General features: G+C 70.0%; 49 protein-coding genes and 1 tRNA gene (2 of these 50 running past the window's edge). 23 read left to right on the top strand and 27 right to left on the bottom strand.

Annotated elements, in window-relative coordinates; genetic code table 11:
* Positions 1 to 825 carry the 5' portion of a 30S ribosomal protein S1 gene (rpsA, locus tag ACFYXH_RS17455; RefSeq protein ID WP_327322919.1) on the bottom strand. Its footprint begins 678 nt before the window's first position, so only the first 825 of its 1,503 coding nucleotides appear in the window; its start codon is at positions 823 to 825; the stop codon falls past the left edge of the window.
* A 344-nt stretch (positions 826 to 1,169) separates the two neighbouring features.
* Here rpsA and ACFYXH_RS17460 point away from each other — a divergent pair, with 344 nt between their 5' ends.
* Together ACFYXH_RS17460 and hrpB are read left to right on the top strand one after the other, a co-directional pair.
* Positions 1,170 to 1,982, top strand: coding sequence for a class I SAM-dependent methyltransferase (locus ACFYXH_RS17460; protein WP_389563383.1), 813 nt, complete (start codon positions 1,170 to 1,172; stop codon positions 1,980 to 1,982).
* A 145-nt stretch (positions 1,983 to 2,127) separates the two neighbouring features.
* Positions 2,128 to 4,689: an ATP-dependent helicase HrpB gene (hrpB, locus tag ACFYXH_RS17465; RefSeq protein ID WP_389563385.1), complete on the top strand. Its 2,562-nt coding sequence runs from the start codon at positions 2,128 to 2,130 to the stop codon at positions 4,687 to 4,689.
* Positions 4,690 to 4,813: 124 nt separating this feature from the next.
* On the opposite strand, the gene ACFYXH_RS17470 is transcribed toward hrpB, so the two are convergent.
* From ACFYXH_RS17470 to ACFYXH_RS17480, 3 genes are all read right to left on the bottom strand, one after another.
* Entirely contained in the window at positions 4,814 to 5,803 is a 990-nt protein-coding gene (locus tag ACFYXH_RS17470) for a DUF3068 domain-containing protein (RefSeq protein WP_389563387.1), read from the bottom strand.
* Positions 5,804 to 5,815: 12 nt separating this feature from the next.
* Positions 5,816 to 5,953, bottom strand: coding sequence for an SPW_0924 family protein (locus ACFYXH_RS17475; protein ID WP_385303303.1), 138 nt, complete (start codon positions 5,951 to 5,953; stop codon positions 5,816 to 5,818).
* Positions 5,954 to 6,146: 193 nt separating this feature from the next.
* The gene (locus ACFYXH_RS17480; protein ID WP_389563390.1) at positions 6,147 to 7,835 is read right to left on the bottom strand and encodes a lytic murein transglycosylase; all 1,689 of its coding nucleotides are present in this window, start codon (positions 7,833 to 7,835) and stop codon (positions 6,147 to 6,149) included.
* 198 nt (positions 7,836 to 8,033) lie between these two features.
* On the opposite strand from ACFYXH_RS17480, the gene ACFYXH_RS17485 reads away from it, so the two are divergent.
* Complete coding sequence (locus tag ACFYXH_RS17485) at positions 8,034 to 8,891, top strand: DUF4184 family protein (RefSeq protein WP_389563392.1); 858 nt, start codon at positions 8,034 to 8,036, stop codon at positions 8,889 to 8,891.
* A gap of 28 nt (positions 8,892 to 8,919) precedes the next feature.
* Here the strand turns inward: ACFYXH_RS17485 and polA are convergent, their stop codons facing one another.
* On the bottom strand, positions 8,920 to 11,574 hold the full coding sequence (gene polA / locus ACFYXH_RS17490; protein WP_389563895.1) for a DNA polymerase I: 2,655 nt from the start codon (positions 11,572 to 11,574) through the stop codon (positions 8,920 to 8,922).
* A 138-nt stretch (positions 11,575 to 11,712) separates the two neighbouring features.
* On the opposite strand from polA, the gene ACFYXH_RS17495 reads away from it, so the two are divergent.
* The 8 genes from ACFYXH_RS17495 to ACFYXH_RS17530 all read left to right on the top strand — a co-directional run bounded on the left by ACFYXH_RS17495 (position 11,713) and on the right by ACFYXH_RS17530 (position 21,519).
* Positions 11,713 to 13,986, top strand: coding sequence for an FdhF/YdeP family oxidoreductase (locus ACFYXH_RS17495; protein WP_389563394.1), 2,274 nt, complete (start codon positions 11,713 to 11,715; stop codon positions 13,984 to 13,986).
* A 111-nt stretch (positions 13,987 to 14,097) separates the two neighbouring features.
* On the top strand, positions 14,098 to 14,574 hold the full coding sequence (locus ACFYXH_RS17500; RefSeq protein WP_389563396.1) for a PaaI family thioesterase: 477 nt from the start codon (positions 14,098 to 14,100) through the stop codon (positions 14,572 to 14,574).
* A 50-nt stretch (positions 14,575 to 14,624) separates the two neighbouring features.
* A complete protein-coding gene (locus tag ACFYXH_RS17505) occupies positions 14,625 to 15,047 on the top strand; it encodes a hypothetical protein (protein WP_385303292.1) in 423 nt (140 codons plus the stop codon).
* Positions 15,048 to 15,926: 879 nt separating this feature from the next.
* Positions 15,927 to 17,156 (top strand): branched-chain amino acid ABC transporter substrate-binding protein, encoded by a 1,230-nt coding sequence (locus ACFYXH_RS17510; RefSeq protein ID WP_389563398.1) that lies wholly within the window; start codon positions 15,927 to 15,929, stop codon positions 17,154 to 17,156.
* 100 nt (positions 17,157 to 17,256) lie between these two features.
* On the top strand, positions 17,257 to 18,189 hold the full coding sequence (locus tag ACFYXH_RS17515) for a branched-chain amino acid ABC transporter permease (protein WP_389563400.1): 933 nt from the start codon (positions 17,257 to 17,259) through the stop codon (positions 18,187 to 18,189).
* A 5-nt stretch (positions 18,190 to 18,194) separates the two neighbouring features.
* Positions 18,195 to 19,928, top strand: a complete 1,734-nt coding sequence (locus ACFYXH_RS17520; protein ID WP_389563401.1) for a branched-chain amino acid ABC transporter permease — start codon at positions 18,195 to 18,197, stop codon at positions 19,926 to 19,928.
* Positions 19,929 to 19,933: 5 nt separating this feature from the next.
* Complete coding sequence (locus ACFYXH_RS17525) at positions 19,934 to 20,806, top strand: ABC transporter ATP-binding protein (RefSeq protein ID WP_389563898.1); 873 nt, start codon at positions 19,934 to 19,936, stop codon at positions 20,804 to 20,806.
* Entirely contained in the window at positions 20,803 to 21,519 is a 717-nt protein-coding gene (locus ACFYXH_RS17530) for an ABC transporter ATP-binding protein (protein WP_327322933.1), read from the top strand. Before ACFYXH_RS17525 ends, ACFYXH_RS17530 begins: the two co-directional genes overlap by 4 nt.
* A 60-nt stretch (positions 21,520 to 21,579) precedes the next feature.
* Here the strand turns inward: ACFYXH_RS17530 and ACFYXH_RS17535 are convergent, their stop codons facing one another.
* The gene (locus ACFYXH_RS17535; RefSeq protein ID WP_327322934.1) at positions 21,580 to 22,233 is read right to left on the bottom strand and encodes a response regulator; all 654 of its coding nucleotides are present in this window, start codon (positions 22,231 to 22,233) and stop codon (positions 21,580 to 21,582) included.
* Positions 22,234 to 22,326: 93 nt separating this feature from the next.
* Here ACFYXH_RS17535 and ACFYXH_RS17540 point away from each other — a divergent pair.
* Positions 22,327 to 22,409: transfer RNA gene (locus ACFYXH_RS17540), tRNA-Leu, on the top strand.
* A gap of 87 nt (positions 22,410 to 22,496) precedes the next feature.
* Entirely contained in the window at positions 22,497 to 23,285 is a 789-nt protein-coding gene (locus ACFYXH_RS17545; protein ID WP_389563404.1) for a helix-turn-helix domain-containing protein, read from the top strand.
* Between the two features lie 28 nt (positions 23,286 to 23,313).
* Here ACFYXH_RS17545 and pyk read toward each other — a convergent pair whose 3' ends face one another.
* Positions 23,314 to 24,747: a pyruvate kinase gene (pyk, locus tag ACFYXH_RS17550; RefSeq protein WP_389563406.1), complete on the bottom strand. Its 1,434-nt coding sequence runs from the start codon at positions 24,745 to 24,747 to the stop codon at positions 23,314 to 23,316.
* A 159-nt stretch (positions 24,748 to 24,906) separates the two neighbouring features.
* Entirely contained in the window at positions 24,907 to 25,620 is a 714-nt protein-coding gene (locus tag ACFYXH_RS17555) for an SIMPL domain-containing protein (RefSeq protein ID WP_389563407.1), read from the bottom strand.
* Positions 25,621 to 25,788: 168 nt separating this feature from the next.
* Here ACFYXH_RS17555 and ACFYXH_RS17560 point away from each other — a divergent pair, with 168 nt between their 5' ends.
* Positions 25,789 to 27,594 (top strand): bifunctional metallophosphatase/5'-nucleotidase, encoded by a 1,806-nt coding sequence (locus ACFYXH_RS17560; RefSeq protein WP_389563409.1) that lies wholly within the window; start codon positions 25,789 to 25,791, stop codon positions 27,592 to 27,594.
* 19 nt (positions 27,595 to 27,613) lie between these two features.
* Here ACFYXH_RS17560 and ACFYXH_RS17565 read toward each other — a convergent pair whose 3' ends face one another.
* The 5 genes from ACFYXH_RS17565 to ACFYXH_RS17585 form a co-directional block, all read right to left on the bottom strand.
* Entirely contained in the window at positions 27,614 to 29,026 is a 1,413-nt protein-coding gene (locus ACFYXH_RS17565; RefSeq protein WP_389563411.1) for a lysine N(6)-hydroxylase/L-ornithine N(5)-oxygenase family protein, read from the bottom strand.
* A complete protein-coding gene (locus tag ACFYXH_RS17570; RefSeq protein WP_389563412.1) occupies positions 29,023 to 30,423 on the bottom strand; it encodes a pyridoxal phosphate-dependent decarboxylase family protein in 1,401 nt (466 codons plus the stop codon). The genes ACFYXH_RS17565 and ACFYXH_RS17570 overlap by 4 nt, the downstream gene beginning before the upstream one ends.
* Positions 30,424 to 30,719: 296 nt before the next feature.
* Positions 30,720 to 33,209, bottom strand: coding sequence for an aminopeptidase N (pepN, locus tag ACFYXH_RS17575; protein ID WP_389563414.1), 2,490 nt, complete (start codon positions 33,207 to 33,209; stop codon positions 30,720 to 30,722).
* 182 nt (positions 33,210 to 33,391) lie between these two features.
* The gene (locus ACFYXH_RS17580; protein ID WP_362676336.1) at positions 33,392 to 33,697 is read right to left on the bottom strand and encodes a chorismate mutase; all 306 of its coding nucleotides are present in this window, start codon (positions 33,695 to 33,697) and stop codon (positions 33,392 to 33,394) included.
* 20 nt (positions 33,698 to 33,717) lie between these two features.
* On the bottom strand, positions 33,718 to 34,596 hold the full coding sequence (locus ACFYXH_RS17585) for an AraC family transcriptional regulator (protein WP_327322945.1): 879 nt from the start codon (positions 34,594 to 34,596) through the stop codon (positions 33,718 to 33,720).
* A 305-nt stretch (positions 34,597 to 34,901) separates the two neighbouring features.
* Here ACFYXH_RS17585 and ACFYXH_RS17590 point away from each other — a divergent pair, with 305 nt between their 5' ends.
* On the top strand, positions 34,902 to 36,650 hold the full coding sequence (locus ACFYXH_RS17590; RefSeq protein ID WP_389563416.1) for a beta-galactosidase: 1,749 nt from the start codon (positions 34,902 to 34,904) through the stop codon (positions 36,648 to 36,650).
* Between the two features lie 89 nt (positions 36,651 to 36,739).
* Here ACFYXH_RS17590 and ACFYXH_RS17595 read toward each other — a convergent pair whose 3' ends face one another.
* Entirely contained in the window at positions 36,740 to 37,498 is a 759-nt protein-coding gene (locus tag ACFYXH_RS17595) for a S1 family peptidase (RefSeq protein ID WP_385309307.1), read from the bottom strand.
* Between the two features lie 236 nt (positions 37,499 to 37,734).
* Here ACFYXH_RS17595 and ACFYXH_RS17600 point away from each other — a divergent pair, with 236 nt between their 5' ends.
* Together ACFYXH_RS17600 and ACFYXH_RS17605 are read left to right on the top strand one after the other, a co-directional pair.
* Positions 37,735 to 38,634 (top strand): hypothetical protein, encoded by a 900-nt coding sequence (locus ACFYXH_RS17600; RefSeq protein ID WP_389563417.1) that lies wholly within the window; start codon positions 37,735 to 37,737, stop codon positions 38,632 to 38,634.
* A 23-nt stretch (positions 38,635 to 38,657) separates the two neighbouring features.
* The gene (locus ACFYXH_RS17605; protein ID WP_389563419.1) at positions 38,658 to 40,244 is read left to right on the top strand and encodes an ankyrin repeat domain-containing protein; all 1,587 of its coding nucleotides are present in this window, start codon (positions 38,658 to 38,660) and stop codon (positions 40,242 to 40,244) included.
* A 6-nt stretch (positions 40,245 to 40,250) separates the two neighbouring features.
* On the opposite strand, the gene ACFYXH_RS17610 is transcribed toward ACFYXH_RS17605, so the two are convergent.
* The 4 genes from ACFYXH_RS17610 to ACFYXH_RS17625 all read right to left on the bottom strand — a co-directional run bounded on the left by ACFYXH_RS17610 (position 40,251) and on the right by ACFYXH_RS17625 (position 42,855).
* The gene (locus ACFYXH_RS17610; RefSeq protein WP_389563420.1) at positions 40,251 to 40,637 is read right to left on the bottom strand and encodes a barstar family protein; all 387 of its coding nucleotides are present in this window, start codon (positions 40,635 to 40,637) and stop codon (positions 40,251 to 40,253) included.
* A gap of 18 nt (positions 40,638 to 40,655) precedes the next feature.
* The gene (locus ACFYXH_RS17615) at positions 40,656 to 41,045 is read right to left on the bottom strand and encodes a ribonuclease (RefSeq protein WP_389563422.1); all 390 of its coding nucleotides are present in this window, start codon (positions 41,043 to 41,045) and stop codon (positions 40,656 to 40,658) included.
* 165 nt (positions 41,046 to 41,210) lie between these two features.
* The gene (locus ACFYXH_RS17620) at positions 41,211 to 42,101 is read right to left on the bottom strand and encodes an SDR family oxidoreductase (RefSeq protein WP_389563424.1); all 891 of its coding nucleotides are present in this window, start codon (positions 42,099 to 42,101) and stop codon (positions 41,211 to 41,213) included.
* A gap of 1 nt (position 42,102) precedes the next feature.
* Complete coding sequence (locus tag ACFYXH_RS17625) at positions 42,103 to 42,855, bottom strand: SDR family oxidoreductase (protein WP_389563426.1); 753 nt, start codon at positions 42,853 to 42,855, stop codon at positions 42,103 to 42,105.
* A gap of 56 nt (positions 42,856 to 42,911) precedes the next feature.
* On the opposite strand from ACFYXH_RS17625, the gene ACFYXH_RS17630 reads away from it, so the two are divergent.
* From ACFYXH_RS17630 to ACFYXH_RS17645, 4 genes are read left to right on the top strand one after another with little or no spacing between them, the layout of a single operon-like run.
* The gene (locus ACFYXH_RS17630; protein WP_389563428.1) at positions 42,912 to 43,676 is read left to right on the top strand and encodes an enoyl-CoA hydratase family protein; all 765 of its coding nucleotides are present in this window, start codon (positions 42,912 to 42,914) and stop codon (positions 43,674 to 43,676) included.
* Positions 43,673 to 44,524, top strand: coding sequence for a CoA transferase subunit A (locus ACFYXH_RS17635; RefSeq protein ID WP_389563430.1), 852 nt, complete (start codon positions 43,673 to 43,675; stop codon positions 44,522 to 44,524). The genes ACFYXH_RS17630 and ACFYXH_RS17635 overlap by 4 nt, the downstream gene beginning before the upstream one ends.
* Positions 44,521 to 45,252: a CoA-transferase subunit beta gene (locus ACFYXH_RS17640; protein WP_389563431.1), complete on the top strand. Its 732-nt coding sequence runs from the start codon at positions 44,521 to 44,523 to the stop codon at positions 45,250 to 45,252. Before ACFYXH_RS17635 ends, ACFYXH_RS17640 begins: the two co-directional genes overlap by 4 nt.
* A complete protein-coding gene (locus ACFYXH_RS17645; protein WP_389563432.1) occupies positions 45,252 to 46,322 on the top strand; it encodes an NAD(P)H-dependent flavin oxidoreductase in 1,071 nt (356 codons plus the stop codon). The genes ACFYXH_RS17640 and ACFYXH_RS17645 overlap by 1 nt, the downstream gene beginning before the upstream one ends.
* A 140-nt stretch (positions 46,323 to 46,462) precedes the next feature.
* Here ACFYXH_RS17645 and ACFYXH_RS17650 read toward each other — a convergent pair whose 3' ends face one another.
* The 5 genes from ACFYXH_RS17650 to ACFYXH_RS17670 all read right to left on the bottom strand — a co-directional run bounded on the left by ACFYXH_RS17650 (position 46,463) and on the right by ACFYXH_RS17670 (position 51,135).
* Positions 46,463 to 48,046, bottom strand: coding sequence for a DEAD/DEAH box helicase (locus tag ACFYXH_RS17650; RefSeq protein ID WP_389563434.1), 1,584 nt, complete (start codon positions 48,044 to 48,046; stop codon positions 46,463 to 46,465).
* Positions 48,047 to 48,139: 93 nt separating this feature from the next.
* A complete protein-coding gene (locus ACFYXH_RS17655; RefSeq protein ID WP_003969786.1) occupies positions 48,140 to 48,343 on the bottom strand; it encodes a cold-shock protein in 204 nt (67 codons plus the stop codon).
* A 195-nt stretch (positions 48,344 to 48,538) separates the two neighbouring features.
* Positions 48,539 to 49,696 (bottom strand): acetyl-CoA C-acetyltransferase, encoded by a 1,158-nt coding sequence (locus tag ACFYXH_RS17660; protein WP_389563436.1) that lies wholly within the window; start codon positions 49,694 to 49,696, stop codon positions 48,539 to 48,541.
* 17 nt (positions 49,697 to 49,713) lie between these two features.
* Positions 49,714 to 50,331 (bottom strand): TetR/AcrR family transcriptional regulator, encoded by a 618-nt coding sequence (locus ACFYXH_RS17665; RefSeq protein ID WP_389563438.1) that lies wholly within the window; start codon positions 50,329 to 50,331, stop codon positions 49,714 to 49,716.
* Between the two features lie 15 nt (positions 50,332 to 50,346).
* The gene (locus ACFYXH_RS17670) at positions 50,347 to 51,135 is read right to left on the bottom strand and encodes an SDR family oxidoreductase (RefSeq protein ID WP_389563440.1); all 789 of its coding nucleotides are present in this window, start codon (positions 51,133 to 51,135) and stop codon (positions 50,347 to 50,349) included.
* A 46-nt stretch (positions 51,136 to 51,181) separates the two neighbouring features.
* On the opposite strand from ACFYXH_RS17670, the gene ACFYXH_RS17675 reads away from it, so the two are divergent.
* Together ACFYXH_RS17675 and ACFYXH_RS17680 are read left to right on the top strand one after the other, a co-directional pair.
* Entirely contained in the window at positions 51,182 to 52,420 is a 1,239-nt protein-coding gene (locus ACFYXH_RS17675; RefSeq protein ID WP_389563442.1) for an acyl-CoA dehydrogenase family protein, read from the top strand.
* A complete protein-coding gene (locus tag ACFYXH_RS17680; RefSeq protein ID WP_389563444.1) occupies positions 52,420 to 53,688 on the top strand; it encodes an acyl-CoA dehydrogenase family protein in 1,269 nt (422 codons plus the stop codon). Before ACFYXH_RS17675 ends, ACFYXH_RS17680 begins: the two co-directional genes overlap by 1 nt.
* Before the next feature lie 9 nt (positions 53,689 to 53,697).
* Here the strand turns inward: ACFYXH_RS17680 and ACFYXH_RS17685 are convergent, their stop codons facing one another.
* From ACFYXH_RS17685 to ACFYXH_RS17700, 4 genes are all read right to left on the bottom strand, one after another.
* Positions 53,698 to 54,171, bottom strand: coding sequence for a pyridoxamine 5'-phosphate oxidase family protein (locus ACFYXH_RS17685; protein WP_389563446.1), 474 nt, complete (start codon positions 54,169 to 54,171; stop codon positions 53,698 to 53,700).
* A gap of 4 nt (positions 54,172 to 54,175) precedes the next feature.
* The gene (locus tag ACFYXH_RS17690) at positions 54,176 to 54,781 is read right to left on the bottom strand and encodes a HutD family protein (protein ID WP_389563448.1); all 606 of its coding nucleotides are present in this window, start codon (positions 54,779 to 54,781) and stop codon (positions 54,176 to 54,178) included.
* Positions 54,778 to 55,497 (bottom strand): vWA domain-containing protein, encoded by a 720-nt coding sequence (locus ACFYXH_RS17695; protein ID WP_389563450.1) that lies wholly within the window; start codon positions 55,495 to 55,497, stop codon positions 54,778 to 54,780. Before ACFYXH_RS17695 ends, ACFYXH_RS17690 begins: the two co-directional genes overlap by 4 nt.
* Before the next feature lie 229 nt (positions 55,498 to 55,726).
* A protein-coding gene (locus tag ACFYXH_RS17700; protein WP_389563452.1) for a glutamate synthase subunit beta crosses the window boundary here: on the bottom strand, positions 55,727 to 57,025 show its 3' portion. Its footprint extends 162 nt past the window's final position; the window shows 1,299 of its 1,461 coding nt (coding positions 163-1,461); its start codon lies beyond the right edge, outside the window; its stop codon occupies positions 55,727 to 55,729.

The raw sequence follows: 57,025 nt of genomic DNA on the forward strand, positions 1-57,025 counted from the left end.
GACGCGCTCGCGGTCCATGTCGACGTCGAGAACCTCGACGGTGACTTCCTGGCCGACCTCGACAACCTCGGAGGGGTGGTCGATGTGCTTCCAGGAGAGCTCGGAGACGTGGACGAGACCGTCGACGCCACCCAGGTCCACGAAGGCACCGAAGTTGACGATCGAGGAGACGACGCCGGAGCGGACCTGACCCTTCTGCAGGGTGGTGAGGAACGTCTGGCGAACCTCGGACTGGGTCTGCTCGAGCCAGGCGCGGCGGGACAGGACCACGTTGTTGCGGTTCTTGTCCAGCTCGATGATCTTCGCCTCGAGCTCCTTGCCCACGTAGGGCTGGAGGTCGCGGACGCGGCGCATCTCGACGAGGGAAGCCGGCAGGAAGCCACGGAGGCCGATGTCGAGGATGAGACCACCCTTGACGACCTCGATGACGGTACCGGTGACGATGCCGTCCTCTTCCTTGATCTTCTCGATGGTGCCCCAGGCACGCTCGTACTGAGCGCGCTTCTTCGAGAGGATCAGGCGGCCTTCCTTGTCCTCCTTCTGGAGAACCAGGGCCTCGATCTCGTCGCCGACCTTGACGACCTCGTTCGGGTCGACGTCGTGCTTGATCGAGAGCTCGCGGCTCGGGATGACACCTTCGGTCTTGTAACCGATGTCGAGCAGGACCTCGTCCCGGTCGACCTTCACGATGACGCCGTCGACGATGTCGCCGTCGTTGAAGTACTTGATCGTCTCGTCGATCGCGGCGAGGAAGGCTTCCTCGTTACCGATGTCGTTGACCGCTACCTGCGGAGTGGTGGCGGTGGTCTCGGTGCTGCTCGTCATGTGGGAAAGGGCTCCGGTACGGACAGTGAGTCGTAGGTACTGCTACGCCGAGAGCCCGTATCGCAGCTGTAGAAGCCGGACAGCCTGGGAAGCGCCGACCCAAGAAACTTGGGGGGCGCCTCGTGAACCGAGGGGACATACATACAGATGCGAGCGCGGCCTGCTCTGTCTGAAGCGCGCAGGCCCGCAGCGCAACTTGTAGCATACGGGGGCAGCCGGGCACGGTCAATGCGCGAAGGCGCACACCCGGGGCGGAACGCCCCATACCCGGCACAACTAATGTTTGCCGAGGCCACCGTGGCCGCCATTGGTCGCGCTGAACGCAAACTACAACGACGGTGACGATGTTCCAAGATTTTGAGCCGGAAGCCACCCGCCGTAACGCCGGGGACTCGGAGAGCAGCCGCGCCAGCCGCGGCTGGTGGGACCGGAACGCCGACGAGTACCAGACCGAACACGGCGCGTTCCTGGGGGACGACCGTTTCGTGTGGGGGCCGGAGGGCCTCGACGAGGCGGAGGCCGGTCTGCTGGGGCCCGCCGGATCGCTGAAGGGACTCTCCGTTCTCGAGATCGGCGCGGGCGCGGCGCAGTGCTCACGCTGGCTGACCGCACAGGGCGCGCGCCCGGTGGCCCTGGACCTCTCCCACCGACAGCTCCAGCACGCGCTTCGGATCGGCGACAGTGCCGGCCACATACCGCTGGTGGAAGCGGACGCGGGGGCGCTGCCGTTCCGGGACGGCTCCTTCGACCTGGCGTGCTCGGCCTACGGCGCGGTTCCGTTCGTGGCCGAGCCGGTGAAGGTCTTCCAGGAGGTACGGCGTGTACTGCGGCCGGGCGGGCGGTGGGTCTTCTCGGTGACGCACCCGATCCGCTGGGCCTTCCCCGACGAGCCGGGGCCCGAGGGGCTCTCGGTGGCCGCTTCGTACTTCGACCGCACTCCGTACGTCGAACAGGACGAGCGGGGGCGTGCGGTATACGTCGAGCACCACAGGACGCTCGGCGACCGGGTCCGGGACGTGGTGGCGGGAGGCTTCCGGCTGGTGGACCTGGTCGAGCCGGAGTGGCCGGCCTGGAACAGCCAGGAGTGGGGTGGCTGGTCCCCGCTGCGCGGACATCTGATCCCGGGGACTGCGATCTTCGTCTGCGAGCGCGACTGAGGTCATCGGCCGAGCCTGTGGAACGAGCTCGGGCAATGAGCTTGTGGAACGAGCTCGCGGAACGAGCTTGTGCACCGAGCTTGCGTCAGGGCCTGCGCCAGGACCATCTGAATCAGCTGCCCCGGCATCTTGCGAGACTGGGGCGGTGATCCGCGAAGACGTCCTCGCCGGCCTGCCCGTACAGAGCGCCGTGCCCGCGCTCAGGCATGCGCTCGACACGCACGGCTGCGCGGTGCTGTGCGCGCCGCCCGGGACCGGCAAGACCACGCTCGTACCGCTGGTGCTGTCCGGGCTGGTGGGTGGCGGCCCTGTGCGGCGTGTGGTGGTCGCCGAGCCGCGGCGGATCGCGGCGCGGGCCGCGGCGCGGCGGATGGCGTGGCTGCTCGGCGAGCAGGTCGGCGGGAAGGTCGGTTTCACCGTGCGCGGGGAGCGGGTGGTGGGGCGCGGGACGGTGGTGGAGGTCGTGACCACCGGTGTGCTGCTGCAGCGGCTGCAGCGCGACCAGGAGCTGGCCGGGGTCGATGCGGTGATCCTCGACGAGTGCCACGAGCGGCATCTGGACGCGGACACGGTGGCCGCGTTCCTGCTGGACGTACGGGCCGCGCTGCGGCCGGAGCTGCGGCTGGTCGCAGCCTCGGCGACCACGGACGCACAGGGCTGGGCGCGGCTGCTCGGCGATGCGCCGGTGGTGGAGGCGGCCGGGGTCGCGCATCCGGTGGAGGTGGTCTGGGCGCCGCCGGCGCGGCCCGTACGGCCGCCGCACGGGATGCGGGTCGATCCGGCGCTGCTGACCCATGTGGCCTCGGTGGTGCGGCGGGCGCTGGCCGAGCGCGCGGGCGATGTGCTGTGTTTTCTGCCCGGAGTGGGTGAAATCGGCCGGGTCGCGAGCCAGCTGGCGGAGGTGGGCGCGGAGGTGCTCCAGGTCCATGGGCGGGCGCCGGCCGCAGTGCAGGACGCGGTACTCGCGGGCTCTTCAGGGGTACGGAGGGTGGTGCTGGCCACCTCGGTCGCGGAATCGAGCCTGACGGTGCCGGGCGTGCGGGTCGTCGTGGACGCGGGTCTGGCCCGCGAGCCGCGTACCGATCACGCGCGGGGCCTGAGCGCGCTGACCACGGTGCGGACCTCGCAGGCGGCGGCGCGGCAGCGGGCGGGGCGGGCCGGCCGCGAGGCGCCGGGCACGGTGTACCGCTGCTGGACCGAGGCGGAGGACGCCCGGCTGACGCGGTTCCCGTCGCCCGAGATCAAGGTCGCCGACCTGGCTGCGTTCGCTCTGCAGGCGGCGTGCTGGGGCGATCCGACGGCCTCCGGCCTGGCGCTGCTCGATCCGCCTCCGGCCGGTGCGCTGGCTGCGGCGCGTTCGGTTCTTGCCGTGATCGGCGCGGTGGACACGGCAGGCCGGGCGACCGAACGGGGCGTACGGATGGCCCGGCTTGGCCTGCATCCGCGACTGGCGCGGGCGCTGCTGGACGGCGCACAAGAGGTGGGCACGCGCCGGGCCGCGGAGGTGGTCGCACTGCTCAGCGAGGAGCCGCCGCGGGAGTACGGCGACGACCTGGCCGCGGCCTGGCGCACGGCGCGCCGTGGCGGCGACGCGTATGCGGGGCGCTGGAGGGCGGAGGCGGGGCGGCTGGAGTCGTCGCTGTCCGTTCGCCACCCCGCGTCGTCCCGCAACAGGGGCTCCGCCCCGCACCCCGCGCCGCAATCGCCGGCGGGGCTTGGTTCCGACGACGCCGTCGCCGGGCTCGTCGCGGCGCTCGCGTTTCCCGAGCGGGTGGCCCGGGCCCGGGGCGAAGGGGCGTTTCTGATGGCCTCCGGGACGGGGGGCGAGCTCGTCGCCGGGTCGCGGCTGCGCAGCGCGCCCTGGCTCGCCGTCGCTGTCGCGGACCGGCCCGCGCATGCCGCCTCGGCACGGGTGCGGCTCGCCGCCGTCATCGACGAGGACACGGCGCGTACAGCCGCATCGCATCTGCTCCTCGCCGGCGAGGAGGTCCACTGGGAGAACGGCGATGTCGTCGCCCGCGAGGTGGAGCGGCTCGGGGCCGTCGAGCTCTCCGCGCGCGCACTGAAGGACCCGGCCCCCGCTCTCGTGCGCGAAGCCCTGCTCGAGGGGCTACGGCGCGAGGGACTCGGGCTGCTGCGCTGGACGCGGGAGGCGGAGGGGCTGCGCGAGCGGCTCGCCTTTCTGCACCGGGAGCTGGACGCGCCCTGGCCGGATGTGTCGGACGCCGCGCTGCTGGACCGCACCGATGAGTGGCTGGAGCCGGAGCTGTCCAGGGCCCGGCGGCGGGCCGATCTCGGACGTGTCCAGGCCGGCCAGGCGCTGCAGCGACTGCTGCCCTGGGCGAGCGGCGACGCGGCCCGGCTCGACGAGCTGGCGCCGGAGCGGATCGAGGTGCCGAGCGGCTCGCGGATCCGGGTGGAGTACGGCGGGGCCCAGCCGGTCCTGGCCGTGAAGCTTCAGGAGCTGTTCGGGCTGCGCGAGACGCCCACGGTCTCGGGCGTGCCGGTGCTGGTGCATCTGCTCTCCCCCGCCGGGCGGCCGGCGGCGGTCACCGCGGACCTGGCGTCCTTCTGGAAGGACGGATACCGGTCCGTACGGGCGGAGTTGCGCGGTCGCTATCCCAAGCATCCCTGGCCCGAGGACCCGTCGACGGCCGAGCCGACCCGGCACACCAAGGCGCGGCTCAGCAGGGAAGCCGGGAGCTGACCCGAAGCCGGCCCGGAGCCGACCCGGAGCTGAGTCGGAGCTGAGTCGGAGCTGAGTCGGAGCTGATCCGAAGATCATTCCTGAGCTGATTCGGATGCCGGCGGGTCGGAGGCGCAGTGGGCCGTCAGGCAGGGACCGGCTCCGGCTCGCGCTCCGCGGCCGGGGCCCGCGGCCGGCGCCCGCGGGCCTCGAGGACCAGCGCGAGTGCCAGCAGTCCACCGCCCAGGCCCAGGAAGCCCCATGGCAGGTACGAGGTCATCAGCAGCACCAACTGCCTCTGAGACTTGACCAGTTCGACGGTGGAGTCCACATAGTCCGGGCGCATCTTCACATGCCCGGCGAATGCGGTGACCTTGTCCCGGCCGCCCAGCAGCGTGCCGCCGCGCAGCTCCTCCCGGTGGATCTCCTCGCCGTTCACGGGACCGCCGGTGACCGGGTCGACCCAGAACATCCGCTTGGTGGTGTACCAGCGGGTGGTGCCGGTCTGCTTCTCCAGCGTGGTCGCGTCGATGCCGGGGATCGGCATCTTCTTCGGGTACGGCACCTTGGTCCACGGGATGGTCTGCTCGAAGTAGTAGACGTCGAGCCCGCGGAACTTCTGCGTCCCCTTGTAATGAATGGGCGCGGACGTACGCGCCTGGGCGTCGAAATACTGGTAGTCCCGCTTCTCGGCGAGGAACGGCCACTTGAACTCGATGCCCTCGCGCCGCACCGCGTCGCCGTCGACCATTTCGCCGGTGGCGTGCACGGGCGCCTGGCTGTGCGCGTCGAAGATGTAGCGCTCGGGGATCTGGGAGACCATCTTGCCGTCGGGGCCCTGGACGTAGGAGAGCGAGTCCCAGACGACGACGTCACGGCCGGCGCTGCGCTCGATCTTCTCGGACTCCTCCACATTGCCCTTGAGGGTCTGCACGATGGTGACCTTCTCGACCTGCTTGGCCTGCAGGGAGCCGTAGTCGAGCAGGGTCGCGGGCTTCGCCTCCAGCACCATCTCCTGGTACTGGCTGGGCGGGATCTTCACCAGCCTCGGGAAGGCGTACCAGCGCAGCAGCGGTGAGAGCGCGGCGAAGAAGACGGCGAAGGCGAGGAGTACGAGGCCGGCTCTGCGGCGCATGGTCCGGCCCTCCTACTTCTTGGGGCCGGGGACGGTGGTCAGCAGCGGCTCGGGTGAGGTCTCGCCGGGAGGTGCGCCGATCGCCGTGATGGTGAGGACGAGGGCGAAGGCGGCGGCCAGCCCGATGGCGGCGGCGACAAGGGCGCGCATGCTCGGCCTCCCGGGGAACTCGGATCCGTTCCGGATCTGATAGAGCGTCAGGGCGGGGGCACCGTAGCAATCCAGCCGTGAGATGAGAACACGTTGCACCACCGGCACATGGCACCGCCCCCCTGCCCTGTGGCGGCAGAGGGGCGGTGCGGAAGTACTGAATGGCTGGTCGGACGGCCGGACTGGCCCTGGGTCAGGCAGCCGGTGCGGCGACCTTGAGCTCGATGGTCACGGTCGCGCCGCCGGCGGTGGTGAGGCGGAGCAGGAAGGTGCCCGTCGCATCGTCCGCGTAGATCTTCGGGAGCTTCAGGACTCCGTTGGCGTCGGTCTTCAGCTCGGTGAGCGTGCGGACCGTCTTGCCGTCGGCGTCCTTGAAGTACGGACCCTTGTCGTTGACCACCGGCTTGTCCGCCGGGTTGTCCGCGGCGATGATCATAGTGGCGGTCACCGCCACACCCGAGGCGATGGCGCCCTTGTAGGTGGCCTTGACCTCGACGGCGTCTGCGAACTCGGTTCCGGGGGCTGCGGTCAGAACCTTGCCGTCGGTCCTGGCGATCGCGTCCGCGGCCCGCACAGTGACAGTCGCGGTGAAGTCGACGACGGGCACCCGCGGGCCCACCACCTTGGCCCGGACCGTGAACGTGCCGGTCTTCTCACCCGCCTGGAGGGTCGGCGCCGCGACCGTTCCGTCCGCGCCGGTGTGGAGGACGACGCTCTTCTTCCCGCCGGCGAAAAGGGCATCCGTGTCGCCGACGATCTCGAAGCCCACGGCCTGCAGCGGGACGGTCCGGCCTGCGGCGTTCTTCACCCGCACCGTGGGCCGCGCCGTGAACTCGTGGCCGGCCATGGCGGCCAGCTCGGCGGTGCCCGCGTCCTCGAGACGGGTGACGGGCGACGGGCTCGGCGGCGGCGTCGGCGTGGGGGGCGGGGTCGGGGTCGGGCTGGGCTTTCCGCCCGTGCCGCCACCCGGCTTCGACGGTGAGGGAGCCGGGGTCGGGCGGTGGCTGCCGGGAGTGGACGGGGTCGGCGTGGGAGTGGGGGTCGGCATGGGGCCCGAGCTGTCGGGAATGTCGCCGACCGGCAGCACGCCGGTGCCGTCCGGAACCCCGTGGGTGCCGCGCTTGTAGAAATCGAACCAGGACAGGACCGTACTCAGATACTCCTGCGAGTGGTTGTAGCCGAGGATCGCGCGGTCGAGGTCGGCCTTGAGCGCCAGGTCGCGGCCGTCGGCGCAGAGATAGCGTCCCGCGGCGAGCGCGGCGTCGTAGATGTTGTTGGGGTCCCTGCGTCCGTCGCTGTTGGCATCCTCGCCCCACTTTTCCCAGGTGGAGGGGATGAACTGCATCGGGCCGACCGCGCGGTCGTGCGTCGCGTCGCCGTCGTAGGCGCCTTTGTCGGTGTCCGAGATGTTCGCGAAGCCGACGCCGTTGAGGACCGGCCCGAGGATCGGGGAGAACGTAGTGCCGTTGGCGTCGACCTTGCCGCCGCGCGCCTGTCCCGACTCCACCTTGCCGATCGCGGCGAGCAGTTGCCACGGGACGTGGCAGCCGGGGTCCGAGCCCGCGATGGTCTGCTCGGCCTGCTTGTACGCCGCGAGTACGGTGGCCGGAATGCCCGCTTCGGCTGTACCTGTCGCGGGCAGATCGATCGAAGTGCCTGGTTTGTCAGGTGTGTTCAGCGGCGGAAGGTCGGTGTAGTACGGGGAGTTGCCGGTGACCGGAGTGCCGGGGGGCGGGGTCGCATCGGACGCTTCCCGACTGCCGCCCGCGGTGGCGTGCGTGGCGCCGGGCGCCCCGGAGGCGGAGAGCGCGGCCACGGCAACCGCGGCAACCGCGGTCGTCGTCGCTCCCTTGCGCAGTCGGCGGCCGAATTGCGCTGCCATACGTCTGTTTCCTCCCCGTCGGCGACTGTTCGCGCTCCCCAGCGCGCACCCACGTGACCCTACGACACCTACGGGCCCCGGAACACCGGACCTTGACCGTATTTCACCCTTCCGCTACCTGCCGGTCGCCCGGGATTCCCGATCAGCAACTTCACGCATACTGGGCGCCATTGATCGACGACGGTCCAGGGGGACACCATGCCGTTCACGCTGAGCCATGCCGCGGCGGTGTTGCCGGGCATCAGGAGAGACGGAACCGCGCGCGGACCGCTCGTCGCGTCCGCGCTCGTCACCAGCTCGTTCGCCCCCGACATGACCTACTTTGCGGACACCGCCATCCCGGGCGCCATGGAGTTCGGCGATATGACGCACTCGGCGACCGGCATCTTCACGGTGGACGCGCTGATCGCCGCGGCGCTGGCGGGGCTGTGGCTTCTGCTGCGCGAGCCGCTGCTTGCCCTGGTGCCGTACGCATGGCGCGGCAGGGCCTACGCCTTCGTCCGGGGAGAGGACTGGCGTGGGCGTGGACTCCCGGCGCTCGTGGCCCTGTTCTATGTCTCGGCGGTCCTCGGATCGACCACCCATGTGGTGTGGGACAGCTTCACGCATCTGGACCGCTGGGGCATGAAGGTCTTCCCGTTGCTCGGCGAGATCGTCGCGGGCTTCCCGATGTATCTCTACTTCCAGTACGGCGGCTCCGCGCTCGCCCTGCTGGCCCTCGGCTGGTTCACCGGGTCCGCCCTGCGTCGGCAGTCCCGCTCGGAGGCGCCCGCCTCCCTCCCCGTACTGCACGGGCGGGAGCGATGGTGGGCCTGGGTGCTGCTGGCGGGGTGCGTGGCGGCCGGGGTCGTGCACCGGTGCCTGCGCTATTACGCGTACTGGGGAGAGATCCGCACGCCGCTCGACATCATCCCGACGGCGTGCTTCGGGGCGGGCGCAGGGCTCGCCCTGGGGCTGGTGCTGTACGCCGTGGGGGTACGGCTGCGGCACCGCTCGCGCACGGACACCCCCGGTTCCCTGCTGCCGCCGGTGCGTTCCGGCAGGGGATCAGGCTGATCCCCTGCCGGAACGCACACGGTCCGGGTCAGTGCGCGGCGGACTCCCAGTCGGGGCCGACGCCGACCGAGACATCCAGCGGTGCGCGCAGGGACACGGCCGAGGACATCTCCCGGCGGACCAGCTCCTCCACCCGGTCGCGCTCGCCCGGCGAGACCTCCAGGACGATTTCGTCGTGGACCTGGAGCAGTAGCCGGGAGGAGAGCTTCGCCTCGCTCAGCGCCCGGTCCACGTTCAGCATCGCGATCTTGACGATGTCCGCGGCCGTGCCCTGGATCGGGGCATTGAGCGCCATCCGCTCGGCGGCCTCGCGGCGCTGGCGGTTGTCGCTGTTGAGGTCCGGGAGATAGCGGCGCCGGCCGAGCATCGTCTCCGTGTATCCCGTGGCGCGTGCCTCGTCGACGACGCGGCGCAGATAGTCGCGGACTCCGCCGAACCGCTCGAAGTAGGTGTCCATCAGGCCGCGCGCCTCGGCCGCCTCGATGTTCAGCTGCTGGGAGAGGCCGAACGCCGAGAGGCCGTACGCCAGTCCGTACGACATGGCCTTGATCTTGCGGCGCATCTCCGCGTCGACCGCGGACCGCTCCACGGCGAACACCTGGGAGGCGACGGTGGTGTGCAGGTCCTCACCGGAGGCGAACGCCTCCAGCAGGCCTTCGTCCTCCGACAGATGCGCCATCACACGCAGCTCGATCTGGCTGTAGTCGGCGGTCATCAGCGACTCGAAGCCCTCGCCGACGACAAAGCCGTGGCGGATGGCGCGGCCCTCGTCCGTACGCACCGGCACATTCTGCAGATTCGGGTCGGTGGAGGAGAGCCGGCCGGTCGCGGCCACGATCTGGCTGAAGCTGGTGTGGATACGGCCGTCGGCCGCGATCGTCTTGATCAGGCCCTCGACGGTGGAACGCAGCCGGGCCTGTTCACGGTGGCGCAGCATGATGACCGGCAGCTCGTGCTCGGTCTGGCCGGCCAGCCAGGCGAGCGCGTCCGCGTCGGTGGTGTAACCGGTCTTGGTCTTCTTGGTCTTGGGGAGGTTCAGCTCACCGAAGAAGACTTCCTGCAGCTGCTTGGGCGAGCCGAGGTTGAACTCGTGCCCGACGGCGGCGTGCGCCTCCTTCACGGCCTGCTGCACGGCGCCCGCGAACTGCTGCTCCATGGCCTCCAGATGGGAGCGGTCGGCGGCGATGCCGTGCCGCTCCATGCGGGCCAGCAGCTCGGAAGTGGGCAGCTCGACGTCGTGCAGCAGGTCGGCCGCACCGACCTCGATCAGCCGCGCGGTGAACGCTTCACCGAGGTCGAGGACCGCGCGGGCCTGCGCCATCAGCGCGTCGGCCTCGGCCTGTTCGTCCGAGCCGAAGGCGAGCTGGCCGTCGGCGGCGGCCGGGGCGAGCTCACGGCCCAGATACTCGACGGCGAGCGCGTCCAGCGCGAAGGAGCGGCGGCCGGGCTTGACCAGATAGGCGGCGAGCGCGGTGTCCATGGTGACGCCGTCGACGCTCCAGCCGTGCTCGGGGAAGACCCGCATCGCGCCCTTGGCGTTGTGCATGACCTTCGGCCGGCCGGCATCCGCGATCCAGTCGGCGAAGGCCCGCTCGTCGGCCTCGTTCAGCTGGGTGGTGTCGAACCAGGCGGCAGGTCCTGCGGCCGCGGCGAGCGCGATCTCGGCGACGCTGCCGGTGCCCAGTGCCCAGGTGTCGACGGTGGCCACGCCGAGCGGCTGCCCGCCGTGCTGCTCGAGCCAGGGGGCGAGCTCGCCGGTGGAGAGCACCGTACCGTCCAGCTCGACGGCGGCGGCGGGGGCCGGGGCCTCGTCCTCCTCGGCGCCCGGGTCGACCGCGAGGAGCCGCTCGCGCAGGCTCGGGTTGCGGATCTCCAGGACCTCCAGGAACCCCTTCAGCGCGGTCCTGTCGTACGGCGCGCGCTTGAGGTCGTCGACGGCCCTCGGCAGCTCCACGTCCCGCACCAGCTCGGTGAGGTGGCGGTTGAGCTTGACGGAATCCAGGTGGTCACGGAGGGCCTGTCCGACCTTGCCCTTGATCTCGTCGGCGCGCTCCACCAGCTCCGCGAACGAACCGAACTGACTGATCCACTTCGTGGCGGTCTTCTCACCGACACCGGGGATGCCCGGAAGGTTGTCCGACGGGTCGCCGCGCAGGGCCGCGAAATCCGGGTACTGCTGAGGCGTGAGTCCGTACTTCTCCTTCACCTTCTCCGGGGTGAAGCGGGTCAGCTCGGAGACGCCCTTGGTGGGGTAGAGCACGGTGGTGTGCTCGCTGACCAGCTGGAAGGAGTCACGGTCGCCGGTGACGATCAGCACTTCGAAGCCGGCGGCCTCGGCCTGGGTGGCGAGGGTGGCGATGATGTCGTCCGCCTCGAACCCGTCCACCGCGAACCGCACGGCGTTCATGGTGTCCAGGAGCTCGCCGATCAGCTCGACCTGGCCCTTGAACTCGTCCGGGGTCTTGGAGCGGTTCGCCTTGTACTCGGGGAAGTCCTGTGAGCGCCACGTCTTGCGCGAGACGTCGAACGCCACCGCGAAATGCGTGGGCGACTCGTCGCGCAGCGTGTTCGCCAGCATCGACGCGAAGCCGTAGATGGCGTTGGTCGGCTGACCGGTCGCGGTCGTGAAATTCTCCGCGGGCAGCGCGAAGAACGCCCGGTACGCCAGGGAATGCCCGTCCATGAGGAGCAGGCGCGGTCGGTTGTCTGGGGTCTTCGATGCTGTCTCAGCCACGTCCACGATCCTGCCACGTGCCACTGACAATCCCGACCGTGGCAGGATCGGGTGGAACAGCACGCCGCAGGCTCGAAGGAGAGCGCGATGGCCAGCAAGCCGCCCACTGGTGACCCGGTCCAGGACGCGCCGCAGGTCGCGGCCCCGCAGCAGGCGGCCGCCGGTCTTCCCGCCATCGGGCACACCTTGCGCATGGCCCAGCAGCAGATGGGAGTGCGCCGCACGGCGCAGACCCTGCTCAAGGTCAATCAGAAGGACGGCTTCGACTGTCCGGGCTGCGCCTGGCCCGAGAGCGACAAGCGGCACATGGCGGAGTTCTGCGAGAACGGCGCGAAGGCGGTCGCCGAGGAGGCGACGCTGCGCCGCGTCACACCGGACTTCTTCGCCGCGCATCCCGTCGCGGACCTCGCCTCGCGCAGTGGGTACTGGCTGGGGCAGCAGGGCCGTATCACGCAGCCGATGTACCTGCCGGAAGGCGCCGACCGATACGAGGCGGTGACCTGGGAGCGGGCCTTCGCGATCATCGCGGAGGAGCTGACCGCACTCGCATCGCCCGACGAGGCGCTCTTCTACACCTCGGGCCGCACCAGCAACGAAGCGGCGTTCCTGTTCCAGCTCTTCGCCCGCGAATTCGGCACCAACAATCTTCCCGACTGCTCCAACATGTGCCACGAGTCCTCCGGCTCGGCGCTCACCGAGACGATCGGCGTCGGCAAGGGCAGCGTCTCGCTGGAAGACATCCATGAGGCGGACCTGATCATCGTCGCCGGGCAGAACCCCGGGACCAACCATCCCCGGATGCTCTCCGCCCTGGAGAAGGCCAAAACAGCGGGCGCAAAGATCATTTCGGTGAATCCGCTGCCCGAGGCCGGCCTCGGGCGGTTCAAGAATCCGCAGACCCCGCGGGGCATGGTCAAGGGCGTCGCGGTCAACGACCTCTTCCTGCAGATCCGTATCGGCGGCGACCAGGCTCTCTTCCGGCTGCTGAACAAGCTCATCCTCGAGACGGACGGGGCCGTCGACGAGGCGTTCGTACGCGAACACACCCATGGCTACGAAGAGTTCGCGGCCGCGGCGCGTGCCGCCGACTGGGACGAGACCCTCGCCGCGACCGGCCTCGAACGCGCCGTGATCGAGCAGGCGCTCGCGATGATCCTCGCGTCGAAGCGCACCATCGTCTGCTGGGCGATGGGCCTGACCCAGCACAAGCACGCCGTGCCGACCATCCGTGAGGTGGTCAACTTCCTTCTGCTGCGCGGCAACATCGGCCGCCCGGGCGCCGGCGTCTGCCCCGTGCGCGGGCACTCCAACGTCCAGGGCGACCGCACCATGGGCATCTTCGAGCGGCCCGCCCCGGCCTTCCTGGATGCCCTGGAGAAGGAGTTCGGCTTCGCTCCGCCGCGTCACCACGGCTTCGACGTCGTACGGTCCATTCAGGCGCTGCGCGACGGGGAGGCGAAGGTCTTCTTCGCCATGGGCGGCAATTTCGTCGGCGCGACGCCGGACACCGAGGTGACCGAGGCCGCGATGCGCAAGGCCCGCCTCACGGTGCATGTGTCGACGAAGCTGAACCGCTCGCACGCCGTCACAGGCACCAGGGCGCTGATCCTGCCCACCCTCGGCCGCACCGACAAGGACATACAGGCGGGCGGCAGGCAGGTGGTGACCGTCGAGGACTCGATGGGCATGGTGCACGCCTCCCGCGGCAATCTGACTCCGGCGAGCCCCCACCTGCTGTCCGAGCCGGCCATCGTGGCCCGACTGGCGCGTGCCGTACTCGGCCCCGGTTCGGTCACGCCCTGGGAGGACTTCGAGAAGGACTACGGGGCAATCCGCGACCGCATCGCGCGCGTGGTGCCCGGCTTCGAGGACTTCAACGCCAGGATCGCCCGCCCCAGCGGCTTCACGCTCCCCCACGCACCGCGCGACGAGCGCCGCTTCCCCACAGCCACCGGCAAGGCCAATTTCACCGCCGCGCCCGTCGAGTTTCCCGAGCTGCCCGCGGGTCGGCTGCTGCTGCAGACGCTGCGCTCGCACGACCAGTACAACACCACGATCTACGGCCTCGACGACCGCTACCGCGGTATCAAGGGCGGCCGCCGGGTCGTCATGGTGAACCCCGAGGACGCGCGGGAACTGGGCCTGGCGGACGGCTCGTACACCGATCTCGTCAGCGAGTGGAAGGACGGCGTCGAACGACGTGCCCCGGGTTTCCGGGTGGTGCACTACCCCACCGCCCGTGGCTGCGCGGCCGCGTATTACCCGGAGACCAATGTGCTGGTGCCGCTGGACTCCACGGCGGACACCAGCAACACCCCGGCGAGCAAGTCCGTGGTGGTCCGGTTCGAGCGCGGGGCGTGAAGCTCGCCGGCTGGGGACGGGGAATGAGGCATCCCGTCTAAGCGTTCGCTCAGGCATCTGATAAGACGGTGCACACAGCACGCAACGTACTGACGATCGGAGCCGGGCCCCATGGGCGAGCAGACCAATGTGAAATTCCCGCAAGAGGTCATCGACGAATACGCCGCGCTCGGGGTCGATCTGCCCGCGCTCTTCTCCGCCGGCCATCTGGGCGAGCGCATGGGCGTGCAGATCGTCGAAGCCTCGGCCGACCGCGTCGTCGGCACGATGCCCGTCGAGGGCAACACCCAGCCCTACGGACTGCTGCACGGCGGCGCGTCCGCCGTGCTGGCCGAGACCCTCGGCTCGATCGGCTCGATGCTGCACGGCGGGACCTCCAAGATCGCCGTCGGTGTGGACCTCAACTGCACCCACCACCGCGGCGTCCGCTCCGGCCTGGTCACCGGAGTCGCCACACCGGTGCATCGCGGCCGCTCCACCGCCACGTACGAGATCGTCATCACCGACGAGCAGGACAAGCGGGTCTGCACGGCCCGGCTGACCTGTCTGCTGCGCGACGCCGGCGGGCCGGCCGGGGCCGGCAGCTGATCCTCCGCAGGCTTGTTGTGTCACCGATCGTGACGGCCTAGCGTGCCCCCATGGGGACCAAGCCGCACATCTCGGTCGGGTACGCCACCTACGCACTTCTGGTCACGCTTGCCGTCGCGGGCTGCACGGAATCCTCCTCGTCCGGGCAGCCCGCCACGTCAACACCCGTACCGCAGAAGTCCTCACCCGCCGATATATGCACAAGTCTCGTTTCCTACTGGGCGAAAGAGACACTCAAAGGCAGCAAGTGGTCGGGAATCGACTGGGAGCAGAAGGGGCTGTCCAACGAGCAGTACGCCATTCATGAGGAGATCGTCGCCGCGGCCCGTGCCGAGGAAAAGCGCCAAGGCCGTGTCGCGGCCCTCGCCTTGATCGATGTCCAGGCCCGGCAGAAGTGCGCTGCCCAGAACGGCGCGACCGGCAGCTCGGAGAACTGGCGTCCGCCGAAACCAGCGGCGTCATCGGACCGGTAGAACCGTCCACCGGGGGTCCGCGCACCGAGTCCCCCGAGATCATCTGCAACGCCAACACCGATTACCGGACGGCTCGTTGGCCTCGCCCCGCGCTCGCCGCCGCCGCGGCCACCGCTCTGGCCCCGCCACGGCGCAGCTCGTCCCGCACCGGCCCGAGCCGAACTCGGGCTCGCACCCGGACCCGCACCCGGGCTCGTCACGCGTATCGCATACGAGGGGCCGATCGGCCAATCGGACGTCAGCGCCCGCGTCTTCACACCGCGCCTTCGGCTCGCCATCGCCTGCGGATCACCGATCACCGATCATCGATCACCGATTACCGATTACGCATCCGCCGGCCATGTCGCCACGACGCAGACCAGCGTCCCGCCGGCCCCACCCTTCGCCATACGCCCTGGTACGACCCGCAACATCACTGTTCAAGCCACGGCGCGAAGCTGCACGGGGATCCCCCGCGACATGAAACTGCCCTTCCGCGATGTAACGCTACGTAACAAAGACGCAATCAAGAATCCGGGCTCCGTTCTCAACCGGGCCCACGCTGCCGATCTCGCCGGGGCTCTCCGCGCCCCCTCCGGGCCGCTGGCACCAAGATCAACTCAATCCCCTTAGCGGAACTGCACGTTCTCACCATGTGGTCAAAACTCCGGGACGCGGAAAGCCCGATCTGTCCACAGTCCCACCACGGAGCCTTGGCCTCGGCATAACAAGAACGTCACATCCTGTCGCCCTGCCTCCCTGACCCCGCCACCTCCGCTTAGAGTCACCGCCAGTCACCGCGCCGCCGGGCGCATCACAGCACGGCCGTGTACCCCCCAGTACGGCCCGGCGACCAAACGGCACCTCAGGAGAGGTGCCGCGCCAGGGAAAGGATTTATCGTGCGAAAGCGTTCCTTGCTCATCCTCACCACCGTGGTCACCACGGGAGCACTCACACTCTCCGCCTGCGGCTCGCGCGACGACAGCAAGGGGACCGACAGCGGCAACAAGACCACTGTGGTCATCGGTGTCGACGCACCGTTGACGGGCTCGCTGTCCGCACTGGGCCAGGGGATCAAGAACTCCGTGGACCTTGCAGCCAAGACCGCGAACAAGAACAACGAAGTCCCCGGCATTGAATTCAAGGTCGAATCCTACGACGACCAGGCAGTTCCTGCCTCCGGCCAGGCCAATGCCACCAAGCTCGTAGGCAACAAGGACGTTCTGGGCGTAGTCGGCCCGCTGAACTCCGGCGTCTCGCAGTCGATGCAGGGCGTCTTCAACACGGCGAACCTCACGCAGGTCTCTCCGGCCAACACCAACCCGTCGCTGACCCAGGGCGACAAGTGGGGCAAGGGCGAGAAGAAGCGTCCGTTCAAGACGTACTTCCGTACCGCCACCACGGACGTCATCCAGGGCAAGTTCGCCGCCCAGTACCTGTACAACGACGCCAAGAAGAAGAAGGTCTACGTCGTTGACGACAAGCAGACCTACGGCGCCGGCCTCGCCGCGATCTTCGCCGACGAGTTCAAGCGTCTCGGCGGCACCATCGCCGGCACCGACCACGTCACGGTGAAGGAGACCGACTTCTCCAGCACCGCCGACAAGGTCAAGTCCTCCGGTGCCGACTCGGTCTACTTCGGTGGCCAGTACCCCGAGGGCGGTCTCCTCTCCGACCAGGTCAAGAAGGCCGGAGCGAAGATCCCCACCATGGGTGGCGACGGTATCTACGACCCCGCGTTCATCAAGGCCTCCGGTGAGGCGAACGACGGCGACCTCGCGACGTCCGTCGGCTACCCGGTCGAGAAGCTCCCGACCGCCAAGAAGTTCATCGACGACTACAAGGCGGGCGGCTACAAGGACCCGTACGCGGCGTACGGCGGCTACTCGTACGACGCCGCCTGGTCCATCATCCAGGCCGTCAAGTCTGTCGTCGCCGCCAACGACGGCAAGGTGCCGGCCGACGCCCGCGCCAAGGTCACCGAGGCCATGTCCAAGGTCTCCTTCGACGGTGTGACCGGCAAGGTCGCCTTCGACGAGTTCGGTGACACCACGAACAAGCAGCTCACCGTCTACGCCGTCAAGGGCAGCAACTGGGCGGACGTCAAGAGCGCCACGTTCAAGGACTGATCCACCGCATTGCCCCGCACCAAATGAACCAGACCGCGCGAGGGCGCAACAAGCGCCCTCGCGCGGTGTCATATCCGACACGCTCATCGGAGGCCCTGCGGTGAACGAACTGCCGCAACAGCTGGCCAACGGCCTTGCCCTCGGTGCCCTTTATGGCCTCATCGCCATCGGGTACACCATGGTCTACGGCATCGTCCAGCTCATCAACTTCGCCCACGGCGAGATCTTCATGATCGGGGGCTTCGGCGCCCTCACCACCTACATCTGGCTCCCCAGCGGAACCTCACTCCTGGTGGCGATACCCCTCATGATCATCGGCGGCGCAATAGCCTCCGTCGCCGTCGCCACCGCCGCGGAACGCTTCGCCTACCGGCCGCTTCGCACCGCGCCACGGCTTGCCCCGCTGATCACCGCGATCGGCCTTTCCATCGCCCTGCAGCAGCTCGTCTGGGGCTTCTACCCGGACGCCAAGAAGGCCAGGAGCTTCCCGGAGTTCACGGGTGAGTCCTTCAAGATCCTGGACAACCTGTCGATCCAGCGCGCCGACGCCTTCGTCCTCGTCCTCGCCCCGCTGTGCATGCTCGGCCTCGGCATCTTCGTCTCGAAGAGCCGCAGCGGCCGCGCCATGCAGGCCACCGCGCAGGACCCGGACACCGCGAAGCTGATGGGCATCAACACGGACCGCATCATCGTGATGGCCTTCGCCATCGGCGCCGCGTTCGCCGCGGTCGCCGCGGTCGCCTACGGCCTCGACAAGGGCCAGATCAACTTCGAGATGGGCTTCATCCTCGGACTGAAGGCGTTCACCGCCGCAGTCCTCGGAGGCATCGGCAACATCTACGGAGCCATGGTCGGCGGCGTCGTCCTGGGCCTCGCGGAATCCCTCTCGATCGCCTACATCGAAGAGATCCCCGGCATGCAGCAGCTCGGCGGCGGCGCCTGGTCCAACGTCTGGGCTTTCGTACTTCTCATCGTCGTGCTTCTCGTCAGGCCACAAGGTCTGCTCGGTGAGCGCGTCGCGGATCGGGCGTGAGAACCATGACTGACACCACCAAGACGGCCGACGCCGCCCCGGCGGACAGCGCCTCCCGCGCCACCGCACTCCGCTGGCTCACCGCGGTCGGCGGCCTCGCCACCATCCTCAGCACCTTCCTGTCCTGGACGTACACCAGCAAGTTCCCCGGAGACCTCACCGTCTACGGCTACCCGGGCGGCCTGCAGGTCCTCACCCTCGTGATGGGCCTGGTCATCGTCCTGTACGCGCTGGCCTCGCTGGGCATCAAGGGGCTGGGCTGGCTCGCGCCGGCCGGCACGACCAATGCCCTGAAGCTGCTGGCCCTCGGCGCCTTCGGCACCACCTGGTTCGCCGTGATCGCCATCGCCGTCGAGCTCGGCGGTGTGATCAACCTCGAACCCGGTGGCTACGTCGCCGCCGTGGCCTCCGCGCTCCCCGTCGCCACGGCGTTCATGCTGCCGGACGACAGCCGCACGGTCTCCCGGCCCAAGGCCCTCCCCTCCTGGGCCGAGATCCTGATCATCGTCGGCTCCTTCGCCGTCGGCATGTACGTGATCACCTACGGCATCGACACCGAGTACGCCGAACTGTTCACCGGCTACCTCATCGCCGTCGCCTTCGCCGCCGCCGCGCTCTCCAAGGCCGGCCTCGTCGGGCGGCTCTCGGCGCTCACCGCCAAGTACCGCCAGGTGACCCTCATCGCCGCCTTCGTCGCCGCCGCGGCGTTCCCGTTCACCCAGAACACCGACACGTACACGCTCATCGCGGTCAACATCCTCATCTTCGCGACCGTCGCCCTGGGCCTGAACATCGTCGTCGGTCTCGCGGGACTCCTCGACCTCGGATACGTCGCCTTCCTCGGCGTCGGCGCGTACACCGCCGCCCTCGTCTCCGGGACAACGGCGTCCGCCTTCGATGTGCACTTCCCCTTCTGGGCCGCCGTCCTCACCGGCGCCGCCGTCTCGCTGATCTTCGGCGTCGTCATCGGCGCTCCGACCCTGCGACTGCGCGGCGACTACCTCGCCATCGTCACCCTCGGCTTCGGTGAAATCTTCCGAATCACCGTGGGCAACCTCGACGGCGTATCGGGACCGCAGATCACCAACGGCCCGAACGGCATCCCCAACATCCCGGACCTCGTGTTCTTCGGCTTCAACTTCGGCGAGCCCCACACGATCCTGGGCATCGAGCTCGGCAGTTACGCCAACTACTACCTGCTGATGCTGCTCGCGATGATCCTGGTCATCCTGGTCTTCAGCCGGGCGGGCAGCTCCCGTATCGGCCGAGCCTGGGTCGCCATCCGCGAGGACGAGACCGCCGCAACCGCCATGGGCATCAACGGCTTCCGGGTCAAGCTCATCGCCTTCGCCCTCGGCGCCACCCTCGCCGGCCTCGCCGGCACCGTGCAGGCACACGTCCAGCACACCGTGGTCCCCGAGATGTACCAGTTCGCCGGCCCCGTCCCGCCCAACTCCGCCTTCCTCCTGGCGGCCGTCATCCTCGGCGGCATGGGCACCATCAGCGGACCACTGGTCGGCGCCACCCTGCTCTACATGATCCCGGCGAAGCTGCAGTTCCTCCAGGACTACCAGCTCCTCGGCTTCGGCATCGCGCTGATCCTGCTGATGCGCTTCCGTCCCGAGGGCCTCATCGCCAACCGCCGCGCCCAGCTCGAATTCCACGAGACCGACCAACTCGACGTCCCGGACAAGGGCCTTCCGGACTCCGGCGTCGGCATCGCCAAGGCGGGGGCGTGAAGGACATGACGACCACCACCACGAACACCACGACCGACACCGTGCTGGACGCCAGCGGAGTCACCATGCGCTTCGGCGGCCTCACCGCCGTGCGCTCGGTCGACCTCACGGTCCGGGCGGGCGAGATCGTCGGCCTCATCGGCCCCAACGGCGCCGGCAAGACCACCTTCTTCAACTGCCTCACCGGTCTGTACGTCCCCACCGAGGGCAAGGTCACCTACAAGGGCACCGTCCTGCCGCCCAAGCCCCACCTCGTCACCAAGGCAGGCGTCGCCCGCACCTTCCAGAACATCCGGCTCTTCGCCAACATGACGGTCCTGGAGAACGTCCTCGTCGGACGCCACACCCGGACCAAGGAGGGCCTCTGGTCCGCCCTGCTGCGCGGCCCCGGCTTCAAGAAGGCCGAAGCCGCCTCGCACGAGCGAGCCATGGAGCTGCTGGAGTTCATCGGCCTTGCCCACAAGGCCGATCACCTCGCCCGCAACCTCCCCTACGGCGAGCAGCGCAAGCTCGAAATCGCACGCGCCCTGGCCAGCGAGCCCGGCCTGCTGCTCCTCGACGAGCCCACCGCCGGAATGAACCCGCAGGAAACCCGGGTCACCGAAGAACTCATCTTCGCCATCCGGGACCAGGGCATCGCCGTTCTCGTCATCGAGCACGACATGCGCTTCATCTTCAATCTGTGCGACCGCGTCGCCTGCCTCGTCCAGGGCGAGAAGCTCGTCGAGGGCACGGCCGAAGTCGTCCAGGGTGACGAGCGCGTCATCGCCGCCTACCTCGGTACGCCCTTCGAAGGCGCACCGGGCGCAGCGGAGGTCGCCGAAGTCGAGGCGGCCGAAGCACAGAGCACCACCAGCACGGAAGGGGAAACCCAGTGACCGCTCTGCTCGAGGTCGAAGACCTCAGGGTCGCCTACGGCAAGATCGAAGCCGTCAAGGGCATCTCCTTCAGCGTCGAGGCCGGCCAGGTCGTCACCCTCATCGGCACCAACGGTGCGGGCAAGACCACCACCCTGCGGACGCTGTCCGGGCTCCTCAAGCCCTCCGGCGGCCGGATCATCTTCGACGGCAAGCCGCTGAGCGGCGTTCCGGCCCACAAGATCGTCTCGCTGGGCCTGGCCCACTCGCCCGAGGGACGGCACATCTTCCCGCGGCTGACGATCGCCGAAAACCTCCAGCTCGGCGCCTTCCTGCGCACCGACAAGGCGGGCATCGAGAAGGACATCCAGCGCGCCTACGACCTCTTCCCGATCCTGGGAGAGCGCAGGAAGCAGGCGTCCGGCACCCTCTCGGGCGGCGAGCAGCAGATGCTGGCGATGGGCCGTGCGCTCATGTCACAGCCGAAGCTGCTGATGCTGGACGAGCCGTCGATGGGTCTCTCCCCGATCATGATGCAGAAGATCATGGAGACCATCGTCGAACTGAAGTCCCAGGGCACCACCATCCTGCTCGTCGAGCAGAACGCCCAGGCCGCCCTCTCGCTGGCCGACCACGGCCATGTGATGGAGGTCGGCGAAATCAAACTGACGGGCACCGGCCAGGACCTGCTGCACGACGAGAACGTCCGCAAGACGTATCTCGGCGAGGACTGAGCCGTACGCATACGGAGAGGCCCGCACCCCGAGCCCGGGGTGCGGGCCTCTCCGTATGCCCTACTCGCCCTTCGCGGCCTTCTTCTCCTCGGCGTCCTCGATGACCGCCTCGGCAACCTGCTGCATCGACAGCCGCCGGTCCATCGAGGTCTTCTGGATCCACCGGAACGCCGCGGGCTCCGTCAGCCCGTACTGCGTCTGCAGAATGCTCTTCGCACGGTCGACCAGCTTCCGCGTCTCCAGCCGCATCGAGAGATCCGCGACCTCCTGCTCCAGCGCCTTCAGCTCGGCGAACCGGGAGACGGCCATCTCGATCGCCGGCACGACGTCGCTCTTGCTGAACGGCTTCACCAGATACGCCATGGCTCCGGCGTCCCGGGCCCGCTCCACGAGATCGCGCTGCGAGAACGCGGTCAGCATCAGGACGGGAGCGATGGACTCCTCGGCGATCTTCTCGGCCGCGGAGATCCCGTCCAGGACGGGCATCTTCACATCGAGAATGACCAGGTCGGGGCGGTGCTCCCGGGCGAGCTCGACGGCCCGCTGACCATCACCGGCCTCGCCGACGACCGCGTAGCCCTCTTCCTCGAGCATCTCTTTGAGGTCGAGCCGGATGAGCGCCTCGTCCTCGGCGATCACGACGCGGGTCGTCAGCGGAGGGACGTGCGACTTGTCGTCATCGGCGACGGGCTGGGGCGAGTCGGGGGCGGTCACGGGACTCCTCATTCAAAGGCAGGGTGCTCACCATGAGCCTACCCAGCAGCAGCGGCGTGTGGTGACCCGGTACACTTCCGGGCAGCTGATCGCGCCGGGTTGGTGGAACGGTATACACGGAGGTCTCAAACACCTCTGCCTGAGAGGGCTTGCGGGTTCGAATCCCGCACCCGGCACTTCTTCCCAGAAAGCGGATGTCCACGTTCTCGTGAACATCCGCTTTTTGCTGCTCGTCGCCACAATCAGTCACACAGAGTGGCGGCATGAACTTCCATGGCACAGAGGTGCGACAGCAAGCCCTCACGCTGCTGCGAGGCGGGACGAAGAATGCGGAGGTAGCCCGCCAGCTGGATGTCCCGCCCGGCACCGTCAGCTACTGGCTGCACATGGATCGCGCCAAGCGCGGAGAGTGTCCAGGCAAACACGACCCCAAGTGCCCTCGGTGCGATGGCCGAGAGCTCGATGAGGCCGCATACTCCTACCTTCTCGGGCTCTACCTCGGGGACGGGCACATCATCCAGTACTCAGGACACAGAGTGCCCAGCCTCATGATCACCTGCGCCGAGTCCTGGCCAGGCCTGATGGACGAGTGTGAGCGCGCGATGCGCGCAATCTTCCCGGACAACTCAGTCTGCCGCGTCCGCAGGACCGGGTGCCGCAACGTGAAGGTCTACTCGAACCACCTGTGGTGCATGTTCCCCCAGCACGGAGCAGGCATGAAGCACGAGCGGCCAATCATCCTGGAGTCCTGGCAGCAGGAGATCGTGGACGCGCACCCGTGGGAGTTCGTCCGCGGCCTCATCCACTCCGACGGATGCCGGAACATGAACTGGACCACTCGCCTCGTCGGCGGCGAGCGGAAGCGCTACGAATATCCCCGCTACTGGTTCACCAATGTCTCGGACGACATCCGGCAGCTCTACACGGACACTCTCGACAAGCTCGGCATCGAGTGGAAGCACTGCACCCGCGCAGGGAAGCCGTACAACATCTCCGTCGCCAAGCGCGCGTCTGTCGCGCTGATGGACGCACACGTCGGGCCGAAGTACTGACGCCCCGGCCCGACAGACGTACCCGCACCTACTTCGGGCTGTCGTCCTCGCCGATGTGGTGTACCCGTACGAGGTTCGTTGAGCCCGCGACTCCGGGCGGGGAGCCGGCTGTGATGACCACGATGTCGCCCTTTTCGCAGCGGCCGATCTTCAGCAGCTCCTCGTCGACCTGGGCCACCATGGCGTCGGTGGAGTCGACGTGCGGGCCGAGGAAGGTCTCCACGCCCCAGGTGAGGTTGAGCTGGGAGCGGGTGGCCGCGTCCGGTGTGAAGGCCAGCAGTGGGATCGGCGAGCGGTAGCGGGAGAGTCGCCTGACGGTGTCGCCGGACTGTGTGAAGGCGACCAGGAACTTCGCGCCCAGGAAGTCGCCCATCTCGGCTGCCGCTCGGGCCACCGCGCCGCCCTGTGTACGGGGCTTGTTGCGCTCGGTCAGCGGCGGCAGGCCCTTGGCGAGGACGTCCTCCTCGGCCGCCTCGACGATGCGGCTCATTGTCCTCACCGTCTCGACGGGGTATTTCCCGACGCTCGTCTCGCCCGACAGCATCACGGCATCGGTGCCGTCGATGACGGCATTGGCGACGTCGGACGCCTCCGCGCGCGTGGGGCGGGAGTTGTCGATCATCGAGTCGAGCATCTGGGTCGCGACGATGACTGGCTTGGCGTTGCGCTTGGCGAGTTTGATGGCGCGCTTCTGGACGATCGGCACCTGTTCGAGGGGCATTTCCACGCCGAGATCGCCGCGGGCGACCATGATGCCGTCGAAAGCGGCCACGATGTCGTCGATGTTCTCGACGGCCTGGGGCTTCTCGATCTTGGCGATCACGGGAAGACGGCGGCCTTCCTCCGCCATGATGCGGTGCACGTCGTCGGCGTCGCGTCCGGTGCGTACGAAGGAGAGGGCGATGATGTCGGCGCCGATACGCAGTGCCCAGCGGAGGTCTTCGATGTCCTTCTCGGAGAGCGCGGGTACGGAGACGGCCACGCCGGGGAGGTTGAGGCCCTTGTGGTCGGAGACCATGCCGCCTTCGACGACGGTGGTGTGGACTCGGGGGCCGTCGACCGCGGTCACCAGGAGGGCGACCTTGCCGTCGTCGACGAGGATGCGCTCTCCGGTGGTGACATCGGCGGCGAGGCCTTGGTAGGTGGTGCCGCAGATTTCGCGGTCGCCTTCCGTCTCTTCGACCGTGATGGTGAATTCATCGCCGCGTTCAAGCAGTACGGGTCCTTCGCGGAAGCGTCCGAGTCGGATCTTCGGACCTTGAAGGTCGGCGAGTACGCCGACGCTGCGGCCCGATTCGTCGGAGGCTTTGCGTACGCGCTGGTAGCGCTCCTCGTGCTCGGCGTAGGTGCCGTGGCTGAGGTTGAAGCGGGCGATGTCCATTCCGGCTTCGACCAGTGCCTTGATCTGGTCGTATGTGTCGGTGGCGGGCCCAAGAGTACAGACGATCTTTGCTCGGCGCATGATTCGAGCGTAGGGCTTACCGGCCGGTAGAGAATTGGCCGCGCATGACTACTCAACAACCTTTACGTGAAGCCCTATTGACAAGTGTTGAATTGCGCGCGGGGGCGCTCCGATGAGCATTTCGGTCGCCGGAGCGCACCCCCGGGGCACGCGCCCCTGTTACAGCTGCGGCGGCGTCATCGTAAAGCGGGCGTTGACCTGGGCGTAGACGGTCTGGCGCTGCGGCTCCAGATCGAGGGCCGGGGCCATTTCGGCGCTGTCGGTGCCGCCGTATGCGGCCATGCGCATGCCGCCGGGCGTCGGAGGCAGTCCGTACTCGACGGCGTTTTCCGCGCCGAGATCGGCCAGCTCTACCAGAGCGGCCAGCCGCGCACCCAGGGCCTCGGCGTACTCGCGGGCCCGCTGGACGGCCTCCTTCACCGCCTGGCGGCGGGCCTCGCCATGGGCCGGCGAGTCCGGGCGCAGGGCCCACCAGGGGCCGTCCACTCGGGTCAGCTCAAGGTCCGCGAGGCGTGTGGTGAGCTCGCCGAGCGCGGTGAAGTCGCTGAGCTCGGCGGTGATGTGGACGCGGCCGTAGTAGGCGCGGACGCGTTCGCCGCGGCCGTGCCGCGTGAGCTCCGGAGTGATCGAGAAGGCGCCGGTCTCCAGCTTCTCCACCGATTCGCCGTAGGACTTGATCAGGTCAAGGACTGCGGAGTTGCGGCGGGTGAGGTCCTCCAGCGCGCTGCGCCGGTCCGTGCCGCGTGCGTTGACCGCGACGCCGATCCTGGCGATTTCGGGGTCGAACTCCAGGCGCGCCTCGCCGCGTACGGCGACGCGCGGCGTCTCCGGTGTGCCGTACGGCGCGGCGGTGTTGGGTGCGTCGGTGGTCACGGGAGGCTCCCTCGTACTTCGTGGTTGTGCCGGCGGACGTCATGGACACTCTCGCATCCCGGGCGGGACAACCGGCGGACACCAGATCGAAACCCGCGAGGGGTGTTGCCGGATACTGCTCCTGCGTCAGAATCTACGCGCGTTGTGCACCGATACGAGGGAGACGAAATGCCGCTGAACCGTAGGACGTTCCTGGAGCGGTCGGCCGCCGCCGGGGCCGGTGTGGCCGTCGCGGGCGCCACCGCCCTGCCTGCCGGGGCGGTCGAGCAGGGCCACAGCCAGGGGCGTCCGCCGAAGCGGTACTCCTTCACCGTCATGGGCACCACGGACCTGCACGGCAATGTCTTCAACTGGGATTACTTCACGGACAAGGAGTTCGACGACAAGACCCACAACGACGTGGGCCTGGCGAAGATCTCGACGCTCGTGGAGAAGGTCCGCAAGGAGAAGGGCCGGCGCAACACGCTCCTCATCGACGCCGGTGACACCATCCAGGGCACCCAGCTCTCGTACTACTACGCCAAGGTCGACCCGATCACGGCGAAGCGCGGTCCGGTGCACCCGATGGCGCAGGCCATGAACGCGATCGGCTATGACGCCGCGGCGCTCGGCAACCACGAGTTCAACTACGGCATTCCGGTGCTGCGCAAGTTCGAGGAGCAGTGCGACTTCCCGCTGCTCGGTGCGAACGCGCTGGACGCCAAGACGCTCCGGCCAGCCTTCCGTCCGTACAGCATGCACCGGCTGCGCACGCCCTGCGGCCGCGATGTGAAGGTCGCCGTCCTCGGCCTCACCAACCCCGGCATCGCCATCTGGGACAAGGCCAACGTTCAGGGGAAGATGACTTTCCCGGGTCTGGAGGAGCAGGCCGCGAAGTGGGTGCCGAAGCTGCGCTCCATGGGCGCGGACGTGGTGATTGTCTCCGCCCACTCGGGCTCCAGCGGCACGTCCTCCTACGGTGACCAGCTCCCGTACATCGAGAATGCCGCCGGTCTGGTGGCGGAGCAGGTGCCCGGTATCGACGCGATTCTCGTCGGCCACGCGCACACCGAGATCGCCGAGTACTTCGTCGCCAACAAGGAGACCGGTAAGAAGGTCGTGCTCTCCGAGCCGCTGAAGTGGGGCCAGCGGCTCACGCTGTTCGACTTCGATCTGGTGTGGGAGAAGGGCCGCTGGACGGTGGAGAAGGTCGGCGCGCAGGTTCTCAACTCCAATACGGCCGACGAGGACCCGAAGATCACCGGGCTGCTCGGCGACGAGCACAAGAAGGTCGTCGCGTACGTCAATCAGGTCATCGGCACCTCCACCACCGCCATGACCACGGCCGACGCGCCGTGGAAGGACGAGCCGATCATCGATCTGATCAATCACGTCCAGGCGGAGACGGTGAAGGCGGCGCTGGCCGGCGGCCAGTACGCGGCGCTTCCCGTCCTCTCGCAGGCGTCCTGCTTCTCGCGCACGGCGGCGATCCCGGCCGGCCAGGTGACCATCAGGGACGCGGCCGGGCTCTATGTCTTCGAGAACACCCTGGAGGCGCGGCTGCTGACCGGCGGGCAGCTGAAGGACTATCTGGAGTTCTCGGCGCGGTACTACGTGCAGACGCCGGCCGGCGGTCCCGTCGACACCGCCAAGCTGACCAACGCCGACAACACTCCGGACTACAACTACGACGCGGTCTCGGGTCTGACGTACGAGATCGACGTCGCCAAGCCGGCGGGTTCGCGGATCGTGAATCTGTCCTTCGACGGCAGGCCGATCGACGCGGCGGCGCAGTTCGTGCTGGCCGTCAACAACTACCGGGCGAGTGGCGGCGGGAACTTCCCGCATGTGGCCAAGGCCCAGCAGCTGTGGGCGAATTCGGAGGAGATCCGGAACACGATCATCAACTGGGTGAAGGCGAAGGGCACGGTCGACTCCGCGCAGTTCGCGACGGTGGGCTGGAAGCTGACCCGGGACGGCACGCCCGTCTTCTAGCGGTTTCGTCGCGAGGCGTTCAGTTTCCCCGGGCGAGGGGCGTCAGCTCCGGCGCCGGTGCGGGGATGCCGGGCGCCTCGCGTCGTTCCAGGCCGAAGCTGGTGAAGGCGGTGCGGCGCGGCAGCGGGTAGGGCTCCTTGCCGGTGAGGGAGTTGAGGATGCTCGCGCTGCGCCAGGCCGCGAGGCCGAGGTCGGGGGCGCCGACGCCGTGCGTGTGCCGTTCGGCGTTCTGTACGTATACGGAGCCGGTGACCGAGCCGTCGAGGACGAGCCGGAACTGGTCGTCGATGTGCGGTCGGCCTGCCGCGTCGCGGCGCACATAGGGGTCGATACCGGCGAGCATCCGGTCGAGCGGGCGCTCGCGGTAGCCGGTGGCGAGGACCACGGCGTCGGTGGTGAGGCGGGTGCGGGTGCCCTGCTGGACGTGCTCGAGGTGGAGTTCGATCTTGGTGGTGGCGACGCGGCCCGCGGTGCGTACACAGACGCCGGGCGTGAGGACGGCGTCGGGCCAGCCGCCGTGCAGGGTGCGGCGGTAGAGCTCGGCGTGGATCGCGGCGATGGTGTCGGCGTCGATGCCCTTGTGGAGCTGCCACTGGCGTGGGACGAGCGCGTCGCGGGTCCGCTCGGGCAGGGCGTGGAAGTAGCGGGTGTAGTCGGGCGTGAAGTGTTCGAGGCCGAGTTTGGAGTACTCCATCGGCGCGAACGCCTCGGAACGGGCCAGCCAGTGGATTTTCTCGGCTCCCTCGGGCCGGGCGCGCAGCAGATCGAGGAAGACTTCGGCGCCCGACTGTCCCGAGCCGATGATCGTGATGTGTTCGGCGGCCAGCAGTCGTTGCCGGTTGTCGAGATAGTCCGCGGAGTGGATGACCGGGACGGCGGGGGCTTCGGCGAGGGGCTTGAGCGGTTCGGGGATGTACGGCTCGGTGCCGACGCCGAGCGCGATGTGCCGGCTGTACGCGCGGCCCAGCGCCTCCGCCCCGCCGTCGGCGTCGAGCTGGGTGAAGTCGACCTCGAAGAGGGAGCGTTCGGGGTTCCAGCGGACGGCGTCGATCTGGTGGCCGAAGTGCAGGCTCGGGAGATGGTCGCTGACCCAGCGGCAGTAGTCGTCGTACTCGGAGCGCTGGATGTGGAACCGCTCGGCGAAGTAGAAGGGGAAGAGCCGGTCCCGGGCGCGCAGGTAGTTGAGGAACGACCAGGGGCTGGCCGGGTCGGCGAGGGTCACCAGGTCGGCGAGGAAGGGGACTTGGAGCGTCGCGCCCTCGATCAGCAGGCCGGGATGCCAGTGGAAGGCGGGCCGCTGCTCGTAGAAGGTGGCGGCGATACCGCCGGGGACGCGATCGGCGAGCGCGGCGAGGGAGAGGTTGAACGGGCCGATACCGATGCCCACGAGGTCTTGGGGCTGAGCGAGTTCGGTCGGGGGCGTGCCGGTCATCGGGGGGTGCTGCCTTCCGCGAGTTCGATCAGGACTTCTTGGATCAGAGCTGCCAGGTCGCCGGGGGTGGCGTGGGGGTTGAGGAGGGTGGCCTTGAGCCAGAGGCGGTCGTCCGCGCGGGCGCGGCCGAGGACCGCGCGGCCTTTGGCGAGGAGCGTGCGGCGGATGTCGGCGGTCCGTTCGTCGGTGGCGGTGGCCGGTCGGAACAGGACGGTGGAGAGCGTGGGCCGCTCGTACAGCTCGAGGCCGGGGGTCTTCTCGATGAGGTCGGCGAGGTGGTGGGCGGCGGCGCAGGTGCGGTCGACGAGTGCGCCGAGGCCGGTGCGGCCCAGCGCTCTGAGGGTGACGGCGATCTTGAGGATGTCGGGGCGTCGGGTCGTACGCAGGGAGCGGCCCAGCAGGTCGGGCAGGCCGGCTTCGGTGTCGTCGTCGGCGTTGAGGTAGTCGGCGGTGTGGCCGAGTGGGGCGAGGCGGGCCCGGTTCGGTACGGCGAGCAGACCTGCGGCGACCGGCTGCCAGCCCATTTTGTGCAGATCGATGGTGACGGAGTGGGCTCGGTCCAGGCCGTTCAGCAGGGAGCGGCGGGACGCGCTGAAGAGCAGCGGCCCGCCGTAGGCCGCGTCGACATGGAGCTCGGCGCCGTGCCGCTCGCAGAGGTCGGCGATCTCGGGCAGCGGATCGATTCGCCCGGTGTCGGTGGTCCCCGCGGTGGCGGCGACGAGGAGCGGGCCGTACAGATCGGTGAGGGCGTCGTCCAGGGCGGCCAGGTCGAGGGTGCCGGAGGGGGCGGGGACGGTGACCGGCTCGGGCAGGCCCAGCAGCCAGGCGGCGCGGTGTACGGAGTGGTGGGTGCCGGCTCCGCAGACGACCTGGACGGCGCCGTGGCGTTCGCGGGCCAGCAGCAGGGCGAGCTGGTTGGACTCGGTGCCGCCGGTGGTGACCAGGGCGTCGGGGTCGGGCCCGCGCGGGTAGATCTCGGCGGCGAGGGTGCGGGTGGCGGCGGCCTCCAGCTCGGAGGCGGCGGGGGCCTGGTCCCAGGAGTCCATGGAGGGGTTGAGCGCGGACGCGGCGAGATCGGCGGCGACGGCGAGTGCGAGTGGCGGGGAGTGCAGATGGGCGGCGCACAGCGGGTCCGCCGGGTCGGCCGCGCCCTGCGCGACGGCGTGGACGAGGCTGCGGAGGGCCTCTTCGGCGCCGGTGCCGCGCTCGGGGAGCAGCGGCTCGGCGGCCTCGCGCAGCCGCGCGGCGACGGTCTCGGGGCCGCCTGCGGGGAGCGGCCCGCCGCGTTCCGCCGCGCCGTCGTGGAGTGCGTCGAGCACGACGGCGAGCAGCGGCCGCAGGGCGTCGGGTCCTGCGGTGCCTCCGGCGAGGGCCGGGCCAGGGGGCGGCGTACTCATGCGGGGTCCTTCGGGGAGCGCGGAGGTGGCACAACCCCAGGGTGTACGGGTGATCCCGTGGGGTGTCCGCAGAGCTCAACGATCCGGACCCGAAAGTGGTACCGCGGTGGGGAAGGGGGGAGTTGGGGTGGGGGTCGCTGGTATGGCGGGTGGGGTTCCGTTTCCCCGTCCCGCCCCGTCCCGCTGTGCTGATGTGCGGCTCCGCCGCGTGCCGGACGGGCTGGAATTCAGCCCGCCCGGCGATTGAGGACACGCCCGAGGGGCGTCCGGGGGCGGCGCAGCCCCCGGCCCACCGGCTACCCGCCGCGTACCACCAACGCTCGGCGCAGATCGTCGAGTTGGTCGACGAGCTTGCGGCGCAGCGCCGGGATCATCTCCGCGTCGCGCAGACACTGCTCGCCCAGCCCCAGCGTCTCCGCGTCCACGGCGTGCAGCGGGAAGGCATAGCGGCCCGCGGCATCCGCTATCGCGGGTCCGCGGCGGGCGGCGAGCGCGACCGAGTCCGGGTAGTAGCGGGGCACGTACTCGCGTACCAGATCGGCCTGTTCGGGCTGCCAGAAGCCCTGGGCTGTGGCGGTGAAGAGGTAGTTGGAGAGGGTGTCGGAGGTGAAGAGACGTTCCCAGGCGGCCGCCTTCGCCTCCGGAGTGGGCAGTGCGGCGCGGCAGCGGGCCGCGCCTTCCTGGCCGGTGGCGCTGGGGTCCCGGTCCAGTTCCGCGGCGATCGCGGTGTCGTCGGTCGCGCCGAGGACGGCGAGGCGGTACAGGATGCGCCAGCGCAGCTCCGGGTCGAGCTCCGGGCCGCCGGGCACGCTGCCGTCGCCGAGCCACTCCTGGAGCGTCTCCGGCTGCGCGGCGGCGTCGATGAAGTGGCGTACGGCGGTGAGGCGCAGGCCCTGGTCGCTGCCGTCCTCGGTGCGGCGCAGCAGTGCGCGGCAGATGTCCCTGAGCGCGGCGAGGGCGGCGGGCCGGTCCTCGGCGGGGAGGTAGCGGTCGGCGAGCTGCGTCGCGGCGAAGGTGAGGATGCCCTGGACGACCGCGAGGTCCGACTCGCGCGGGAGGTGGGCGCGGGCCGCCTCCAGATAGGCGGTGGGGGCGAGCTCGCCGTCGCGGACCATGTCGCGCGCGGCGTTCCAGACGACGGCGCGGGTCAGCGGGTCCGGGATGCCGGAGAGGGACCGTACGGCCGTGTCCCAGGAGGCGGCGTCCAGCCGGACCTTGGCGTAGCTGAGGTCGCCGTCGTTCAGGACGACGAGGGCCGGGCGGCGGCCCGGGTGGGCGCCGTTCCGGCTCTGCGGGATGTCCAGTTCGATGCGGTCGCGCAGCACCAGCCGGCCCGCGTCCACCGGGTCGGCGTCGTATGTGCCCACGGCGATGCGGTGCGGGCGGCTGCCGTCGTGCGCGACGGTCAGCGACCATCCGCCCTCGGACTCGGCGATCGCCGGGGTGAGGGTGTCGACACCTGTCGTACGCAGCCAGGACTCGGCCCAGCCGTGCACATCTCGGTCGGTGGCATGTGCGAGTGAGTCGATGAAGTCGGCGAGGGTGGCGTTGGAGAACTTGTGCCGGGCGAAGTGGGTGTTGATACCGGCGAGGAAGTCCTTCTCGCCCAGCCAGGCCACCAGCTGGCGCAGCGCCGAGGCGCCCTTGGCGTAGGAGATGCCGTCGAAGTTGAGCATCGCGGACGCGGTGTCGGGGACGGCTTCGGGGTCGGGGGCGACCGGGTGGGTGGAGGGCCGTTGGTCGGCGTCGTAACCCCAGGACTTGCGGCCGATGCCGAAGTCGACCCAGGTGTCGGTGAAGCGGGTGGCCTCGGTGAGGGTCTGGTAGCCCATGTATTCGGCGAAGGATTCGTTCAGCCAGATGTCGTCCCACCACTTGAGGGTGACGAGGTCGCCGAACCACATATGGGCCATCTCGTGGGCGATGACCATGGCGCGGGTCTGCCGCTCGGTGTCGGTGACGGCGGAGCGGTAGATGAACTCGTCGCGGAAGGTGACCAGGCCCGGGTTCTCCATCGCGCCGGCGTTGAACTCGGGCACGAAGGCCTGGTCGTACGAGTCGAAGGGGTACGGCTCCTCGAACTTCTCGTGGTACCGGTCGTAGCACTGGCGCGTGATCTCGTGGATCTCCTCGGCGTCCGCGTCGAGGTACGGCGCCAGCGAGCGGCGGCAGTGGATACCGAAGGGCAGTCCGGCGTGCTCGCTGCGCACGGAGTGCCAGGGGCCGGCGGCGACGGCGACGAAGTAGGTGGCGAGCGGCGGCGTTTCCGCGCAGGTCCAGCGGCCTTCGCCGCTCGGGGTGGCGATGCCGTTGCCCAGCACGCTCCAGCCCTCGGGCGCGGTGACGGAGAGCTCGAAGACGGCCTTGAGGTCGGGCTGGTCGAAGGCGGCGAAGACGCGCTGGACGTCTTCCATGAAGAGCTGGGTGTAGACGTACGTCTCACCGTCGGTGGGGTCGGTGAAGCGGTGCATGCCTTCGCCGGTGCGGGAGTAGCGCATGTCCGCCTCGACGCGCAGCTCGTGCTCGCCCGCGGTGAGGCCGGTGAGCGCGAGCCGGTTCTCGGCCAGTTTCTCGGGGTCGAGCGGCTGCCCGTCGAGGGTGACGGAGCGCAGTACGGCGGGCTTGAGTTCGACGAAGGTGTCCCCGGCCGCACGTGCGGTGAACTGGATGACGGTTCGGGAGTCGAAGGTCTCCTCGCCGGTGGTGAGATCGAGGTCGATCGTGTACCGCTGGACGTCGAGGAGCTGGGCTCGGGTCTGCGCTTCGTCGCGCGTCAGTACGGGCATGGGGGCCATGCTGCCCGATGGGTCCTGCTCCGCACACGGGGTATTGATTGCGCTGTCAGCGCACGCGCTTCCACGCGCCGGGGCCTCGACCGGCAAGTCCCCCGGCAGCGTGCGGCTCTTTCGCCCTGAGGAAGTATGCAGGGGCGGTGCGGTCAGGAGCGGTGCGGTCAGGAGCGGTGCGGTCAGGAGCGGGCGATCGTCTCGTGGTGGCGGATGACCTCGGCGATGATGAAGTTCAGCAGCTTCTCGGCGAACGCCGGATCCAGTTTGGCGCTCTCCGCCAGCTGCCGCAGCCGCTCGATCTGGCGGGCCTCGCGGGCCGGGTCGGCGGGCGGCAGATGGTGCCGCGCCTTGAGGTGGCCGACCTGCTGGGTGCACTTGAAGCGCTCGGCGAGCATATGGACGACCGCCGCGTCGATGTTGTCGATGCTCTCGCGCAGCCTGTTCAGTTCGGCGCGTACGGTCTCGTCGGTGTCCCTCGTGGTCATGGTCAGCGAGCTTACGTCGATCACGTGGTGATCGTCGGGGGGTGTTCGGGGTCCGGGATCTGGTTGCTCCAGCCGCCGGGGACGGTGCGGCCCTGCTGCTCACGGAAGCGGATGGGCGCGATGCCGACACGGCGGGTGAACAGCCGGGAGAAGTAGGCCGGGTCTTCGTAGCCGATGCGGCGGGCGACGGCGGCGACGGGCAGTTCGGTGGCCGCGAGCAGTTCCTTCGCGCGGCCGAGGCGGATGCCGAGCAGGTAGTCCTTGGGGCTGCAGCCCGCGCCGCGGCGAACGGCGCTGCGCAGTTCGGCGGGGGTCATCCCGTGCCTGGCCGCGTGTTCGGCGACGGACAGCGGCTGGAAGGCGTCACGCGCGAGTGCGGTGAGCACCGGGTCGCCCTCGGTGTTGGTGTCGGCGCGGGCGCGGCGCAGGGCGACCAGGAGTTCATGGACGGCGGCGCCGGTCTCGACCTCCAGGAGCGGGTTGCCGCGGCGTGCGGCGCGGGCGATACGGCCGACGGCGGCGCGGGCCCCGGCGGCGTCGGAGAGCGGGACGACGGGCCGGTCCGGCTCGATGTAGCCGAGTTCGGTGTAGGTGGCGGTCGCGGGCCCGGTGAAGTCGACGAAGCTCTCGTCCCAGCCGCCTGCCGGATCGGGACCGTAGTGGTGCGGAACGCCGGGCGTGAGCCAGATCAGAGCGGGCGCGGTCACGGTGGCGCGCCGTCCGTCGGGGCCGCGGAACCAGCCGCGGCCGGCACTGATCACGACGGCGACATGGTGGTCGAGGGTGCGGGGTCCGACGGTGGGCAGGACACCGTGCTGGAGGCCGACGCCGAGACAGGCCAGACCGAGGCGGTGCTGGACGGGGCTCGGGGTGAAATAGCGCATCCAGGTGTGGTACATCCGCCTCTGTCCTCTCCCTGGGCGCCGGGTGCCGACCTTGCGTCCGACGTTGCGTCCAAACAGCGCCGATCTTTGTCCATGGACCGGCTCGCCGCCAGGGGGCGATGGTGGGCGCGGGTTCCTCTCCGGGTTCGCCCGGTCCAGCGAGTGAGCCGAAGGGCGCGCCGCCCGCGGCCGAAGGCTGCTGATGGACACAGCGAAAGCGACGAGACCCAGCGAGCGAGGAACGAGCGGTGCAGTGTCGAGGAACGTCGACAACGGGTACGAGCGCCCGGAGGTGAACCGAGCGCAAAGGGGGGTGGACGGTGGCTGAGTTCACTGTGGGTGATACGGACTTCCTGGTGGACGGGCGGCCCGTGCGGCTGCTGTCGGGAGCGCTGCACTACTTCCGGGTGCACGAGGCGCAGTGGGACCACCGGCTGGCGATGCTGCGGGCCATGGGCCTCAACTGCGTCGAGACGTACGTCCCGTGGAATCTGCATGAGCCGGAGCCCGGCCGGTACGCGGACGCCGACGCGCTGGGCCGGTTCCTGGACGCCGCACAGGCGGCAGGCCTGTCGGCGATCGTGCGGCCGGGGCCGTACATCTGCGCCGAGTGGGAGAACGGCGGGCTGCCGCACTGGCTGACCGGACGGCTCGGACGGCGGGTGCGCACGGATGACGCCGAGTATCTGGGGCATGTGGAGCGGTGGTTCACCCGGCTGCTGCCGCAGGTGGTGGAGCGGCAGATCGGGCTCGGCGGCCCGGTGATCATGGTGCAGGTCGAGAACGAGTACGGCAGCTACGGCTCCGACCAGGGCTATCTGCGCCATCTCGTGGATCTGCTGAGGGGCTGCGGGGTGACCGTGCCGCTGTTCACCTCCGACGGACCGGAGGACCATATGCTCACCGGCGGCTCGGTGCCCGGGGTGCTGGCAACGGTGAACTTCGGGTCGGGGGCCCGTGAGAGCTTCCGGACGCTGCGCCGCCATCAGCCGCAGGGGCCGCTGATGTGCATGGAGTTCTGGTGCGGCTGGTTCGACCACTGGGGCGGGGAGCATGTCGTACGGGACCCGGCGGATGCCGCGGCGGCGCTGCGCGAGATCCTTGAGTGCGGCGCCTCGGTCAATGTCTATATGGCACACGGCGGCACGAACTTCGCCGGCTGGGCGGGGGCCAACCGGGGTGGCGGCGCGCTGCACATGGGCGGGCTCCAGCCGGACGTCACGTCGTACGACTACGACGCGCCGATCGACGAGTACGGGCGGCCGACGGAGAAGTTCCGGCTGTTCCGGGACGTGCTCGCGCTGTTCCAGGCGGGTCCGCTGCCGGAGCTGCCACCCGCGCCCGCCGCTCTGGGTGCGCCGGTGCGGGTGGAACTCACCAAGTGGGCGCCGCTCGACGAGGTACTGGAGACGCTCGGCGACGATGAGTCGGAGGGGCCCGTTCCGCCCACGTTCGAGGAGCTGGGCGTGGACCGCGGTCTGGTCCGCTACCGGGTCGGTGTTCCGGGCCCGCGGCAGCCGTACCCGCTGGGCGTGTCCGGCCTGCGGGACCTGGCCGTCGTGTATGTCGACGGGGTGCGGGCCGGGGTGCTGAGCGGCGAGGACGACGCGCTCGAGGAGCCGGTGGCCGGGCCCGCCGCGGTGGAGCTGTGGGTGGAGTCGCTGGGGCGCGTCAACTACGGGCCGCGCACGGGCGAGCCCAAGGGCATTGCCGGAGGTGTACTGCACGAGCGGCAGTATCTGCACGGCGTACGGGCGCGGGGGCTGCGGCTGGATGCCTTCGAGGAGCCGGACGCGGTCACGAAGGTGCCGTTCCGCGCGTCGGCCGAGGACGGGTCGACGGGCCTGTACCGGGCCTCGTTCGAGGTGAGCGAGCCCGGCGACGCGTCGCTGGAACTGCCGGGCTGGACACGGGGTTTCGTCTGGGTGAACGGCTTCAATCTCGGCCGATACTGGTCGGCGGGCCCGCAGCACACGCTGTACGTTCCCGGGCCGGTGCTGCGCGTGGGCACGAACGAGGTGTGGGTGCTGGAGCTGGAGGCGGCAGGGACGTCCGTCTGTCTGGGGTGACCTTTTCCCTGGGGCTCCGCCCCGGACCCCGCGCACGGCCGCAGACCGTACGGGGGCCCGGGCGGAGCCAACCAGCGAAGCCCCGGTAACTAGAGGCCTGCCGCCGCGGACTTGATGGCGGCGGCGAAGGTGGACACCTCGGTGTAGACACCCGGGAAGTTGGGCCGTGCGCAGCCCTCGCCCCAGCTCACGATGCCGACCTGGATCCACGCGTTGTTGTTGTCCTTGCGGAACATCGGGCCGCCGGAGTCACCCTGGCAGGTGTCCACGCCGCCCTGCTTGAGCCCGGCGCAGATCTCCTCGCCGGACACGAGCTCGGGGTACGCCTGCTTACAGCTGGCGTCGGAGACGAACGGCACCTGGGCCTTGCGGAGGTAGCGCTGCTGGCCGCCGCCCTCGGTGGCCGCGCCCCAGCCGGCGACCGTGAAGGTGCCGTTGTCGTACGCCTTCGTGTCGGCGATCTTCAGGGTCGGGAGGTCGATGTTCTTGGCGAGCTTGATCAGCGCCCAGTCCTTGCCGGTGCCGTTGTAGCCGGGGGCCTGCAGGACCTTGGTCGACTTGACCTTGATGGCGCTGGAGCTCTGCAGGTCGACGACGCCGGCGGTCGCGGTGATGCTGGTGTTGTTGCCGGAACCGTTCACACAGTGGGCGGCGGTCAGCACTATGTTCTTGGCGTACAGCGCACCGCCACAGCCCATGGAGAGCCGGACCATGAACGGGAATTCGCCCTGAGCGGCGCGGGTTCCGCCGACGACGGGCGCCGTGGCGGCCGAGGACGAGGTGGGCTGAAGGCTGATGGCGGCGAGGACGACAGCGCCGGCGGCGGCGCATCTCTGGAGCACTCGCACAAACTGCTTCTTCAACGGACTGCCTTTCGTGGGGGGTTGAGATTTACGCCTGCGCCGGAGTCCACCTCAGCATCGCGCGCGCTGTCATGGGCCGGACAAGCGTGATCCGGATTATGGAGAGTGGATCACCACGCCACAAGGAGCAGTTTTCGGCCATGTCACCAGCGAGGATTCGACCTCGCCTCCCCGTACAGTTGAATTGGGCCGACCGTCGTGCATGGGGGGTACGGGCAGTGGTGGCGAACGGCAACGAGGTCGTACACGGCTTTCCGCACCTCGACACCGTGCGGGCGGCCATCACCGCGCTCTACAGACGCCTCTCGCGGGAGACCGTGCTCTCCTACGCCCCGAGCGTCCTCCCGGCCGATGTGGCCTTTTCCGACCAGGACGATCTGCATCTCGGCGCGCAGCGCGTCGCCCGCGCCCTGGTCCAGCATCTGCGGCTGCCGGACGCCCGGATGATTGTGAGTTTCCGCGAGATGCACCATGCCGCGAGCGTCGAACTGGCCGCGGGACCGGAGTACTTCATCGAGCTCAACGACCGCTTCCGCACTCATCGCAGGGACATCGGCGCGGCTCTCGCCCACGAGATCATGCATGTGCTGCTGCACCGGATCGACCTGTCCTTCCCCGGCACCCGCGACAACGAGATCCTCACCGACACCGCGACCACGTATCTCGGCGCGGGCTGGCTGCTCCTCGACGCGTTCCGGGAGGACAGCGTCTCCAGCCAGAAGCTCGGCTACCTCACCCCGGAGGAGTTCGGCTACGTCCTCGCCAAGCGGGCGATCGCCTTCGACGAGGACCCCTCCCCCTGGTTCACCAGCCCGCAGGGATACACCGCCTACACCAAGGGCCGCGCCCAGGCACTGCGCGACGCACAGCAGCCGCCGCTCACGACCGCGGGCTGGACGGGCCGCCATCGCTACGCCAAGGACCGGCGCCACGCCCGGGAGCACCCGGGCCCCGCCCACGCGGCTGCCGCATCGTCCGCGTATGCCTTCGAGCGCGGGCCGGACGGGCTGCTCGTCTCCTTCTCGTGCCCCACCTGCCATCAGCGCATCCGGGTTCCCGTGCGGGGACGGGCGCGGGTCCGCTGCGGGCTGTGCCGCACGATTCTGGAATGCGACACCTGACCGATCTTCCGTAGTGTCGAACCATGACGAAAGAGCCGACAGCGGGCGCCCGCGAACTGTTCGAGGCGGTGCACGGCGGCGCGGAAGACGCTGTCGTAGGGCTGCTGAGGGCCGGGACCCCCGCCGATGTGACCGACGAGGACGGGCAGACGCCGCTCTATCTGGCGGCGGTGAGCGACGAGGTGGGCATCGTGCGGCTGCTGCTGGCCGCGGGAGCCGCGCCCGAGCGCGCGGGCGGCCCCGAGGCCGGGGACCTGCCGCTGTGCGGGGCCGCGGTCGGCGGACACACCGAGGTGGTACGGGCGCTGCTCGCCGCGGGCGCCAGGCCCGATCTTCCGGAGGCGTACGGCTTCACGGCCATGGTCTGGGCGGTGGGGCAGGGGCACGCCGGGACGGTGGAGGTGCTGCTGGAGTACGGCGCCGACCCCGATCTGCCGGGCCCGAGCGGCGAGCCGCCGCTGGTGCTCGCCGCCCGGCGCGGCTCTCCTTCGACGGTGCGGGCCCTGCTGCGGCACGGCGCCGGCGCGACGGAGGCGGCGCTGGCGGAGGCCAGGCAGTGGCTCGTACGGGATGTGGAGCGGGAGCTGCGGGAGGGACTGCTGCGGGCGTACGGGGTGCGGGACGGCGAGGAGTACGAGATCTTCGCGCGCCGGGTCGAGGAGGACGGCGGGGTGACCGTCGTCGTCGAGCTGCTGCGGGACGGCGGGTCGCTGGCCGGCACTGAGCAGCAGACCGGCCACGGTGCGATCGCGACGCTGCTGGAAGGCGAGCTGGGGATCCTGACTCCGTATGCGGAGCTGGCCGAACGGGCCCTGCGCTGCGGGGATCCCGATCAGGACGACTGGGTCGAGTCGGTGACGGCGCTGTGGAGCCGGGGAGACGAGGAAACCTTCCAGGCGGCGGCCGCGTGGTGCGCGAGCGACGATCCGTTGCGGCAGGCGTTCGCGGCGGATGTGCTGGCGCAACTGGGGTTCGTGGGTCCGGGGCCGGATGAGGACGCCGGGCGGGACGGGGCCGCCGGGCGGGATGCGGACGCCCGGCCCGACGGGTCCGGCCCGCGGCGGCCGTTCGCCGCGCGGGCGTTGCCGCTGCTGCGCGAGCTGTCCCGGGAGGCGCGGGATCCTGAGCTGATCCAGGCGGTCGTCCTCGGTCTCGGGCACCACGGGGATCCGGCCGCGCTGCCCGAGATCCTGCGGCATGCCTGGCATCCGGACGCGGAGGTGCGCCACCGGGTGGCGCTGGCGCTGTGCGGGCTGATTCCGGGCGGCCATGCGGAGGGCATCGAGGCGGTGATCGCGCTGAGCCGGGACGCGGACACCCATGTCAGGGACTGGGCGACGATGGCGCTGGCGGGCGTTGAGGCCGATACGCACGAGATCCGCGAGGCGCTGGCGGCACGGCTCAACGACCCGGACGCGGACACGGCTGCGGAGGCGGCCCGGGGGCTGGCGATGCGTCAGGATCCGCGTGCGGCTGCGGCGTTGGCCAGGATTCTCGCGGACGAGGATCCGGACGGGTATGCCCGGGACACGGCGGTGGACGCGGTGCGGCATCTGCAGGACGTACCGCTCAGGCGTCGGCTGGAACAGACGTCACCGCGCTGCCGCTGACCCGGTTCAGCGCAGCCGTAGCCCGCCGGGTACCCGCTCCTCGATGATCTGCGCCAGCCAGTCGAAGACGGTCGCGCCACGACCGGCCTCCGCCTCGTCCAACTCCGCCTGGATGGAGGCCCTGTTGAGCGGATGGCCGCGCTCCAGCCGCAGCCGCAGCTGGCGTACGGTTTCGTCCCGCCCGAGCGCCCGGCGGGAGAGTTCGTGGTCGCGCCACTCGATGACGAAGTCGCCGTCGTCCGGCGTGCCGAAGCCGCCGCTGAGGCAGTCGGCGAAGGCGTCCAGGTTGCGACCGAAGTATCCGCCGTTCCCGTTCACGGCTTCGCCGATCACCCGCCAGAAGCTCTCCAGGCCGGTGACCTCCGCCCCGTCGATCACATAGGTCTTCGTCACGGGGCGGAGGATACCGGCTCAGCAGCCGTAGTCGACGAGGTCGAACGAGGCGTAGTGGTCGGCGGTGTAGTAGTCCTCCTGGGCCGCGTTGCCCGTGACGATACGGCGGGCGCCGCGAGTGGAGGAGCCCGGCGTCTTGACGGTGTACTCGTGGTAGTAGCCGGACGAGTGTGACGGCAGGACGCCTTCGCGGTTCGAGAAGACGGTGCCGTCCTGGGGGTACGGGAACGGCCCGTCGGACTCGATCAGGTCGAGCGTGTCGTGCGCCTGGGAGGGGAGGTCGGAGTAGCAGATGTCACCGACCGTGGCCATGGTCGTGGGGGTGGCTGTGGCCTGTCCGCCGATGAGGAGGGTGGAGGCGAGGGCGGCGATGCCGCCGAGAGTGGCGATACGTGGGGGGATTCGCATACCGACATCATGACGCGCGTAGACATGAACGCGTCAACCCCAACGTCCTTGAGTTTTCTACAAGTTAACCTGGGTGTACTCAGGACTCCGGGGCTGTGAAGGACCTGGTGCGTGGCGGCGATGCTTCCCGGGCCGGCGGCATCGTCACCGCTCCTGCCCGCACCATCACCGAGCCCCGTAGACCGGTTGCGGAGTCTCGGCGTCCGCCAGCAGCTTCAGCGCGGCCTCGCCCGCTTCGGACGGAGTCCAGCGCGTTCCCTTGTCCGCGGTGGGGCCCGGCCGCCAGCCCTCCATGACAGTGATACGGCCCGCCTCGGCCTCGAAGACCCGGCCGGTCACACCCGTACTGGCGGCGGAGCCGAGCCAGACGACGAGCGGCGAGACATCCTCGGGCAGGGCGGAGAGGCCGGCGAAGGTCTCCTCGGTCATACGGGTACGGGCCGCCGGCGCGATGGCGTTGACCTGGACTCCGTACCGGCCCATCTCCGCCGAGGCGACCAGCGTCAGGCCGATGATCCCGGCCTTGGCGGCCGCGTAGTTGCCCTGGCCGACACTACCCAACAGCCCCGCTCCGGAAGTGGTGTTGACCACCCGGGCCGCCACCGGCCGACCCGCCTTGGCCTCGGAACGCCAGTGCGCGGCGGCATGCTTGAGCGGCAGGAAGTGGCCCTTCACATGCACCCGCATGACGGCGTCCCAGTCGTCCTCCTCGAGGTTGACGAGCATCCGGTCGCGCAGAAACCCGGCGTTGTTGACGAGGGTGTCGAGGCGGCCGTACGTCTCCAGCGCGGCGGCGACGAGAGAAGCGGCACCGTCGGTCGTGGCGATGTCGCCGCCGTGCGCCACCGCGGCACCACCCGCCGCCGTGATCCCGTCGACGACCTGCTGGGCCGGGCCGGCGGAGGAGCCCGCCCCGTCCGGTCCGACGCCGAGGTCGTTGACGACGACCTTCGCCCCCTCGGCGGCGAAGGCGAGCGCATGGGCCCGTCCGAGACCGCGCCCGGCACCCGTGACGATGACGACGCGTCCTTCGCAGATTCCGGTTGTCCCAGTCATCTCACGTCTCCTTGTTGACAGTTGCGGCATCGAGGAAGGCGGGGCGCTCCCCGCCCCCGTGCACCAGCAGCGAGGCTCCGCTCACATACGCCGCCCGCTCCGAGGCGAGGAAGACGGCCGCGTCACCGACCTCCGACGGCTCGGCCAGCCGCCCCAGCGGCACGGTGCGGCCGACCGCCGCGACGCCCTCCTCGTCCCCGTAGTGCAGATGGGACAGTTCGGTACGCACCATCCCGAGGACGAGCGTGTTCACGCGTACCTCGGGCGCCCACTCCACTGCCATGGACCGGGCCAGGTTCTCCAGTCCCGCCTTCGCCGCCCCGTACGCCGCCGTGCCCGGGGACGGCCGGCCGCCGCTGACGCTGCCGATCATCACGATCGATCCGCGGGCCGCCTTGAGAGGTCCGTACGCCGCGAGCGAGGCGGTCAGTGGCGCGGTGAGATTGAGCTCGACCACGCGGGCATGGCGGGCCGCGTCGCCTTCGCCGAGCAGCCGGTACGGTGTCCCGCCCGCGTTGTTGACGAGAGCGTCGAGCCGGCCGTGCCGCGCCACGACCGAGTCGAAGAACTCCCCCACCGCGGCGGGATCGCGCAGATCGACCGGTACGAACTCGGCTCCGGCGACGGGGACTTCCGGTGGTCTGCGCGCACAGACCACCACCTCGGCGCCCGCCCGCAGGAAGGCCCGCGCGATGCCCGCGCCCACGCCCCGCGTGCCGCCGGTGACGACGGCGACCCTCCCGTCCAGCTCCATCGGCTGCTACCTTCCTCACCTAACAAATGTTTGGTGGAAAGGTAGCTGATCCGCTCATGGGTGTCTCCACCGCACGCCCCGAGAAGGGCATCTGTGTCGTCACGGCCGACTTCCCACCCGTCAACGCCCTTCCCGTACACGGCTGGTACGACCTCGCCGACGCCCTCCGCGCGGCAGGCCGCGACCCCGGGATCCGCTGTGTCGTCCTGGCCGCCGCGGGCCGCGGCTTCAACGCGGGCGTCGACATCAAGGAGATGCAGCGCGACACCGGACACACCGCGCTCGTCGGCGCCAACCGCGGCTGTTACGAGGCCTTCGCCGCCGTCTACGAGTGCGAGGTGCCGGTCGTCGCGGCGGTGAACGGCTTCTGCCTGGGCGGCGGTATCGGCCTTGTCGGCAACGCGGACGCGATCGTCGCCTCCGACGACGCCACCTTCGGCCTGCCGGAGCTGGACCGGGGCGCGCTCGGCGCGGCCACCCATCTCGCCCGTCTCGTCCCCCAGCATCTGATGCGCGCCCTCTACTACACCTCGCGCACCGCGACCGCGCGGGAGCTGCACGCCCACGGATCGGTCTGGAAGGTCGTCCCGCGCGAGGAACTTGCGGCCGCGGCCCTGGAGTTGGCGCGGGAGATCGCCCGGAAGGACGGTTGTCTGATCCGGCTGGCCAAGGCCGCCATCAACGGCATCGACCCCGTCGACGTACGCCGCAGCTACCGCTTCGAGCAGGGCTTCACCTTCGAGGCCAACCTCAGCGGTGTCGCCGACCGCGTCCGCGACACCTTCGGCAAGGACACCTTCGGCGAGGAGGACCGAGCGTGACCGACAAGACCATGACGCCCGACGAGGCGGTGTCCGGGTTCCGCAGCGGAATGACGATCGGCATCGGCGGCTGGGGCTCGCGCCGCAAGCCGATGGCGCTGGTGCGGGCACTGCTCCGTACCGAGATCACTGATCTCACCGTCGTGTCCTACGGCGGCCCCGACATCGGCCTCCTCGCCGCCGCCGGCCGGATCCGCAGACTCGTCACGGCGTTCGTCACCCTCGACTCGATCCCGCTCGAACCGCATTTCCGCGCCGCCCGCGAGCGCGGCGGCTTCGCGCTCACCGAGATCGACGAGGCGATGTTCATGTGGGGGCTGCACGCGGCCGCCAACCGGCTGCCGTTCCTCCCGGTCCGGGCCGGTATCGGATCCGACGTCATGCGGGTCAACCCCGGGCTGCGGACGGTCACTTCACCGTACGAGGACGGCGAGGAATTCGTCGCCGTACCGGCCCTGCGGATGGACGCGGCGCTCGTCCACCTCAACCGCGCCGACCGGCTCGGCAACGGCCAGTATCTGGGCCCCGATCCGTACTTCGACGATCTGTTCTGCGAGGCCGCCGACTCCGCGTACGTCTGCTGCGAGCAGCTCGTGGAGACCGCCGAGCTCACCAAGGACGCCGCACCGCAGACCCTGCTGGTCGGACGTCACTCGGTCACCGGCGTGGTCGAGACACCGAACGGCGCGCACTTCACCTCCTGCGACCCCGACTACGACCGCGACGAGGCCTTCCAGAAGCTGTACGCGTCCACCCCCTGGCCGGAGTTCGCCGAGCGTTTCCTCTCCGGCACGACCGAGCGTGACTACCAGTCCGCCGTCCGGACCTGGCACAAGGAGCAGCAGTGACCGTCAGCCGTTCCGAGTACTGCGTCGTCGCCTGCGCCGAGGCCTGGCGGGAGAACGGCGAAGTACTGGCCGCCACCATGGCCCCCGTCTCCTCCTTCGGCGCCCGGCTGGCCAAGCGCACCTTCTCCCCCGATCTCCTTCTCACGGACGGCGAGGCGATGCTCGTCGACCTCGACGGCGCGACGGAGGGCTGGCTGCCGTACCGCCGGCACCTGGCCATGGTCACCGGCGGAAAGCGGCACGTCATGATGGGCGCGAGCCAGATCGACCGCTTCGGCAACCAGAACATCTCCTGCATCGGCGACTGGGAGCGGCCCGCCCGCCAGCTGCTCGGCGTACGCGGGGCACCCGTCAACACCCTCAACAATCCGGTCAGTTACTGGGTGCCCAGGCACTCCGCCCGCGTCTTCGTCGAGCGCGTCGACATGGTCAGCGGCGTCGGTTACGACAACGCGGCCGCCGCGGGCCCGTCCGCGGCCCGCTACCACCGCATCCCGCGCGTCGTCTCCAATCTGGGCGTCTTCGACTTCGCGACCCCCGACCGCTCGATGCGGCTCGCGTCCCTGCACCCGGGTGTCACGGTCGAGCAGGTCCAGCAGGCGACCGGTTTCGCGCTCACGATCCCCGCCGACGTCCCCTGCACCCGCGAGCCCACCGCTGCGGAGCTGCGGCTGATCCGCGAGGTGATCGACCCGAAGGGCACGCGCGAGCGCGAGGTCCCGGCATAGTGGAGACGGCCCTCACCGGACTCACCGGTGTCCGGCATCCCATCGTGCAGACCGGCATGGGCTGGGTCGCAGGGCCTCGCCTGGTCTCCGCCACCGCCAACGCCGGCGCACTCGGCATCCTCGCCTCCGCGACGATGACCACCGACCAGCTGCGCCAGGCCGTCCGCGAGGTCATGTCCCGTACGGACGCGCCCTTCGGGGTCAATCTCCGCGCCGACGCCGGGGATGCCCGCGACCGGGTACGGATCATCATCGACGAGGGCGTGAAAGTCGCTTCCTTCGCTCTCGCGCCGTCCCGCGAGCTGATCGCCGAGCTGAAGGACGCGGGCGTGGTCGTGATCCCGTCCATCGGGGCCCGCCGGCACGCGGAGAAGGTGGCGGCCTGGGGCGCGGACGCGGTGATCGTCCAGGGCGGTGAGGGCGGCGGCCATACCGGCGATGTCGCAACGACCGTGCTGCTGCCGCAAGTTGTCGACGCGGTCGATATTCCGGTGATCGCGGCGGGCGGCTTCCACGACGGGCGGGGACTGGTCGCGGCGCTCGCCTACGGAGCGGCGGGCGTCGCCATGGGCACCCGCTTCCTGCTCACCTCGGACTCGACGGTGCCGGACGCGGTCAAGGCCCGCTACCTCGAGGCGACCGTCAAGGACATCACGGTGACCACGGCCGTCGACGGGCTCCCGCACCGCATGCTCCGTACGGAGCTGGTCGACTCGCTCGAGCGGGCAGGCCGTACAAGAGCGCTGGCGCAGGCCGTACGCCGTGCCGCCGGCTTCAAGAAGCTCTCGGGTCTGTCCTGGTCACACATGATCCGCGACGGTCTGGCGATGAAGCACGGCAGGGAGCTGAGCTGGAGCCAGGTCCTGCTGGCCGCCAACACCCCGATGCTGCTGAAGGCTTCGATGGTCGACGGCCGCACGGACCTCGGCGTGATGGCATCGGGGCAGGTGGCGGGGCTGATCGAGGACCTTCCGAGCTGCGAGGAGCTGATCGCCCGTGTGATGACCGAGGCGGCGCGGGTACTCGACGCGCTGCCGCGGGCTGCTCCCCCACCCCGCCCCTTCCCGTGACTGGGGGCAAGCCCCCAGCCCCCCGTACGGCCTTCGGCCGTGTCCTCAATCGCCGGACGGGCTGGGTTTCCCGGACATCCCAGCCCCGCCGGCGATTGAGGCCCGGGGCCCGGGACGGGGCCCCGACACGACCGGCGGCGCTACGCCGCGGTGCGGCGACCGCCCTGACCGCCCCGCGCCGGACGACCGCCCTGACGAGCCTGTCCGCCCTGTCCGCCCTGAGCGCCCTGCCCGCCCTGTCCACCACGCCGGCCGCGGCTGCGGCCGCTGCCACTGCCACCGCCACTGCCACTGCCACCGCCCTGCGCGGACCGGCCCCCCTGGCCCGGAACCTGCGCACGACGCCGCTGCGGCCGCTGCTGCTGCACGACCGGCTGCGGCACCTCGATGGTGATGGCGACACCGGAGGGCTCGCGCGCCCCGGTGATGCGGCTGAGCTCCTCGTCGCTGGACTTGACCCTGGCCGTGCGCGGGTTGATGCCCGCGTCCGACATCAGACGGGTCATCTCGCGGCGCTGCTCGGGCAGCACCAGCGTCACGACGCTGCCGGACTCTCCGGCCCGGGCGGTGCGGCCGCCTCGGTGCAGATAGTCCTTGTGGTCGACGGGCGGGTCGACGTTCACGACCAGGTCGAGATCGTCGACATGGATGCCGCGGGCCGCCACATTGGTGGCGACCAGCGCGGTGACCTGCCCGTTCTTGAACTGGTCGAGGGTGCGGTTGCGCTGCGGCTGCGAACGGCCGCCGTGCAGCGCCGCCGCCCGTACGCCGCTGGACAGCAGCCGCTTGGCGAAACGGTCCGCCGCGCGCTTGGTGTCCACGAAGAGGATCACCCGGCCGTCACGGGCCGCGATACGCGTGGCCACGGCCTTCTTGTCGGTCTCGTCCGCGACGTGCAGCACATGGTGCTCCATCGTGGTGACCGCGCCCGCGGACGGGTCGACGGAGTGCACAACGGGGTCGGTCAGGAACATCCGTACGAGCCGGTCGATGTTCTTGTCCAGCGTCGCCGAGAAGAGCATCCGCTGACCGTCCGGCTCGACCTGCTTGAGCAGCGCCGTGACCTGCGGCATGAAGCCCATGTCGGCCATCTGGTCGGCCTCGTCGAGGACGGTGATCGACACCCGGTCGAGCGCGCAGTCGCCGCGCTCTATGAGGTCCTTGAGCCGCCCGGGCGTGGCCACGAGCACCTCGGCGCCGCGCCGCAACGTGCCCGCCTGCTTGCTTATCGACAGACCGCCGACGACCGTGGCCAGCCGCAGCTGCACCGAGGTCGCGTACGGCGAGAGTGCGTCGGTGACCTGCTGCGCCAGCTCACGGGTCGGTACGAGAACGAGCGCGAGCGGTGCCCGCGGCTCGGCCCGCCGGCCCGCGGTGCGGGCGAGCAGCGCAAGCCCGAAGGCCAGGGTCTTGCCCGAGCCGGTGCGCCCGCGGCCGAGGATGTCGCGGCCGGCGAGAGAGTTCGGCAGCGTGGCGGCCTGGATCGGGAAGGGCTCGGTCACGCCCTGGGCCACGAGGGTCTTCAGCAGGGCGGCCGGCATGTCCAGCTCGTCGAACGCCTCGACGACAGGCAGCGCGGGGGTGGTGGATTCCGGCAGCGTGAATTCCTGCGGGGCCGCCACCTTGCGGGCGGGAGCCTTGCCGGAGCCCTTCGCAGGGCCCTGGGCGCGGGAATTGACCGGGCGCTTTCGGGTCGGGCGGGCCGGGCGTTCGGAGCGAGTCATGCGGATATTGCCCTCCTGGGCATGTGAGACAGCACAAGCCGGGGCCCGCACCTTGACGGTGCGGGCCCCGGCTGCGAGGTTCGCGTCCGGATATTAGGCCGGGACGATGTTCTCCGCCTGCGGGCCCTTCTGGCCCTGCGTGACGTCGAAGGAAACCTTCTGGCCTTCCTGGAGCTCACGGAAGCCCGAGGTGGCGATGTTCGAGTAGTGGGCGAAGACGTCGGCGCCGCCGCCGTCCTGCTCAATGAAGCCGAAGCCCTTTTCCGAGTTGAACCACTTCACGGTTCCAGTAGCCATGTCATTCTCCTAAAACAGGGGCAAGCCGGAAACTCACACCTCGTGAGTTTCCCGTCGCTGCATTGAGCCCCATCCGGAGAACCGGAAACAAAATGTGCGCCTGAGGAAGCATTCCCGTCAGGCGCACACGAAGTTCATGGGTACCAAAACTGCAACGCCGCTACCGTAGCACGACCCGACGGAAAAGGCCCGTGATCACAGCCGCTCGATGATCGTCACGTTCGCCTGACCTCCGCCTTCACACATCGTCTGCAGTCCGTATCGCCCACCGGTGCGCTCGAGTTCATGCAGCAGCGTCGTCATCAGCTTCACGCCCGTCGCGCCCAGCGGATGCCCCAGCGCGATCGCTCCGCCGTTCACATTGACCTTGTCCGGGTCCGCGCCGGTCTCCTTCAGCCAGGCGAGCACCACGGGCGCGAAGGCCTCGTTGATCTCGACCAGGTCGATGTCGCCGATCGACATGCCGGTCTTCTTCAGCGCGTACGCCGTCGCCGGGATCGGGGCCGACAGCATCCGGATCGGGTCCTCGCCGCGTACCGAGAGGTGGTGGATACGGGCGCGCGGCACAAGGCCGTGCTCGGCGACGGCCCGTTCGCTCGCGATCAGCATCGCCGCCGCTCCGTCCGAGACCTGGGAGGAGCAGGCCGCCGTGATGGTGCCGCCCTCCTGGACAGGCTTCAGGCCCGCCATCTTCTCCAGCGTTGTGTCGCGGCGCGGCCCTTCGTCCGCCGTGACCTCGCCGTACGCCACCAGCTCCCGTTCGAAGCGGCCCTCGTCGGCGGCGCGGACCGCCCGCCGGTGGGAACGGAGCGCGAACTCCTCCATGTCGCGCCGCGAGATCCCCCACTTCTCGGCGATCAGCTGCGCGCCGTGGAACTGGTTGACCGGCAGGTCGCCGTAGCGGGCACGCCAGCCCTCGCTGCCCGCGAAGGGGCCCGCTGTCAGCCCGAGCGGTTCGGCCGCCTGCCGGGACGCGAAGGCGATAGGGATCTGCGTCATGTTCTGGGTGCCGCCGGCGACCACCAGGTCCTGGGTGCCGGAGAGCACTCCCTGTGCGGCGAAGTGGACCGCCTGCTGCGAGGAGCCGCACTGCCGGTCGACCGTCACGCCCGGCACCTCCTCGGGCAGACCTGCCGCGAGCCATGCCGTACGGGCGATGTCGCCGGCCTGCGGGCCCACCGTGTCCAGGCAGCCGAAGACGACGTCCTCGACCGCCGCGGGGTCCACACCGGTCCGTGCGACCAGGGCCTTGAGGACATGCGCGCCGAGGTCGGCCGGGTGGACACCGGCCAGTCCCCCTCCGCGCCTGCCCACCGGCGTGCGTACCGCTTCGACTATGTATGCCTCGGCCATGACGGCTCCTCGATCGGTCAGCTGCGTACGGCGATACCGTCCAGCACCATCGACAGGTACTGACGGGCGATCTCCTCCGGGCTGTGCTGCCCGCCCGGCCGATACCAGGACGCCGCGACCCACACCGTGTCGCGGACGAACCGGTACGTGAGGCGAATGTCCAGGTCGGCGCGGAAGACCTGGCCCGCAACCCCGCGCTCCAGCGTCCCCAGCCACGCCTTCTCGAACTTCTGCTGCGAGTCAGTGAGGTAGTGGAAGCGCGGCTGAGCCGCCAGATGCCTGGACTCCTTCTGGTAGATGGCGACGGCGGCGCGGTGCCGGTCGATCTCCCGGAAGGACTCGGTGACGAGCGCCTCGATGGTCTCCCTGGGCCCGAGCCCGGCGGCGAGCACGGCGTCGTAGCCCTGCCAGAGCTCGTCCAGGAAGGTGGAGAGGATCTCGTCGAGCATCGATTCCTTGGAATCGAAGTGGTAGTAGAGGCTGCCGGCGAGCATTCCGGCCTGGTCCGCGATGTTGCGGACGGTGGTGGCGTTGTAACCCTGCGCGGCGAACACCTCGGCGGCGGTGTCGAGGAGCTCGCGGCGGCGCTCGGGCGTGGCGCTCACCTGGTTCTTCTTCTTGCTGTTGGTCGGCACGGGACCATTCTCGTCCTACGCATGCTGGCTGCTGATGGAGACGACCTCGCCGGTGAGATACGAGGAGTAGCCGCTGGCGAGGAAGACGATGGCGTTGGCGATCTCCCAGGGTTCGGCGTACCGCCCGAAGGCCTCCTTGGCGGTCAGCTCTGTCAGCAGTTCGGCCGAGGTGACCTTCACCAGGTGCGGGTGCATGGCGAGGCTGGGGGCGACGGCATTGACGCGTACGCCGTACTCGGCCGCCTCGACCGCCGCGCACCGGGTGAGCGCCATGACTCCGGCCTTGGCGGCGGCGTAGTGGGCCTGACCGGCCTGGGCGCGCCAGCCGACAACGGAGGAGTTGTTGACGATCACTCCGCCGCGTCCGGTTGTCCTGAAGGAGCGCAGGGCGGCGCGGGTGCAGCGGAAGGTGCCGTTCAGGGTGACGTCGAGGACCTTGCCCCACTGGTCGTCGCTCATGTCGACGAGGGCCGCGGTGCCGCCCAGGCCGGCGTTGTTGACGACGATGTCGAGGCCGCCGTGCTGCCGTACGACCGTGTCGAACAGCGCCTGGACCCGGGCCTCGTCGGTGACGTCGCAGGGCAGTGAGGTCACGGCCGCCGCGCCGAACTCCTCGGCGAGTGCCTCCTCCGACTCCTTCAGGCGGCGGGCGTGCGCGTCGCTGATGAGGATGCGCGCGCCCTCCTCCAGGAATTTGCGGGCGGTCGCTCCGCCGATCCCGGCTCCGGCCGCGGCGGTGATGACGGCGGTACGGCCCTTCAGAAGGCCATGACCGGGTACGTACTGCGCCCTGTTGTTCGTCACAGCGGCACGTTAACCTACCAAACACTTGTTAGGGAAGGATGCGCGAATGGACCTGGACCGCTCCGCCGACGAGGAAGCCCTCCGGGCCGAGGCCCGCGCCTGGCTCGCCGCGAACGTGCCCGCCGAGCCCCTCCCCTCCCTGGAGACCGAGGAGGGCTTCGCGGCCCACCGCGCGTGGGAGGCGCGGCTGTACGCGGACCGCTGGTCGGTCGTCTCCTGGCCGCGGGAGTACGGCGGGCGGGGCGTCGACATCTTCGGCTGGCTGGCCTTCGAGGAGGAGTACTACGCGGCGGGCGCGCCGGGACGGGTCTCGCAGAACGGCATCAACCTCCTCGCCCCGACGCTCTTCGACCACGCCACCGACGAGCAGCGCGCCCGGGTGCTGCCCGCGATGGCGAGCGGCGAGGTCGTCTGGGCACAGGCCTGGTCCGAGCCGGAGTCCGGCTCGGACCTCGCGTCGCTGACGTCGCGGGCCGTACGGACGGACGGCGGCTGGCTGCTCAGCGGCCAGAAAACCTGGTCCTCGCGGGCCGCCTTCGCCGACCGCGCGTTCGGCATCTTCCGCACCGGTTCGGGCGCGCGGGTCGCCGGTCCGGAGGCGCGGGTCGCCGGTCCGGAGGCGCGGTTCGCCGGTCCGGAGGCGCGGTTCGCCGGTCCGGAGGCGCCGCGGCCGCATCAGGGTCTGACGTATCTGATGTTCGACCTGTCGGCGCCGGGTGTGACGGTCCGGCCGATCGGCAGGCTCGACGGCAAGCCCGCCTTCGCCGAGCTCTTCCTCGACGATGTCTTCGTCCCCGACGAGGACGTGATCGGCGAGCCGGGCCAGGGCTGGCGGATCGCGATGTCCACGACCGGCAACGAACGGGGGCTGACCCTGAGATCGCCCGGCCGTTTCCTGGCTGCGGCGGAGCGTCTCGTACGGCAGTGGCGCGCGTCGGCCGGCCGGCCGGAAGGCCACGACACCGCGCTGCGCGACCGGGTGGCGGACGCGGTGATCGGCGCGCGTGCCTATCAGCTTTTCACCTACGCCAACGCGTCGCGCTTCGCGGCGGGCGAGAGCATCGGCGCCGAGTCCAGCCTGAACAAGGTCTTCTGGTCCGAGTACGACATCGCGCTGCACGAGACCGCGCTCGATCTGCTGGGCGCGGAGGGGGAGTTCGCCGACTCCGACTGGTCCGAGGGCTATGTCTTCTCGCTGGCGGGCCCCATCTATGCCGGTACGAACGAGATCCAGCGCGACATCATCGCCGAGCGTCTGCTCGGCCTCCCGAAGGGCCGCCGCTGATGCGTTTTCTGCTCACCGATGAGCAACAGGCGTTCGCGCGCTCGCTGGACGCGATGCTGACCGCCGCGGACACACCGTCGGCGGTACGGGCGTGGTCGGCGGGCGACCACGCCCCGGGCCGGGCGCTGTGGTCGCGCCTCGCGGAGGCGGGGGTCTTCGCGCTTGCGGCCCCGGAGGCGTACGAGGGCGTGGGGCTGCTACCGGTGGAACTGGCGGTTGCCTTCGTGGAGTTGGGCCGCCACGCGGTGCCGGGCCCGGTGGTCGAGACGGTCGCGACGGCGGCGCTGCTGACGCATCTGGCCGAGCACGGCGACGCGTCACCGGCGAAGCGGCTGCTGCCGGGGCTGGCGACGGGTGAGTCGACGGCGACGCTGGCGATGACGCTGCCGCTGACGGGGTGCGGTCCGTACGCGCTGGACGCGGACGCGGCGGCGGTGACTTTGGTGGTGTCGGGAGGGGACGCGGCGGACCCGTCGGGCGTGTTCCGCGACACGGCGACCGTCCCCGGCCGGGCGACGGCCCGCACAGGCGCGAAGCCAGCCGCCGCCGCGGGCACCGGTGCGGGTGACCGCGCCGACAGGGGCAGTGGCACCGCCCCCTGGCAGGCCACCCCCCGCGCGGACGCGACAGCCGCCGTCGGTGCCGGTACAGGTGACCGTGCCAGTACGGGCATGAGCGCCCGCCCCGGGCAGGCCACCCCCCGCGCGGACGCGACAGACGGCTCTCCGTACGCGCAGCTGCTCATCGCCCCCGGGCACGGCCCCGTACACACGTCCGCCGACCCCGCGCGGCGGCTGGCGAGGCCCGGCGCCGGGGGCGAGGTTCTTGCCGAAGGGCCCCACGTGGCTGCCGCCGCCGCGTATGCGGCGGATGTCGCCGCCTTGACCACCGCCGCGCAGGCCCTCGGCGTCGGGCTCGCGCTGCTCGACCGGACCGTTGCCCATGCCAAGCGGCGCCATCAGTTCGGCGCGGCCATCGGCTCCTTCCAGGCGGTCAAGCACCGGCTGGCCGACACTCTGATCGGTCTCGAATTCGCCCGGCCGCTCCTCTACGGAGCCGCCCTCTCGATGGCTGCTGCCGATATCGCCGCGGCCAAGGCCTCCGCGGGCGAGGCCGCGTACGCCGCCGCCCGCGCCGCTCTGCAGCTGCACGGCGCGGTCGGTTACACCGATGAGCTCGACCTTTCGCTCTGGCTGCGCAAGGCACGACCGCTGCGGGATGCCTGGGGCACCCCCGCCCAGTGCCGGGCGCGGGTGCTGGCGGCATGAGCGGAGGTCTCAGCGACGCCGGACGGTGCGTACGGCTCCGCCCGGCCGCCAGGACCGTACGACCAGCTCGTCTCCGTCGACGGACGTCTGCACCACCTCGCCCAGCTCGACCCGGAACAGATGGAACGGCTCCGGCGGCTTGACCTCAGCCACGAATCGCCCGATCACCTCAGGATCCGTCACCTCCACCGCACGCCCGCCGATCCGGACGTCGCCGCCCGCCATGGAGTCGTCGGGGCCGGGATTCGCCTGTACCGCGAAGCGCGGATCGCGCTGGAGGTCCTGCGCCTTGCGGGAGTTCGGCATCATGCCGAGCCACAGCTCGCCGAAGCGGAAGTCCACTTCGAGTCCGGTCACCCGCGGGGATCCGTCCTTGCGGAGGGTGGCCAGGACATGGTGCTTGTACTGCTGGAACCGCCGCTGAACGGTCTCGGCGAAGTCCGGCTCCGCCGCCCGGAAATCTGCCCATGTGCTTGATGTCATGACGCTATCGAACCGCGAAACCCCGACATCTTCTGTCGGGATTCTCTGTGCGTGGCTCGGACAGTGTGAGGACCGCCGCGTGCCCCTCCGTGTGCAGCGAGCCGGGCGAGGCGTCCAGCACCGCGGCGTCGTACTGCCCGAGCGTCACGCGCGCCTCCTCGAGGACCGTCGTCCCGTCCAGCGCGACGATCACCACCGTCGAGCCGGACGGGACCAGGACCAGCAGTCCTCCCCGTACCACCGAGGTCAGGCACGCCGTACGGCTCCTGCGGCGCATGACGTTGAAGTTGACGACGGGCCCGGCGAGCAGCCGGCCGTCGGTCTCCGCATCGCCGGGGAAGTCGTAGGGCCGGTACCGCTCGTCCGCGAGCATGCGCTTCCCGCCGACCGTGAGGTCCATCCCCGCGCCCTCGACCACGGTCAGGGTCCGGTCCACGTCCGGGAACGCGGAGAACGGTCCGTCCGCGCCGACGTCCGCGAGGCTGATCCGCCAGTGGAAGGCGTCCAGGGGCGCGCCTTCGGGCGAGGCGGCGATCTCGCGGGTGACGCCGCCGCCGTTCTTCCAGGGCACGGCCGTACGGTCGGCCGCGCGCAGCACCCGTACCGTCATCGCACGATGCCCTGCGCACGCGCCGCCGCCAGCCAGAGCGGGAACTCGGCGACCAGCCGGTCGTACAGCTCGGCGTCGGGGACCTGGCGCGGATCGAGTCCGGCGTGGAAGAAGCCGGCGTTGTCGACGGCCCGCCTGGCGGGTACGGCCAGCTCGTCGAGCTTGTGCAGGAAGTCGAACTGCGAGCTGCGCTTGTTGCCGAAGCCGATGAACTGCCAGAACAGCGGGAGCTTCGCCGCCTTGCACAGATAGCGTTCCGCGGCGTGCTTGCTGATCGGACCGCCGTCCGTCTGGAAGACGACGAGCGCGGGCGCGGTCGAGCCGCTGTCGAGGTAGTGGTCGATGACAGCGTCCATGGCCAGGTGGTAGCTCGTCTTGCCCATGTGCCCGAGGCCCGCCACGATCCGGTCGACCCGCCCGTGGTGGTTGTCCAGGGCGATGTCCGTGACTGCGTCGACGTCCGTCGAGAAGAAGACGACGGGCACCCGGCCGTCGTCGTCGAGATGGGCGGACAGGCCGAGCACCCGGTCGGCCAGGGCCTGCACGCTGCCGTCCTTGTAGTAGTCCTTCATGGAGCCGGAGTAGTCGAGCACCAGATAGACGGCGGCGCGCTCCTCGTTCAACCGGTGCTTCTCCAAGGAGACACCGGCGCTCTTGTAGAGGCTGACGAGCGCGGGCGCGGTCTCCTCGATCTTGCGGAGACTGATGGCCGCCATGCGGGGCTCCGTTCATTCACCGGGACGGGAGAGTTGAGGTTACGTCACCCGTACGGGGACCCTTCGCGCTCGGCAGCGTGCCCCGCCGCATGGGGCGACTTCGTCCCGTATGCCGCCCCCGGCTGAACGTGCCGCGGCGCCCACCCAGTGTCCGGTCGGGGACAGGGCAGGCGCCGCGTTGAGTTCCGTACGCCGTTGTACGGGACCGTATGAGGGGCTGAAGCGGTGATCAGACCATCAGCGAACGATCCGTCGGGCGGATCGGAGCCGGCAGCTCACTGGCACCGGTCAGGAAGCGGTCCACACCGCGCGCCGCCGAGCGGCCCTCGGCGATCGCCCACACGATCAGCGACTGGCCGCGGCCCGCGTCACCGGCGACGTACACGCCGCCCACGTTGGTCGCGTAGTCCGCGTCCCGCGCGATGTTGCCGCGCTCGTCCAGCGCCAGGCCGAACTGCTGGACCAGACCGTTCTCCTGGTCCGTGCCCGTGAAGCCCATCGCCAGCGTGACCAGCTGCGCCGGGATCTTCCGCTCCGTGCCCGGCTTCTGCTCCAGCTTGCCGCCCTTGAACTCCACCTCCACGAGGTGCAGGAACTGGACGTTGCCGTCCTCGTCGCCCTCGAAGTGGGTGGTGGAGACGGAGTAGACCCGCTCGCCGCCCTCCTCGTGCGCCGACGTGACCTTGTAGAGCATCGGGAAGGTCGGCCACGGCTGACCTGCCGGACGGTCCTCGCCCGGTCGCGGCATGATTTCCAGCTGCGTGACGGAGGCCGCGCCCTGACGGTGGGCCGTACCGACACAGTCCGCGCCCGTGTCACCGCCGCCGATGACCACGACGTGCTTGCCCTCCGCGGTGATCGGAGGAGCGACGAAGTCGCCCTCCTGCACCTTGTTGGCGAGCGGCAGGTACTCCATGGCGAAGTGGATGCCGTTCAGCTCACGGCCCGGGACCGGCAGGTCGCGCGAGACAGTCGCGCCGGCCGCGATGACCACCGCGTCGTACCGCTTGCGCAGCTTCGCCGCGTCGATGTCACGGCCGATCTCGATCTCGGTGCGGAACTTGGTGCCCTCCGCGCGCATCTGCTCGATACGGCGGTTGATGTGCACCTTCTCCATCTTGAACTCGGGGATGCCGTACCGGAGAAGGCCTCCGATGCGGTCCGCGCGCTCGTAGACGGCGACCGTGTGACCCGCCCGGGTCAGCTGCTGGGCGGCGGCGAGGCCCGCCGGGCCCGAGCCGATGACCGCGACCGTCTTGCCGGACAGACGCTCCGGCGGCTGCGGCTTGACGTCGCCGGTGTCCCACGCCTTGTCGATGATCGAGACTTCGACGTTCTTGATGGTGACGGCCGGCTGGTTGATGCCGAGGACGCAGGCCGACTCGCAGGGCGCCGGGCACAGCCGCCCGGTGAACTCCGGGAAGTTGTTGGTCGCGTGCAGCCGCTCGCTCGCCGCCGACCAGTCCTCGCGGTACGCGTAGTCGTTCCACTCGGGGATGAGGTTCCCCAGCGGACAGCCGTTGTGGCA

This window comes from Streptomyces sp. NPDC002730, assembly GCF_042888805.1.
Taxonomy (GTDB): Bacteria; Actinomycetota; Actinomycetes; order Streptomycetales; family Streptomycetaceae; genus Streptomyces.

Coding starts and splice junctions, on each gene's coding strand:
- ACFYXH_RS17460 (WP_389563383.1), top strand. CDS start 1,170: ATGTTCCAAGATTTTGAGCCGGAAGCCACCCGCCGTAACGCCGGGGAC.
- ACFYXH_RS17470 (WP_389563387.1), bottom strand. CDS start 5,803: ATGCGCCGCAGAGCCGGCCTCGTACTCCTCGCCTTCGCCGTCTTCTTC.
- ACFYXH_RS17475 (WP_385303303.1), bottom strand. CDS start 5,953: ATGCGCGCCCTTGTCGCCGCCGCCATCGGGCTGGCCGCCGCCTTCGCC.
- ACFYXH_RS17480 (WP_389563390.1), bottom strand. CDS start 7,835: ATGGCAGCGCAATTCGGCCGCCGACTGCGCAAGGGAGCGACGACGACC.
- ACFYXH_RS17485 (WP_389563392.1), top strand. CDS start 8,034: ATGCCGTTCACGCTGAGCCATGCCGCGGCGGTGTTGCCGGGCATCAGG.
- polA (WP_389563895.1), bottom strand. CDS start 11,574: ATGGACGGGCATTCCCTGGCGTACCGGGCGTTCTTCGCGCTGCCCGCG.
- ACFYXH_RS17495 (WP_389563394.1), top strand. CDS start 11,713: ATGGCCAGCAAGCCGCCCACTGGTGACCCGGTCCAGGACGCGCCGCAG.
- ACFYXH_RS17500 (WP_389563396.1), top strand. CDS start 14,098: ATGGGCGAGCAGACCAATGTGAAATTCCCGCAAGAGGTCATCGACGAA.
- ACFYXH_RS17505 (WP_385303292.1), top strand. CDS start 14,625: ATGGGGACCAAGCCGCACATCTCGGTCGGGTACGCCACCTACGCACTT.
- ACFYXH_RS17520 (WP_389563401.1), top strand. CDS start 18,195: ATGACTGACACCACCAAGACGGCCGACGCCGCCCCGGCGGACAGCGCC.
- ACFYXH_RS17525 (WP_389563898.1), top strand. CDS start 19,934: ATGACGACCACCACCACGAACACCACGACCGACACCGTGCTGGACGCC.
- ACFYXH_RS17545 (WP_389563404.1), top strand. CDS start 22,497: ATGAACTTCCATGGCACAGAGGTGCGACAGCAAGCCCTCACGCTGCTG.
- pyk (WP_389563406.1), bottom strand. CDS start 24,747: ATGCGCCGAGCAAAGATCGTCTGTACTCTTGGGCCCGCCACCGACACA.
- ACFYXH_RS17560 (WP_389563409.1), top strand. CDS start 25,789: ATGCCGCTGAACCGTAGGACGTTCCTGGAGCGGTCGGCCGCCGCCGGG.
- ACFYXH_RS17565 (WP_389563411.1), bottom strand. CDS start 29,026: ATGACCGGCACGCCCCCGACCGAACTCGCTCAGCCCCAAGACCTCGTG.
- ACFYXH_RS17570 (WP_389563412.1), bottom strand. CDS start 30,423: ATGAGTACGCCGCCCCCTGGCCCGGCCCTCGCCGGAGGCACCGCAGGA.
- pepN (WP_389563414.1), bottom strand. CDS start 33,209: ATGCCCGTACTGACGCGCGACGAAGCGCAGACCCGAGCCCAGCTCCTC.
- ACFYXH_RS17580 (WP_362676336.1), bottom strand. CDS start 33,697: ATGACCACGAGGGACACCGACGAGACCGTACGCGCCGAACTGAACAGG.
- ACFYXH_RS17585 (WP_327322945.1), bottom strand. CDS start 34,596: ATGTACCACACCTGGATGCGCTATTTCACCCCGAGCCCCGTCCAGCAC.
- ACFYXH_RS17605 (WP_389563419.1), top strand. CDS start 38,658: ATGACGAAAGAGCCGACAGCGGGCGCCCGCGAACTGTTCGAGGCGGTG.
- ACFYXH_RS17615 (WP_389563422.1), bottom strand. CDS start 41,045: ATGCGAATCCCCCCACGTATCGCCACTCTCGGCGGCATCGCCGCCCTC.
- ACFYXH_RS17620 (WP_389563424.1), bottom strand. CDS start 42,101: ATGACTGGGACAACCGGAATCTGCGAAGGACGCGTCGTCATCGTCACG.
- ACFYXH_RS17625 (WP_389563426.1), bottom strand. CDS start 42,855: ATGGAGCTGGACGGGAGGGTCGCCGTCGTCACCGGCGGCACGCGGGGC.
- ACFYXH_RS17630 (WP_389563428.1), top strand. CDS start 42,912: ATGGGTGTCTCCACCGCACGCCCCGAGAAGGGCATCTGTGTCGTCACG.
- ACFYXH_RS17650 (WP_389563434.1), bottom strand. CDS start 48,046: ATGACTCGCTCCGAACGCCCGGCCCGCCCGACCCGAAAGCGCCCGGTC.
- ACFYXH_RS17655 (WP_003969786.1), bottom strand. CDS start 48,343: ATGGCTACTGGAACCGTGAAGTGGTTCAACTCGGAAAAGGGCTTCGGC.
- ACFYXH_RS17660 (WP_389563436.1), bottom strand. CDS start 49,696: ATGGCCGAGGCATACATAGTCGAAGCGGTACGCACGCCGGTGGGCAGG.
- ACFYXH_RS17675 (WP_389563442.1), top strand. CDS start 51,182: ATGGACCTGGACCGCTCCGCCGACGAGGAAGCCCTCCGGGCCGAGGCC.
- ACFYXH_RS17680 (WP_389563444.1), top strand. CDS start 52,420: ATGCGTTTTCTGCTCACCGATGAGCAACAGGCGTTCGCGCGCTCGCTG.
- ACFYXH_RS17685 (WP_389563446.1), bottom strand. CDS start 54,171: ATGACATCAAGCACATGGGCAGATTTCCGGGCGGCGGAGCCGGACTTC.
- ACFYXH_RS17690 (WP_389563448.1), bottom strand. CDS start 54,781: ATGACGGTACGGGTGCTGCGCGCGGCCGACCGTACGGCCGTGCCCTGG.
- ACFYXH_RS17695 (WP_389563450.1), bottom strand. CDS start 55,497: ATGGCGGCCATCAGTCTCCGCAAGATCGAGGAGACCGCGCCCGCGCTC.